56 protein-coding genes and 1 tRNA gene (2 of these 57 cut by a window edge) are annotated in these 55,722 nt (G+C 63.8%); 21 read left to right on the forward strand and 36 right to left on the reverse strand.

Going from position 1 to position 55,722, the window contains the following annotated elements:
* From XI06_RS04580 to XI06_RS04600, 5 genes are all read right to left on the reverse strand, one after another.
* Positions 1–394: the 5' portion of a proteasome-type protease gene (locus XI06_RS04580; RefSeq protein WP_237866205.1), read on the reverse strand. 365 nt of this gene lie to the left of the window's left edge; 394 of the gene's 759 nt are visible here — the first part of the coding sequence; its start codon is at positions 392–394; its stop codon lies off the left edge, out of view.
* Positions 395–482: 88 nt separating this feature from the next.
* Positions 483–890 carry a carboxymuconolactone decarboxylase family protein gene (locus tag XI06_RS04585; protein ID WP_237873456.1) on the reverse strand — a complete coding sequence of 136 codons (408 nt, stop codon included), beginning with the start codon at positions 888–890 and terminating at the stop codon, positions 483–485.
* 65 nt (positions 891–955) lie between these two features.
* Positions 956–1,804 (reverse strand): transglutaminase family protein, encoded by an 849-nt coding sequence (locus XI06_RS04590; RefSeq protein ID WP_237866207.1) that lies wholly within the window; start codon positions 1,802–1,804, stop codon positions 956–958.
* A gap of 47 nt (positions 1,805–1,851) precedes the next feature.
* Positions 1,852–2,796, reverse strand: coding sequence for an alpha-E domain-containing protein (locus XI06_RS04595; RefSeq protein ID WP_128951022.1), 945 nt, complete (start codon positions 2,794–2,796; stop codon positions 1,852–1,854).
* Between the two features lie 4 nt (positions 2,797–2,800).
* Complete coding sequence (locus XI06_RS04600; RefSeq protein WP_237873457.1) at positions 2,801–4,219, reverse strand: circularly permuted type 2 ATP-grasp protein; 1,419 nt, start codon at positions 4,217–4,219, stop codon at positions 2,801–2,803.
* Between the two features lie 279 nt (positions 4,220–4,498).
* Here XI06_RS04600 and XI06_RS04605 point away from each other — a divergent pair, with 279 nt between their 5' ends.
* The 3 genes from XI06_RS04605 (at position 4,499) to XI06_RS04615 (ending at position 6,591) form a co-directional block, all read left to right on the forward strand.
* On the forward strand, positions 4,499–5,236 hold the full coding sequence (locus XI06_RS04605; protein ID WP_237866209.1) for a competence/damage-inducible protein A: 738 nt from the start codon (positions 4,499–4,501) through the stop codon (positions 5,234–5,236).
* A gap of 32 nt (positions 5,237–5,268) precedes the next feature.
* Positions 5,269–5,796, forward strand: coding sequence for a xanthine phosphoribosyltransferase (gene gpt, locus XI06_RS04610; protein WP_057740910.1), 528 nt, complete (start codon positions 5,269–5,271; stop codon positions 5,794–5,796).
* Between the two features lie 177 nt (positions 5,797–5,973).
* Positions 5,974–6,591 (forward strand): hypothetical protein, encoded by a 618-nt coding sequence (locus XI06_RS04615; protein ID WP_237873459.1) that lies wholly within the window; start codon positions 5,974–5,976, stop codon positions 6,589–6,591.
* 16 nt (positions 6,592–6,607) lie between these two features.
* On the opposite strand, the gene XI06_RS04620 is transcribed toward XI06_RS04615, so the two are convergent.
* Positions 6,608–7,630: a methionine synthase gene (locus XI06_RS04620; RefSeq protein WP_237873462.1), complete on the reverse strand. Its 1,023-nt coding sequence runs from the start codon at positions 7,628–7,630 to the stop codon at positions 6,608–6,610.
* 132 nt (positions 7,631–7,762) lie between these two features.
* Between XI06_RS04620 and XI06_RS04625 the strand changes: the two genes are divergently transcribed.
* From XI06_RS04625 to XI06_RS04635, 3 genes are all read left to right on the forward strand, one after another.
* On the forward strand, positions 7,763–8,464 hold the full coding sequence (locus tag XI06_RS04625) for a glutathione S-transferase N-terminal domain-containing protein (RefSeq protein WP_237873465.1): 702 nt from the start codon (positions 7,763–7,765) through the stop codon (positions 8,462–8,464).
* A 139-nt stretch (positions 8,465–8,603) separates the two neighbouring features.
* Positions 8,604–9,212 carry a 2-hydroxychromene-2-carboxylate isomerase gene (locus XI06_RS04630; protein ID WP_237873467.1) on the forward strand — a complete coding sequence of 203 codons (609 nt, stop codon included), beginning with the start codon at positions 8,604–8,606 and terminating at the stop codon, positions 9,210–9,212.
* Complete coding sequence (locus XI06_RS04635) at positions 9,212–10,189, forward strand: NADPH:quinone oxidoreductase family protein (protein ID WP_237873469.1); 978 nt, start codon at positions 9,212–9,214, stop codon at positions 10,187–10,189. Before XI06_RS04630 ends, XI06_RS04635 begins: the two co-directional genes overlap by 1 nt.
* A 103-nt stretch (positions 10,190–10,292) precedes the next feature.
* Here the strand turns inward: XI06_RS04635 and XI06_RS04640 are convergent, their stop codons facing one another.
* The 9 genes from XI06_RS04640 to XI06_RS04680 form a co-directional block, all read right to left on the reverse strand.
* A complete protein-coding gene (locus XI06_RS04640; protein ID WP_237873471.1) occupies positions 10,293–11,183 on the reverse strand; it encodes a crotonase/enoyl-CoA hydratase family protein in 891 nt (296 codons plus the stop codon).
* A gap of 86 nt (positions 11,184–11,269) precedes the next feature.
* The gene (locus tag XI06_RS04645; RefSeq protein ID WP_237873476.1) at positions 11,270–12,688 is read right to left on the reverse strand and encodes an amidase; all 1,419 of its coding nucleotides are present in this window, start codon (positions 12,686–12,688) and stop codon (positions 11,270–11,272) included.
* 2 nt (positions 12,689–12,690) lie between these two features.
* A complete protein-coding gene (locus tag XI06_RS04650) occupies positions 12,691–13,854 on the reverse strand; it encodes a M20 aminoacylase family protein (protein ID WP_237866217.1) in 1,164 nt (387 codons plus the stop codon).
* Positions 13,855–13,868: 14 nt separating this feature from the next.
* On the reverse strand, positions 13,869–15,374 hold the full coding sequence (locus tag XI06_RS04655) for a M81 family metallopeptidase (protein WP_237873479.1): 1,506 nt from the start codon (positions 15,372–15,374) through the stop codon (positions 13,869–13,871).
* Positions 15,375–15,610: 236 nt separating this feature from the next.
* Positions 15,611–17,260: an ABC transporter ATP-binding protein gene (locus XI06_RS04660; RefSeq protein WP_237873496.1), complete on the reverse strand. Its 1,650-nt coding sequence runs from the start codon at positions 17,258–17,260 to the stop codon at positions 15,611–15,613.
* 11 nt (positions 17,261–17,271) lie between these two features.
* The gene (locus XI06_RS04665) at positions 17,272–18,159 is read right to left on the reverse strand and encodes an ABC transporter permease (RefSeq protein ID WP_237866219.1); all 888 of its coding nucleotides are present in this window, start codon (positions 18,157–18,159) and stop codon (positions 17,272–17,274) included.
* A 20-nt stretch (positions 18,160–18,179) separates the two neighbouring features.
* Entirely contained in the window at positions 18,180–19,121 is a 942-nt protein-coding gene (locus XI06_RS04670) for an ABC transporter permease (protein WP_237873480.1), read from the reverse strand.
* Between the two features lie 229 nt (positions 19,122–19,350).
* On the reverse strand, positions 19,351–20,481 hold the full coding sequence (locus XI06_RS04675) for a M20/M25/M40 family metallo-hydrolase (RefSeq protein WP_237866221.1): 1,131 nt from the start codon (positions 20,479–20,481) through the stop codon (positions 19,351–19,353).
* An 11-nt stretch (positions 20,482–20,492) separates the two neighbouring features.
* A complete protein-coding gene (locus tag XI06_RS04680; protein WP_237866222.1) occupies positions 20,493–20,747 on the reverse strand; it encodes a hypothetical protein in 255 nt (84 codons plus the stop codon).
* Positions 20,748–20,764: 17 nt separating this feature from the next.
* Here XI06_RS04680 and XI06_RS04685 point away from each other — a divergent pair, with 17 nt between their 5' ends.
* From XI06_RS04685 to XI06_RS04695, 3 genes are all read left to right on the forward strand, one after another.
* Positions 20,765–22,375 carry an ABC transporter substrate-binding protein gene (locus XI06_RS04685; RefSeq protein ID WP_237866223.1) on the forward strand — a complete coding sequence of 537 codons (1,611 nt, stop codon included), beginning with the start codon at positions 20,765–20,767 and terminating at the stop codon, positions 22,373–22,375.
* A 101-nt stretch (positions 22,376–22,476) separates the two neighbouring features.
* Complete coding sequence (locus tag XI06_RS04690) at positions 22,477–24,087, forward strand: ABC transporter substrate-binding protein (RefSeq protein ID WP_237866224.1); 1,611 nt, start codon at positions 22,477–22,479, stop codon at positions 24,085–24,087.
* Positions 24,088–24,333: 246 nt separating this feature from the next.
* Positions 24,334–25,932, forward strand: a complete 1,599-nt coding sequence (locus XI06_RS04695; protein ID WP_237866320.1) for a glycosyltransferase family 39 protein — start codon at positions 24,334–24,336, stop codon at positions 25,930–25,932.
* 68 nt (positions 25,933–26,000) lie between these two features.
* Here XI06_RS04695 and XI06_RS04700 read toward each other — a convergent pair whose 3' ends face one another.
* The 3 genes from XI06_RS04700 to XI06_RS04710 all read right to left on the reverse strand — a co-directional run bounded on the left by XI06_RS04700 (position 26,001) and on the right by XI06_RS04710 (position 28,152).
* Positions 26,001–26,141: a hypothetical protein gene (locus XI06_RS04700; protein ID WP_237866225.1), complete on the reverse strand. Its 141-nt coding sequence runs from the start codon at positions 26,139–26,141 to the stop codon at positions 26,001–26,003.
* Positions 26,142–26,195: 54 nt separating this feature from the next.
* Positions 26,196–27,446, reverse strand: coding sequence for a multidrug effflux MFS transporter (locus XI06_RS04705; protein ID WP_237866226.1), 1,251 nt, complete (start codon positions 27,444–27,446; stop codon positions 26,196–26,198).
* A gap of 124 nt (positions 27,447–27,570) precedes the next feature.
* Positions 27,571–28,152 (reverse strand): TetR/AcrR family transcriptional regulator, encoded by a 582-nt coding sequence (locus tag XI06_RS04710; protein WP_237866227.1) that lies wholly within the window; start codon positions 28,150–28,152, stop codon positions 27,571–27,573.
* 88 nt (positions 28,153–28,240) lie between these two features.
* On the opposite strand from XI06_RS04710, the gene XI06_RS04715 reads away from it, so the two are divergent.
* Together XI06_RS04715 and XI06_RS04720 are read left to right on the forward strand one after the other, a co-directional pair.
* A complete protein-coding gene (locus tag XI06_RS04715; RefSeq protein ID WP_237866228.1) occupies positions 28,241–29,026 on the forward strand; it encodes a crotonase/enoyl-CoA hydratase family protein in 786 nt (261 codons plus the stop codon).
* A 158-nt stretch (positions 29,027–29,184) separates the two neighbouring features.
* Positions 29,185–30,501: a hypothetical protein gene (locus tag XI06_RS04720; RefSeq protein WP_237866229.1), complete on the forward strand. Its 1,317-nt coding sequence runs from the start codon at positions 29,185–29,187 to the stop codon at positions 30,499–30,501.
* 404 nt (positions 30,502–30,905) lie between these two features.
* Here the strand turns inward: XI06_RS04720 and XI06_RS04725 are convergent, their stop codons facing one another.
* The 3 genes from XI06_RS04725 to XI06_RS04735 form a co-directional block, all read right to left on the reverse strand.
* Positions 30,906–31,463, reverse strand: coding sequence for a hypothetical protein (locus XI06_RS04725; RefSeq protein ID WP_271604691.1), 558 nt, complete (start codon positions 31,461–31,463; stop codon positions 30,906–30,908).
* A gap of 24 nt (positions 31,464–31,487) precedes the next feature.
* Complete coding sequence (locus XI06_RS04730; protein WP_237866231.1) at positions 31,488–31,784, reverse strand: hypothetical protein; 297 nt, start codon at positions 31,782–31,784, stop codon at positions 31,488–31,490.
* Between the two features lie 19 nt (positions 31,785–31,803).
* Positions 31,804–31,892 (reverse strand) — tRNA-Leu (locus XI06_RS04735).
* A 170-nt stretch (positions 31,893–32,062) separates the two neighbouring features.
* Between XI06_RS04735 and XI06_RS04740 the strand changes: the two genes are divergently transcribed.
* Positions 32,063–32,473 carry a twin-arginine translocation pathway signal gene (locus tag XI06_RS04740; RefSeq protein WP_237866232.1) on the forward strand — a complete coding sequence of 137 codons (411 nt, stop codon included), beginning with the start codon at positions 32,063–32,065 and terminating at the stop codon, positions 32,471–32,473.
* On the opposite strand, the gene XI06_RS04745 is transcribed toward XI06_RS04740, so the two are convergent.
* Together XI06_RS04745 and XI06_RS04750 are read right to left on the reverse strand one after the other, a co-directional pair.
* Positions 32,470–33,672 carry an FAD-dependent monooxygenase gene (locus XI06_RS04745; RefSeq protein WP_237866233.1) on the reverse strand — a complete coding sequence of 401 codons (1,203 nt, stop codon included), beginning with the start codon at positions 33,670–33,672 and terminating at the stop codon, positions 32,470–32,472. The two genes, XI06_RS04740 and XI06_RS04745, sit on opposite strands and share 4 nt — an antisense overlap.
* Positions 33,673–33,691: 19 nt before the next feature.
* A complete protein-coding gene (locus tag XI06_RS04750; protein ID WP_007602543.1) occupies positions 33,692–33,937 on the reverse strand; it encodes a zinc-finger domain-containing protein in 246 nt (81 codons plus the stop codon).
* Between the two features lie 307 nt (positions 33,938–34,244).
* Here XI06_RS04750 and XI06_RS04755 point away from each other — a divergent pair, with 307 nt between their 5' ends.
* Positions 34,245–35,381: a hypothetical protein gene (locus XI06_RS04755; RefSeq protein WP_271604692.1), complete on the forward strand. Its 1,137-nt coding sequence runs from the start codon at positions 34,245–34,247 to the stop codon at positions 35,379–35,381.
* 36 nt (positions 35,382–35,417) lie between these two features.
* Positions 35,418–36,173, forward strand: coding sequence for an alpha/beta fold hydrolase (locus tag XI06_RS04760; RefSeq protein ID WP_237866235.1), 756 nt, complete (start codon positions 35,418–35,420; stop codon positions 36,171–36,173).
* Here XI06_RS04760 and XI06_RS04765 read toward each other — a convergent pair.
* A complete protein-coding gene (locus XI06_RS04765; protein WP_237866236.1) occupies positions 36,131–37,534 on the reverse strand; it encodes a hypothetical protein in 1,404 nt (467 codons plus the stop codon). The two genes, XI06_RS04760 and XI06_RS04765, sit on opposite strands and share 43 nt — an antisense overlap.
* Before the next feature lie 287 nt (positions 37,535–37,821).
* On the opposite strand from XI06_RS04765, the gene cysE reads away from it, so the two are divergent.
* On the forward strand, positions 37,822–38,646 hold the full coding sequence (gene cysE / locus XI06_RS04770; RefSeq protein WP_237866237.1) for a serine O-acetyltransferase: 825 nt from the start codon (positions 37,822–37,824) through the stop codon (positions 38,644–38,646).
* A 123-nt stretch (positions 38,647–38,769) separates the two neighbouring features.
* On the forward strand, positions 38,770–38,988 hold the full coding sequence (locus XI06_RS04775) for a DUF3126 family protein (RefSeq protein WP_007602550.1): 219 nt from the start codon (positions 38,770–38,772) through the stop codon (positions 38,986–38,988).
* A 327-nt stretch (positions 38,989–39,315) separates the two neighbouring features.
* Here the strand turns inward: XI06_RS04775 and XI06_RS04780 are convergent, their stop codons facing one another.
* From XI06_RS04780 to XI06_RS04795, 4 genes are all read right to left on the reverse strand, one after another.
* Complete coding sequence (locus XI06_RS04780; protein WP_237866238.1) at positions 39,316–41,163, reverse strand: caspase family protein; 1,848 nt, start codon at positions 41,161–41,163, stop codon at positions 39,316–39,318.
* 13 nt (positions 41,164–41,176) lie between these two features.
* The gene (locus tag XI06_RS04785; protein ID WP_271604693.1) at positions 41,177–43,018 is read right to left on the reverse strand and encodes a caspase family protein; all 1,842 of its coding nucleotides are present in this window, start codon (positions 43,016–43,018) and stop codon (positions 41,177–41,179) included.
* Between the two features lie 320 nt (positions 43,019–43,338).
* A complete protein-coding gene (locus XI06_RS04790; RefSeq protein ID WP_237866240.1) occupies positions 43,339–45,189 on the reverse strand; it encodes a caspase family protein in 1,851 nt (616 codons plus the stop codon).
* Positions 45,190–45,431: 242 nt separating this feature from the next.
* Positions 45,432–46,112, reverse strand: a complete 681-nt coding sequence (locus XI06_RS04795; protein WP_377803204.1) for a hypothetical protein — start codon at positions 46,110–46,112, stop codon at positions 45,432–45,434.
* 277 nt (positions 46,113–46,389) lie between these two features.
* On the opposite strand from XI06_RS04795, the gene XI06_RS04800 reads away from it, so the two are divergent.
* From XI06_RS04800 to XI06_RS04810, 3 genes are all read left to right on the forward strand, one after another.
* Positions 46,390–46,719: a DUF6949 family protein gene (locus XI06_RS04800; RefSeq protein ID WP_237866242.1), complete on the forward strand. Its 330-nt coding sequence runs from the start codon at positions 46,390–46,392 to the stop codon at positions 46,717–46,719.
* An 82-nt stretch (positions 46,720–46,801) separates the two neighbouring features.
* Positions 46,802–47,332: a gamma carbonic anhydrase family protein gene (locus XI06_RS04805; protein WP_237866243.1), complete on the forward strand. Its 531-nt coding sequence runs from the start codon at positions 46,802–46,804 to the stop codon at positions 47,330–47,332.
* 113 nt (positions 47,333–47,445) lie between these two features.
* Positions 47,446–49,140 carry a PAS-domain containing protein gene (locus XI06_RS04810; RefSeq protein WP_237866244.1) on the forward strand — a complete coding sequence of 565 codons (1,695 nt, stop codon included), beginning with the start codon at positions 47,446–47,448 and terminating at the stop codon, positions 49,138–49,140.
* Positions 49,141–49,166: 26 nt separating this feature from the next.
* On the opposite strand, the gene XI06_RS04815 is transcribed toward XI06_RS04810, so the two are convergent.
* Positions 49,167–49,331, reverse strand: a complete 165-nt coding sequence (locus tag XI06_RS04815; protein WP_237866245.1) for a hypothetical protein — start codon at positions 49,329–49,331, stop codon at positions 49,167–49,169.
* Positions 49,328–49,558 (reverse strand): hypothetical protein, encoded by a 231-nt coding sequence (locus XI06_RS04820; protein WP_237866246.1) that lies wholly within the window; start codon positions 49,556–49,558, stop codon positions 49,328–49,330. The genes XI06_RS04815 and XI06_RS04820 overlap by 4 nt, the downstream gene beginning before the upstream one ends.
* 95 nt (positions 49,559–49,653) lie before the next feature.
* On the opposite strand from XI06_RS04820, the gene XI06_RS04825 reads away from it, so the two are divergent.
* Complete coding sequence (locus XI06_RS04825) at positions 49,654–49,962, forward strand: hypothetical protein (RefSeq protein ID WP_237866247.1); 309 nt, start codon at positions 49,654–49,656, stop codon at positions 49,960–49,962.
* Between the two features lie 103 nt (positions 49,963–50,065).
* A complete protein-coding gene (locus XI06_RS04830; RefSeq protein ID WP_237866248.1) occupies positions 50,066–50,419 on the forward strand; it encodes a hypothetical protein in 354 nt (117 codons plus the stop codon).
* A 217-nt stretch (positions 50,420–50,636) separates the two neighbouring features.
* Here the strand turns inward: XI06_RS04830 and XI06_RS04835 are convergent, their stop codons facing one another.
* The 6 genes from XI06_RS04835 to XI06_RS04860 all read right to left on the reverse strand — a co-directional run.
* Entirely contained in the window at positions 50,637–51,131 is a 495-nt protein-coding gene (locus XI06_RS04835) for a hypothetical protein (protein ID WP_237866249.1), read from the reverse strand.
* 468 nt (positions 51,132–51,599) lie between these two features.
* Positions 51,600–52,331 carry an aspartate/glutamate racemase family protein gene (locus XI06_RS04840; RefSeq protein ID WP_237866250.1) on the reverse strand — a complete coding sequence of 244 codons (732 nt, stop codon included), beginning with the start codon at positions 52,329–52,331 and terminating at the stop codon, positions 51,600–51,602.
* A gap of 5 nt (positions 52,332–52,336) precedes the next feature.
* Positions 52,337–53,215 (reverse strand): ABC transporter permease, encoded by an 879-nt coding sequence (locus tag XI06_RS04845; protein ID WP_237866251.1) that lies wholly within the window; start codon positions 53,213–53,215, stop codon positions 52,337–52,339.
* A gap of 3 nt (positions 53,216–53,218) precedes the next feature.
* Positions 53,219–54,178: an ABC transporter permease gene (locus XI06_RS04850; protein WP_237866321.1), complete on the reverse strand. Its 960-nt coding sequence runs from the start codon at positions 54,176–54,178 to the stop codon at positions 53,219–53,221.
* Complete coding sequence (locus XI06_RS04855; RefSeq protein ID WP_237866252.1) at positions 54,178–55,467, reverse strand: ABC transporter substrate-binding protein; 1,290 nt, start codon at positions 55,465–55,467, stop codon at positions 54,178–54,180. Before XI06_RS04855 ends, XI06_RS04850 begins: the two co-directional genes overlap by 1 nt.
* Before the next feature lie 43 nt (positions 55,468–55,510).
* Positions 55,511–55,722, reverse strand: partial view of an ABC transporter ATP-binding protein gene (locus XI06_RS04860; protein ID WP_237866253.1) — the final stretch only. The gene runs 775 nt beyond the window's last position; only the last 212 of its 987 coding nucleotides appear in the window; its start codon lies off the right edge, out of view; its stop codon occupies positions 55,511–55,513.

Raw genomic sequence — 55,722 nt, forward strand, 5'->3', positions numbered from 1 at the left:
TGAACAGGCGCATGCGCGCGCCCTTGATCTGGCCGCCGAACAGGAACGAGACGTCGAAGGAGACGTCCTCGGATTTCAGCGCCGGTCCCTCGGTCGCATGCACCGCCCGGATCGCCCGGCCGATGCGCTGGGCCGCCTGGAACATGGTCGGCGCGTTCATCAGCGTCTCGATCTCGCCCGTGTTGGGGTCCTCGAGGCCTTCGGTCAGGGTGGACAGCACCGACTGGCTGATGGCGAGATTGCCGGCGCTGGCGATCGCCATGATGCGGTCGCCGGGCTTGGAGAAGATGTGCAGCTTGCGGAAGGTCGAGACATTGTCGAGGCCGGCATTGGTGCGGGTATCGGCGATCATCACCAGACCGTCCCGAACCAGGATTCCGCAACAATAGGTCATTTCCAGTCCCCGAACGCGTTTGCGCGAAATTACTAGCCAATTTCGCCGCCCGCTCCAACCCCCGATTCCCAGGGGGAGGTCGGCGATCTCAGTCCGCGGCGTCGGCGAGGAACGCCTGGTCGACGGGAACGCCGAGCGCGGTGACCAGCCGGTTGGTCTCGGAGGCCATGCCGACGATGGCGAGCAGCTCGCCATATTCGGCCTCAGTCATGCCCTTGGCCCGCGCGGCGGCCGTGTGCGAATGGATGCAGTAGCTGCAGCCATGCGCGATCGACACAGCGACATAGAGCATCTCCTTGACCTTGGGATCGAGCGCGCCCGGCGCCATCACCTCCTTCGGGCTCTCCCAGGTCCGCCGCAGCGTCTTCGGATCATGCGCCAGCGCGCGCCAGAAATTGTTGACGAAGTCCGACTTCCGCACCTTGCGGATGTCGTCGAAAACGGCGCGCGCCTCGAGTGAGAGCTCGTCATCCGAAAGCAGTTTGACTGTCGCCATGGGGTCCTCGCAGGGCCATTTGATCCCGCGATCATAGCACGCCTGATGAGACTGGCCGTTGGCGTCTAGCTCTGCCGCTGCGACTGCGATTGCGACTGCCCGCCGCGGCCGGCCTGCTCGACCTTGACCGCGACGGTCAGCGTCTCCGCGCCGCCGCCATAGCGGGTGCCGCGCACGGGGGCTGCGCCGAGATAGTCGAGCCCGATCGCGACGCGGACATGGGCATCTGTGGTGCAGATGCTGTTGGCGGGATCGAAGCCGACCCAACCGAGGTCAGGCACATAGGCTTCCGCCCAGGCGTGGCCGGCGTCCTGATGCACCGTGCCGTCGGAGCGCAGGAAATGGCCGGAGACGAAGCGCGCCGGCACGCCGCCGGTGCGGGCGCAGGCGATGAAGATATGCGCATAGTCCTGGCACACGCCGCGCTTCAGCGTGAACGCGTCGGCGGCCGAGGTGCCGCTGTTGGTCGGGTCCTCGTCAAAGGTCATGTGATCGCTGATCTCGCTCATCAGCGCGTGCAGGAAACCGAGCGTGTCGCTCTCGGCCTCGCTGCGCAGCTGGCGCGCGACCGCCGCCATCGCCGGATTGACGGTCGTGAGGTCCGTGGTGCGCAGGAACATGTCGGCGGGAAAGCGCTCGTCTGCGCCGCGCAGCACGCCGCCGGTATCGTGCGTCTCGATCAGGCCTTCGGCCGTGATCTTGATGTCGCTGACGGGGCCGCAGGACAGCACATGGGTGACGTTGCCGAACGCGTCCTCGTGCATGTCGAGCTTGGTGTCGGTGGAAACGTCGATCTGCCACTCCGCCACATACTGCCCGTCATGGCTGCACGGCGTCATGCGCAGGATCTGGATCACGCTCGTCGCCGCCGGCTCGTAGCGATAGGTCGTGGTGTGCTGGATTCGCAGGCGCATGGTGTTTTGATTCCGTCAGTCCGGGTGTCCCGGAATGACTGCGTGGATCAGATCAAATACTGCTTCGTGATGATTTCGCCCAGCCTGGAATTGTCGGCGATGAATTCCTGAATGAATTCATGCACCCCATGCTGGAAAATGTCGTTCATGTTGCTGTGTTCCAGCCGGTTGCGGATGCCGCGGGCGTGGCGCTGGGCCGGGCCTTGCCGGCCATAGGCCACACCGATCTGGTCGAGATTGCGCACGAGATTGTCGTAGCAGCTCGCCAGCGAGCGCGGCAGCGTGCCGTTGAGGATGAGCAGATCCGCCACCAGCCAAGGCTTCAGCGTTTCGCGATAGACCCAGTGATAGGCCGTCAGCGCCGAGACCGAACGCAGGATCGAGCTCCACTGGTAGAAGTCGAGCGGGCCGCCGACATGCTCCTCCTCGGGCAGCAGCACGTGATACTTCACGTCGAGAATGCGGGCGGTGTTGTCGGCGCGCTCAAGATGCAGGCCGAGGCGGGAGAACCAATAGGCGTCGTTGCGCAGCATGGTCCGGTAGGCCGAGCCGTCGAAGCGCAGCGAGGTCTCCTGCACGAAGCGCAGGAACTTTGCCAGGTCCTCGCGCGTCGAGGTGCCCTTGCTCCAGACCTCCTGCAACTCGATCCAGGCCGAGTTGATGGTGTCCCACATTTCGCTCGTCAGCGCGGTGCGCACCGAGCGCGAGTTCAGCCGCGCCGCTTCGATGCAGTTCCGGATCGAGGACGGGTTGTCGGCCGAGAACGAAAGGTAGTCGACCACGTTGTGCTCGTTGGCTTCCTCGTGGGTCTGATAGAAGCTCTCCGCGACGCCGGCGGTGAGCAGCGCGGAGTCCCATTCGTTGGTCTTGCCGATATAGGCGGCTGGAAGCGCGGTGACGCGCAGGGTCGCATCGATGGTGCGTGCGAGATATTCGGCCCGTTCGACGTAGCGGGCGAGCCAGTAGAGGTTTTCGGCGGTACGCGACAGCATCTCTCTACTCGTCCAGAATCCAGGTGTCTTTGGTGCCGCCGCCCTGGCTCGAATTCACCACGAGCGAGCCTTCCTTCAGCGCCACGCGCGTCAGACCGCCCGGCACGATCGTCGTGTTCTTGCTGCCGGTCAGCACGAACGGGCGAAGATCGACATGGCGCGGGGCAAGGCCTGACGCCGTACAGGTCGGGCAGGTCGAGAGCGCCAGCGTCGGCTGGGCGATAAAGCCTTCCGGCTCGCGCTTGAGCTTTTCGCGGAAGGCTTCGATCGTCGCCTTCGTCGCGGCAGGGCCGATCAGCATGCCGTAGCCGCCGGAGCCGTGCACTTCTTTCACGACGAGCTCACCGAGATGGTCGAGCACGTAAGCCAGATCCTTCGGCTCGCGGCAGCGCCAGGTCTGCACGTTCTTCAGGATCGGCTCCTCGCCGAGATAGAATTTCACGATCTCCGGCATGTAGGAGTAAATCGCCTTGTCGTCGGCGATGCCGGTACCGACTGCGTTGGCGAGCGTGATGTTGCCGGCGGCGTAGGCCGACATCAGTCCGGGCACGCCCAGCGCCGAGTCGGGCCGGAAGGTCAGCGGATCAAGGAAGTCGTCGTCGACGCGGCGATAGATCACGTCGACCCGTTTCACTCCCTCTGTCGTCCGCATGAACACTTCGTTGTTCTTGACGATGAGGTCGCGGCCTTCGACGAGCTCGATGCCGAGCTTGTCGGCCAGGAAGGAGTGCTCGTAATAGGCCGAGTTGTAGACGCCAGGCGTGAGCAGGGCGACGGTCGGCTCGCCCGAGGCGCCATGCGGCGCGACCGAGCGGAGCGCCGAGAGCAGCTCGTCCGGATAGCGTTCGACCGGCGCCACCTTGTGGCGGGCGAACAGATCCGGAAACAGCCGCATCATGATCTCGCGGTTTTCCAGCATGTAGGACACGCCAGACGGCGTGCGCGCATTGTCCTCCAGCACGATGAAGTCTTCGGCATCGACCCTGATGATATCGATTCCGGCGATGTGCACATAGACGTCGTGCGGCACCTGCTGGCCGTTCATCTCAGGGCGAAAAACCGGGTTCTGGAAGATCAGATCCTCGGGCACGACCTCGGCGCGGAGGATGTCGCGGCCGTGATAGATGTCGCGCAGGAACATGTTCAGCGCCTTGACGCGCTGCTTCAGCCCCTTTTCCAGCACCGTCCATTCCTTGCCGGACATGATCCGCGGGATGACGTCAAAGGGGATCAGCCGCTCGGTGGATTCGGAATCGCCATAGACCGCGAAGGTAATGCCGATGCGGCGGAACAGGAGCTCGGCCTCCTGGCGGCGATATTCAAGCGCCTCGGGAGGCGTCTCCTTGAGCCAGCGTGCCAGCTCCTGATAGGCGGGGCGAAGGTCCCCGCCCGGAATATTCATTTCATCAAACGCGACTGCCATAGATCCCGACTTGTCTCCCCAAGGCGTTGCGCCAATGGTCAGGCCGAAGAGGTCCTAGCGCAGACCGCAACGTCCTGTGGCCATGCGGCAAGAGTGCATGACTTTCATGTGGTAGCAAGGGGCGGGCCAGCGGGATAAGCATGGTGAGAGGGCATTTGCCTGACATGGCTGGCGGCCTGCCTGAAAAAATGGCTGAGGACTGCTTATTTCGGCAGCAAAAGCGCGTGACTTCAACGCGTTACCCCGGCAAATTCGGCGGGACAGTGAGGGACTTAAGGTATGAGCGAGATCGTCACGGCGGGCATTTTGGTCATCGGGGATGAAATCCTGTCCGGCCGGACCAAGGACAAGAACATTGGCTTCATCGCCGAGTACCTGACCAATATCGGCATCGACCTGAAGGAAGTCCGGGTCGTCTCCGACGACGAGGACGACATCGTCGCCGCGTTGAATGCACTGCGGCAACGCTACACCTATGTCTTCACCACCGGCGGCATCGGGCCGACCCATGATGACATCACCGCCGACAGCGTCGCCAAGGCGTTCGGGGTCGGCATCGACCACCATCCCGAAGTGGTCGCCCGCTTCCGCGAGCGCTGGAGCGAGCAGGACCTCAACGAGGCCCGCCTGCGTATGGCCCGCATCCCCGATGGTGCCGAGCTGATCCAGAGCGCGACCATCCTCGCGCCCGGCTTCAAGATCGGCAATGTCATCGTCATGGCCGGCGTGCCCTCGATCATGCAGGCGATGATGGACATCGTCTCGCCCAAGCTGAAGTCAGGCGTCCGCATGCTCTCTGAATCGGTCCGCGCCAATGCGCGGGAAGGCGACATCGGCAGCCCCTTGAGGGCGATCGCCGCCGCTCATCCCGACACCATCATCGGCAGCTATCCCTTCATGGACGAGGACTCGAAGCCCAACACCAATCTGGTGGTGCGTTCGCGCGACGCAGATAAGCTGGCCGCCGCAATGGCTGCGGTGAAGGAAATGCTGGCGGGATTGAACATCACCCGGTAGCAAATGCCGGCAGGCGAAAGCAGGAGACGACGATGGCTGGTGAAGCACCGGAACTGAGCGCGCAGGAACGGGCAGGCAGGCCCTTTCCGGTGTCGTGGGACCAGTTCCACCGGGATTGCCGGGCACTGACCTGGCGGCTCAACGAGGTCGGGCCGTTCCACGCGGTGATCGCGATTACCCGCGGCGGTTTGGTGCCGGCTGCGATCGTGGCGCGCGAGCTGGGCGTGCGCGTGATCGACACGGTCTGCATCGCCAGCTACGACCACGACAAGCAGGGCGATCTCCAGGTCCTCAAGGGTATTTCAGAACAGGCGATGAAACTTGGTGGCGGCACCGGCAAGGGGCTGTTGATCGTCGACGACCTCGTCGACACCGGCAAGACCGGCAAGCTGGTGCGCGAGATGCTGCCGGATGCGCATTTCGCCACTGTTTACGCCAAGCCGAAGGGGCGTCCGCTGGTCGACACCTTCATCACGGAAGTCTCGCAGGACACCTGGATCTTCTTCCCCTGGGATACCGCGCTCTCCTACCATCCGCCGCTCCGTGACGGCGCTGCGTGACCTTTCTTCACCTCGCCCCGCTTGCGGGGAGAGGTCGCGCCGAAGGCGCGGGTGAGGGGGACTCTCCGCGAGTCCAATTCTCACCGACCTTGCGGAGGCGCCATCTTATCCCGACCTTCTCAGCGCGAGCGAAAGCTCGTCGCGGCCTCGCGAGCGGGGAAAAGGAGAAGAGCCACCATGCCCCTGCAAAACCGCGTCACGCCGACTGGCGAGATCATCGCAACGCCACATCGCGGGATGTTCACCGGCAATCGCGGCATCATCCACGATCCCGCGACCAAGACGCTGCTGAGGAAGCGCTGGTCGTCGCCGGCCTGGCTCACCTGTACCTGCGAATTCCGCGGCCGCCGCCGCGAGGTGATGGCGCAGCGAAGCTGGACCGAGCTGTTCTTCCTCGATGAAGCCACCGCGCTCGCCGCCGGGCATCGCCCTTGCTTCTATTGCCGACGAGACGATGCCAATCGCTTCCGCGCCGCGTGGGAGAAGGGCAATCGCGTGCACGATGTCCGCATGCACGACATCGACACGGTGCTGCACCAGGAGCGGCTCGATCACGGCAAGAAGCGACTGCACGCGCTTCTGGTGCCGCTCGACCAATTGCCCGACGGCGCGATGGTTCAGCACGGCGAGGCAAGCTTCTTAGTGACGCAGGGCAGGGCGCTGCTGTGGTCGCCGGCGGGATATGCCGCGGCGGAGCAGCTCCCAGGCGAGGCAACGCTGCTCACGCCGCCCTCGACACTCCGCACGCTGAACGCCGGCTATCGGCCGGTGCTGCACCCCTCAGCGCAGCCCTAGCGCCGAATCCTTGCCATCACCCCAGCTTTTCGCGCGCCAGCGCGGCGCCGGCACCGAGCGCCATCAGCTTGGCTTCGGCGATCTCGCGCCGCATCGGTGCCATGCCGCAATTGGTGGTGGCGATGATGTTGCTCTTGGGCACGAATTTCGAGACAGCGTCGATCACCTGCACGACATCCTCGGCGGTCTCGACCGTGTCGCTGGCGACGTCGATGACGCCGGCCTGCACGATCTTGTTCTTCAACAGCGCGAGCAGATCGAGCGGGACCTTGGAATTGCGGCACTCGATCGCGACCTGCTGGATCGGGCTGGCATCGATTGCCGGAAAAATCTGCTCGTACTGCCGCCATTGCGTGCCGAGCGTCTCCTTCCAGTCGGTGTTTGCCTTGATGCCGTAGCCGTAGCAGATGTGCACGGCGGTGGTGCAGGTGAGACCTTGCGCGGCGCGCTCCAGCGCCTTGATGCCCCAGTCGTTGACCTCGTCCATGTAGACGTTGAAGGCGGGCTCGTCGAACTGCACGAGATTGACGCCGTCGGCTTGCAGCGCCTTGGCTTCCTCGTTCAGCAGCTCGGCGAAGGCGAAGGCCATCTTGACGCGGTCGCCATAGTAACGGTCCGCAATGGTGTCGATGATCGTCATCGGGCCGGGCAGGGTGAATTTCAGCTTCTTTTTCGTGTGCGTGCGCGCTACGCGTGCCTCGAAGGCATGGACACGGTCCTTGAGCCGGAGCGGGGCGACGACCTGCGGCACCATTGCCTTGTAGCGATCCTTGCGGATGCCCATCTCGACCTTGTGGGCGAAGTCGATGCCTTCGATCTTCTCGAGAAAGCCGTGCACGAAGTGCTGCCGGGCCTGCTCGCCCTCGGTGACGATGTCGATGCCGGCGTCCTCCTGGATTTTGAGCCAGATCAGTGTCGCGTCGCGCTTGGCGCGGAGCAGCTCGTCGCCTTCAGACTTCCAGGGCGCCCAGAGCATATTGGGCTCGGCGAGCCATTCCGGCTTCGGCAAGGAGCCGGCGATCGTGGTTGGAAACAGCATGGCGGCCCTCCCGGCAGGTTGTGTTGCGCCCCTTCCTGCCATGTCCTAACGTCAAGGTACAGAACAACAAAAGTCGCCCTCTATTCCGGCGGTGATGACAGGCAAGGCCCAAGGAAAGGCCAGAGGACAGTCATGATCGACCTCCATTACGCGCCGACGCCGAACGGCTGGAAAATCTCGATCATGCTGGAGGAGCTCGGGCTTCCCTATCGAGTGAAGCCCGTCAACATCCGCGCCGGCGAGCAGTTCAACCCTGAATTCCTGGCGATCTCGCCCAACAACCGCATTCCCGCGATCGTCGATCACGAGCCTGCCGATGGCGGCGGCCCGTTTTCGGTGTTCGAGACCGGCGCGATCCTGATTTATCTGGCGGAGAAGACCGGCCGCTTTCTGCCCAGCGACCTGCGCGGCCGCTCCACCACCATCCAGTGGGTGATGTGGCAGATGGCTGGGCTCGGTCCAATGCTCGGTCAGCACGGCCATTTCGCGCTCTATGCAGCGGAGAAAATTCCTTATGCGATCGAGCGCTATCGCGACGAAGCCGCGCGGCTCTATGGCGTGCTCGACCGCCAGCTCGCCAAGACCGGCGCCTATGTCGCCGGCGACTATTCCATTGCCGACATCGCCTGCTTCCCCTGGAGCATGACCCACAAGGCGCAGGGTTTTACGCTCGACGACTATCCGAACGTGAAGCGCTGGTACGCCGAGGTCCGCGCCCGGCCGCAGGTGCAGGCGGGGCTCGCGATCGGAAAATTCGTGAAAGAGCCGTTCGACGAGGAATCACGCAAGATCATGTTTGGCCAGCGTGCGAAGGAACTGTTGGGAAGGAAATAGACCTCCGCTCTCGCCTCGTCATTGCGAGCGCAGCGAAGCAATCCAGAATCTTTCGGCGGAGGGACTCTGGATTGCTTCGTCGCTTCGCTCCTCGCAATGACGGGGAGAGAGCGGGACAAGATACATAAGGAAAAACACCATGATCGAATTCTTCTTTGACTGCTCCAGCCCCTGGACCTATCTCGCCTTCCACAACATCCAGCCGCTGGCGAAAGAGGTCGGCGCCGAGATCATCTGGCGGCCGATCCTGGTCGGTGGCATCTTCAACACGGTCAATCCGAGCGTCTACGCGCAGCGCGAGAAGCCGGTGCCGTTGAAGGCGCGCTACATGAAGAAGGACCTTGCCGACTGGGCGCGCTCGGCAGGGCTTGCGATCAAGATGCCGCCGACGGTGTTCCCGGTGAACAGCGTCAAGGCGATGCGCGGCTGCATCTGGCTCGGCAACGAGATGGTGCCGTTCGCAACATCAGTATTCGAGGCCTATTGGGGCGGCGACAAGGACATCTCGCAGGATGCGGTGCTGGCCGAAATCTGCAAGAAGGTCGGCATCGACGAGCAGAAATTCTTCGCCGGCATTTCCGAGCAGGCGATCAAGGACCAGCTCAAGGCCAACACGGAAGAGGTCGTTGCCCGCGGCGGCTTCGGCTCGCCGACGATCTTCGTGAACAAGACCGACATGTATTTTGGCAATGACCGGTTGCCGCTGATCCGCGAGGCGCTGCTGCGCAGCAAGGCGAGCGCGGCCTGATGGTGCGGGCTGTCGTCTGCCGCGCACTCGGCGCGCCCGAGACCTTGCGGCTGGAAGAGTTTCCCTCGCGCGCTCTGGAGCCGGGCGAGGTGCGGATCGCCATCCGTGCTGCCGGATTGAATTTCCCTGATGTGCTGATGGCGGCCGGCGAGTATCAGCTCAAGCCCGAGCTGCCGTTCACGCCCGGCATGGAAGCCGCCGGCGATGTGATCGAAGTTGGCGCGGAGGCGAAGGGTGTTTCGGTCGGCGACAAGGTCATCGTGAAGATGCGCCACGGTGCGTTCACGGATGAAGCGGTGGTGATGCCCTCGCAGCTGACGCCGATGCCGTCGACCTTCGATTATGCGGAAGCCGCGACCTATCTCGCGGGCCATGGCACCGCCTATCACGCCCTGATCGATCGCGGCCGGGTCGAACCAGGCGAGGTGCTGCTGGTGCACGGTGCGGGCGGCGGCGTCGGCCTTGCCGCCGTCGAGATCGGCAAGATGCTGGGCGCCACCGTCATCGCAACCGCCTCCAGCGATGAGAAGCTTGCGATTGCGAAATCACGCGGCGCCGATCATCTCGTCCGCTACGACCGCGAACCGTTTCGCGATGCCGTCAAGCGCATCACCGACGGTCGCGGCGCCGACGTCGTGTTCGATCCTGTCGGCGGGCAGGTGTTCGAGGACTCGATGCGCTGCATCGCCTGGGGCGCGCGGCTCCTGGTGATCGGCTTCACCGGAGGCATCGGCTCGGCCAAGACCAATCTTCTGCTGATCAAGGGCGCCAGCGTGCTCGGCGTGCGCGCGGGCGAGGCGGTGCGGAAAAATCCCGCGCTCGGCGAAATCAGGCTGAAGGCGCTGCTGCAATGGGCAGAGGAGGGCAAGCTGCGCCCCAACATCTCGCACCGGCTGCCGCTGGAGGACTGTGCCAAGGCGATGCGGCTGTTGCTCGATCGCAAGGCGATCGGGCGCGTGGCGCTGGTGATGCAATGAAGGTAACGTAGGGTGGGCAAAGCGAAGCGTGCCCACGATCTGTATCCATCACGCAAAGATCGTGGGCGCGGCGCAAGGGCGCCTTTGCGACCCTACAAGAGCATCACTTGTATTCCCGCTCCGTCCACCACGGGAAATAGTCCGGCATATCGATCGACACCTTGTTCTTGAATTGCGCCGGCCTCTTCTCAAGGAACGACACCACGCCTTCTTTCACATCCTCCGAGCGGCCGCGGGCATAGATGCCGCGGCTGTCGACCTTATGCGCTTCCATGGGATCGTCCGCGCCCATCATGCGCCACATCATTTGGCGGATCAGCGCCACCGACACTGGCGCGGTCTTGGCACAAAATTCCTTGGCGAGCGCGCGGGCTGTCGGCAGCAGATCATCCGGCGCCACGACCTTGCTGACGAGGCGGCCGGCAAGCGCCTCCTGCGCCGGGAAGACGCGGCCCGAGTAACACCATTCCAGCGCCTGCGAGATGCCGACGATGCGCGGCAGGAACCAGCTCGAGGCCGCCTCCGGCACGATGCCGCGCTGGGAGAACACGAAGCCGAACCGCGCGGCCTCCGAGGCTATGCGGATGTCCATCGCAAGCTGCATGGTGACGCCGATGCCGACAGCGGGACCGTTCACCGCGGCGATGACGGGCTTCAGGCATCTGAAGATGCGCAAGGTGACCTGACCGCCGCCGTCGCGCACCTGCGGATCGCTGTAATCGACCTTGCCGTCGGCAAAGCGCTTGACCGGCCCGCGCCGCGCGTCGCGATCGAAGGTGTCAGCGCCCGAGGAGAGATCCGCGCCTGCGCAAAAGCCGCGGCCGGCGCCAGTGACGATGATGGCGCGGACATTGTCGTCCTTGTCGGCGGCGTCGAACGCGTCGATCAGCTCGGCCTGCATTTGCGCGTTAAAGGCGTTGAGCTTGTCGGGCCGGTTCAGCGTGATGGTGAGGATCTGCTCGGCGACCTCGTACTTGATCGTCTCATACGCCATGGCGTGGTTTCCTTCCTTGTCTTGAATGCGGTCTCGATGAGACGAGACGCACGCTCGCCGCTGTCCGTCTTGCGCGGACTGGGCATCTACTTCGCCGGCGGCTTGGGCCACGGCCTTTGCGCCCCGCGCAGGCCCTCGAACGCCTTGGCCATGCCGAGCACGCCGATGTCGTCGAAGCGGCGGCCGACGAGCTGTACGCCGATCGGAAAACCCGCGTCATCGAAGCCGCCATTGATGGACACGGCGGGGTTCTCCGACATATTCCACGGCACGGTATAGCAAATGTGTTCGAACGGCCGCATCGGATCGTTGGTGGGTGAGGCCCAGTCCGCCGCATAGTTCACGTTCGGCGCCGTTGGCGAGATCACGTAGTCGAGCTCGCAGAACAGTCTTGATGCCGCCGCGCGGATCGCCATGGTCTGGTTGAAGCCTCTGATGACGTCGACGCCCGACAGCTTTGCACCGGAGGCGCCCCATTTGAAGATATAGGGCAGCACCTTTGCCTGTTCGGCTGGCGCGAGCTTCGAAAGGTCATCCCACATCCGTGCGCGCCAGAAATTGTCGAGACCGTCGAGCATCTCGCGCGTGAGGATGCCGTCGACTTCGGTGACGACGGCACCGGCGGATTCGAACGCCTTTGCAGCTTTCACCGCGACATCGCGGACGAGCCGTTCCGCCGGCAGGCCGACGCCGGCATCGAGCATCAGGCCGATGCGCAGTTTTCGCGGCGACTTCTCCAGGCCCTTCCAGTTCAGCGGTTCGGCGGGCAGGCTCGTGCCGTCGCGCCGGTCGGGCTTGGCGATCACGCTCATCATCAGCGCGCAATCATCGACGGTGCGGGTCATCGGGCCGGCGACGCGGCCGACATAGGCGGGATCGATCGGCACGCGGCCAAAGCTCGGCTTCAGGCCGACGAGGCCGCACCAGCCGGCGGGCAGGCGCACCGAGCCGCCGATATCGGTGCCGAGATGCAGCGGACCATAGCCGGCCGCTGCCGCAGCGCCGGCGCCCGCGCTGGAGCCGCCGGGGTTCTTGGAGAGGTCCCAGGGATTGCGCGCGAGCGCATGGAACGAAGAGAGTCCAGAGGACAGCATGCCATAATCGGGCATCGTGGTCTTGGCGAAGATGATCGCGCCTGCCTCACGCAGCCGCGCGGCGGGCGGGGCGTCCTTCTCGGCTGGGACCAATTTGACGCTCGCGGCACCCAGCGGCACCGGCACGCCCTTGGTCGCGATGTTGTCCTTCACCGTGACAGGCACACCGTCGAGCGGACCAGAGGGCTCGCCCCCGGTCCAGCGCGCGGTCGAGGCTTTTGCGGCCGCGCGCGCACTTTCAGGGTCGAATGCATAGAGCGCCTTCAGATGCGGCTCCCACGCAGCGACATGCGCGAGCAAATCCTCCAGCACCTCGCTCGGCGAGAATTGCTTGGCCCGATAGCCCGCGATCAGATCGACCGCCGAGAGATCGTGCAGCGAGGTGACCGCCTCCGCGGCGCTCTTCTTCATTGCTAACCGACCGGCATGCGCGTTTCGATGATCCGGGCGAACATGCTGGCGCCGATCGGCAGGATCTTGTCGTCGAGCACGAAGCCGGGATTGTGCACCGGCACGGAGCCGTCATGGCCGACCCAGAAATAGGCGCCGGGAATGGTCTCCAGCATGTCGGCAAAATCCTCGCTGCCCATCTTCGGCTGGCTGCGGGTGATCACCTTGGCGGGATCGACAACGGTGCGCGCGACGTCCTCGACCACCTTGGACTGCTCGACCTGGTTGACCAGCACGTTGAAGGTGTCGCGGATGTCGACGTCGATCACGCACTGATAGGCGCTGGCGATGCCGGCGCAGATGGTGCGGATGCGTTCGCTGACCAGGGTGCGGACTTCCTTCGAGAAGGTGCGGATGGTGCCGCACAGATGCGCATCGCCCGGAATCACGTTGTAGGCGGAGCCCGCATGGATCTGGGTGATAGATACGACAGCAGCCTGAAGCGGCTCGACGTTGCGGCTGACGATGGTCTGGATCGCCTGCGCCAGCGTGGTCGCGATCACGACCGCGTCCTTGGAGCGCTCGGGCATCGCGCCATGCGCGCCATAGCCGGTGATGCGGAGGTCGAAGAAGTCGGCGCTGGCCATGGCCGGGCCGGGCAGGATGGCGATTTCGCCGTGGTTGAGGTCGGGCGCGTTGTGCAGGCCGTAGAGCTCGTCGCACGGAAACTTCTCGAACAGGCCGTCCTTGATCATGGCGCGGGCGCCGCCGAGGCCTTCCTCGGCCGGCTGGAAGATCAGGTGCACGGTGCCGTCGAAATTCCTGGTCTCGGCGAGATAGCGCGCGGTGCCGAGCAACATGGTGGTGTGGCCGTCATGGCCGCAACCGTGGAAGCGGCCGGGGATTTTCGAGCTCCATTTCAGATTGGTGTTCTCTTCCATCGGCAGCGCGTCCATGTCGGCGCGCAGGCCGATACGCTTGCTGCCCGAACCCTTGCCCTTGATGACGCCGATCACGCCGGTGCCGCCGAGACCGCGATGCACCTCGATGCCCCAGCTCGTCAGCTTGTCGGCGACGATGCCGGACGTACGCACTTCCTCGAAGCCGATCTCGGGATGGGCGTGCAGGTCGCGGCGGATAGCGGTGAGTTCGTCGGCATAGCCGTCGATGCGTTCGATGGTGGGCATGTGATCCTGTCCGGTTAGCGTGAAGGGGGATTGAAAACGGGGCCGTTCGGCTTGATGCGGATGCCCGGGCGCAGGCGCGTCCATGGCAGGGAGGCGGTGTCGGCCGGCATCGCGCCGGGGGCGGCGCAGATCATCGGCTGTTCAGCGATCGGTTCGAAATCGGCGCGGAAATGCACCGAGCTCTTGTTGACCAGGATTTTTTCCTTCGTCGGTTCGATCCCGACATAGCGGTACATCGCCTGGTCGGCCAGCTGCGCCTTGTGCGAGGAGACGACGACGCGGACGTCGCCGATGCGCAGGGCTGCGGAGAGGCCCATCTCCATCTCGCGGCCGCCAAAGTAGGGGCCGGGCGCGATGAAGCGGCCGTCGGAGAGCTTTTCGACGACGAAGGTCTCGGTGTAGGGCTCGTCGCCGGCGATCCCCGACTTGCCGCCGAGCGAGAGCGTGACGGCGGCGCCGACGCCCGCCGCATGCGCGGCCTTGGCGGATTCTGGATCGTAGATCACACCGGTCGCAGCGCTCGCCTTGTTGCGCACCAGCGCGCGCAGCATGCCCGTGGTGTCGGAATCGCCCCCGGCGCCGGGATTATCCTGGGTGTCTGCGATGATGATCGGCTTGCTCGCGTTCTTGGAGAGTTCCATCGCGTGGCGCACGCCGTCATCGGGCGACCAGATCTTGCCGTCGAAATCGTCTTCGTGGCTTTCAATCAGCTTGACGATCGCGTCGGCGGCGCGATCGGCGTCTTCCTGCGTCTTGCCATAGGCGAACACGCTCGGCCCGCAATCGCGGAAGTCAGCGGCAGGGAAGCCCGGCGCGAAAGACAGCGTCGGAACCGCATCGTTCTCCAGCGCAGCAAGCTTCTCGTAGATGCCCTTGGTGGGGAAGTCGTCGGTGCATTGCCAGCTGATCGCGATCAGGAACGGTATCTGGCGGAATGACTTTGCGAAGCGAAGCTTCGTCTTCAGGAGCAGGGCAAGATGTTTTGCCGAGGCGCGGCCGGTCTCGGCCATGTCGATATGCGGATAGGTGCGGTAGGCGATCAGCGCGTCCGCATGTTCCATCATCGCAGGCGTGACGTTGGCGTGCAAATCGAGGCTTGCGACCAGCGGAACATCCTTGCCGATGACGCGGCGTACGCGCGCCAGAATCTCACCTTCGCCGTCGTCGAGATGCTCGGTGACCATGGCGCCGTGCAGATCGAGATAGACGGCGTCGATCGGGCCTGCGGCCGCGATGCCGTCGACCATCACCTTCACGATGCGCTCGAACGCATCCTTCGTGACATGCGCCGACGGGCTCGCACCGCAGGCAATCGTCGGAACCAGTTCCCAACCATTGGCTTCAGCGCTGTCGACGAAACCGGCCAGCCCGACATTGATGCGCCGCATCACCTTCAGCACGTCGGGGCCTACAGTCATCGCCGGCCAGCCGCCGCCATGCTGGAAGTCGGCGTAGGTCGCCTTCGTCGGCGCGAAGGTGTTGGTCTCGTGCAGGAAGCCGCCGACGGCGATACGTGTCATCAATGCATCTCCAGCCGATTGAAAGTGCGCGACGTTAGCCTTGGCTTTGCGAGGAGAGCAAGGCGGGAAGCAATCGCGCTGCGCATAGGGTCAGATCGTTTTGGGAATGCTGCTCCCCCGTCATTCCGGGGCGCGCGCAGCGCGAGCCCGGAATCCATTGGGCGACAGACTCTGCGGCTTGATGGATTCCGGGCTCATCGCTTCGCGATGCCCCGGAATGACGACGGAGGGACTGACTAGGCCGTCGCCACCACGCCCTCCGACACCGGCCGGAAGTTCGCAAAGTCCCAGCCGCGGCCGGGCGCCGCTTCGAGCAACGCCCGGGTGTAGGCCTCCTGCGGGTGTGTCAGCACTTCGGCGGCGGGGCCCTGTTCGACGACGCGGCCGTGCTGCATCACCACGACTTCGTCGCAGATTTGCGCAGCGACGCGCAAATCGTGAGTGATGAACAGGATGGCGATGCCGAGCCGCTTCTGGATCTCGTCGAGCAGGTCCAGCACCTGCGCCTGCACGGAGACGTCGAGCGCGGAGACCGCTTCGTCGGCGACCAGCACGTCAGGATCGAGCGCCAGCGCGCGCGCAATCGCAATGCGCTGGCGCTGGCCGCCGGAGAACTGGTGCGGATAGCGCGACACCGCGTCGGCGGGCAGGCCGACGAGCTCGAGCAGCTCGCGCGCCCGCTTCATCGCGTTCGCATGTGAGACGCCGTAATTGATCGGGCCTTCGGCGATGCTCTCGCCCACGGTGACGCGCGGATTGAGCGAGCGGTAGGGATCCTGGAACACGATCTGGATCTTCTGCCGATGCGGCTGCAGCAGCCGGCGCGAGATGTCGGAGATCTCGCGGCCGGCAAGGCGCACGCCGCCCGAGGTCGGATCGATCAAGCGGACGATGCAGCGCGCTACCGTCGACTTGCCGGAGCCGCTTTCGCCGACGATGCCGAGCGTGCGGCCTTTGCGCAGGGTCAGCGTCACCTTGTCGGCGGCGACGACTTCGCGGCCTTTGCCGAAGAAGGCGCGCTCCTTGTAGATCTTGCTGAGGTCGTTGGCCTCGAGCACGATCGGTTCCTTGCTCTCCTCACGCGGCGGCCGCGGCACCAGGCTCGGCACGGCGGCCAGCAGGTTACGGGTATATTCCATCGTGGGATTGCGCAGCACGGTGTCGAGCGGGCCGGTTTCGACCAGGCGCCCCTGGCGCATGACAGCGACGCGGTCGGCGATCTCGGCGACCACGCCCATGTCATGGGTGATGAACAGCACCGCGGTGCCGTGATCGCGCTGGAGCTCGCGGATCAGCGACAGGATCTGCTTCTGCGTGGTGACGTCGAGCGCGGTGGTCGGCTCATCCGCGATCAAGAGCTTCGGCTCCAGCACCAATGCCATTGCGATCATGATGCGCTGGCGCTGGCCGCCGGAGAGGCGGTGCGGGTAGGAGGCGAAGATGCGCTCGACCTGGGGCAGGTGGACCTGCTCCATCATGTCGAGGATGCGCTTCTTTCGCGCCTTCGCATCGAGCTTGGTGTGGGCGCGCAGCACCTCGTCGATCTGGCGGCCGACCGGCACGACAGGATTGAGCGCGGTCATCGGTTCCTGGAAGATCATCGCCATCTTGGTGGCGCGCAACTGGCGCAGGCGGCGATCGGTCGCGGTGAGGATCTCCTCGCCGACGAGCTTGACGCTGCCGCCTGATGGAACCAGCGTGCCCTTCGGCAGCAGGCCCATCGTGGTCAGCGAGGTCACCGACTTGCCCGAGCCGCTTTCGCCGACGAGGCATAGCGTCTCGCCTTCGTGCACCTGGATCGAGATGCCGTCGATGATCTTTGCTCCGTTCGGCTTCTTGCCGACGGAGACGACGAGGTTGTTGATGTCGAGGACGGGGTTGGTCATTTGATCGGCCATCACTTGCCCTCCCGCTGCTTCATGCGGGGATCGAGGGCGTCGCGGGCGGCGTCGCCGATCAGGTTCATGCTGAGGATGGCGATCGAGAGCAGCAGGCCCGGCCAGAAGATCAGCGTCGGCTTGAGCTGAAAATACTGGCGCCCCTCGGCCATGATGTTGCCCCAGGTCGGCGTCTCCGGCGAGATGCCGGCGCCGAGGAAGGAGAGGATGGCTTCGGTGAGAATAGCAGAGGCGCAGACATAGGTGCCCTGGACGATCAGCGGCGCGATCGTGTTCGGCATCAGGTGCCGCCACATGATTTTCGGCAGGCTGGAGCCGACCGAGATCGCGGCCTCGACATAGGGCTCCTCACGCGCGGACAGCACGACCGAGCGCACCAGGCGCGCCACGCGCGGGATTTCGGGGATGGTGATGGCGACCAGTACGGTCCAGATGCTGGCGCCCGACAGCGAGACCACGGCGATCGCAAGCAGGATGCTCGGCATCGCCATCAGGCCGTCCATGATGCGCATCATCACGGAATCGACCAGCTTGAAGAAGCCGGAGACGAGACCGATCGCGAGCCCGATGGTGATCGAGAGGATCGCCGAGCCGATGCCGACCAGCAGCGAGATGCGGCCGCCATAGATGACGCGCGACAGCAGGTCACGGCCATAGGCATCGGTGCCGAGCAGGAATTGCGCCGAGGAGGGCTTGAGGCGCTGCGAGGGCGCAAGCTGGATCGGATCATGCGGCGCGATCAGCGGCGCCAGGATCGAGATCAGCACGATCAGCGCGAGCAGGATCGTGGCCGCCGCGATGATCGGCGTCGAGGTGAGGAATCCGAGACGCGGCCGCAGTGGCGACGTGATCGGAATCGAGGATTGGGGAAGGCTATCGACCGTCATCGTTGTTCTTGTCCTTAGCCTTAGTACCGGATGCGGGGATCGAGCAGCGTGTAGGCGACGTCGATCAGGAGATTGACGACGACGTAGATCAGCGAGGTCAGCAGGATCATCGCCTGGATCACCGGATAGTCGCGGGCCAGCACCGCATCGACGGTGAGGCGGCCGATGCCGGGGATGTTGAACACGCTCTCGGTGACGACGACGCCAGAGATCAAAAGCGCAAAGCCGGTGCCGATCACGGTGATCACGGGCACCGCGGCGTTGCGCAGCGCGTGTCGCAGCATTACCGCGACCTCGTTGATGCCCTTTGCGCGCGCCGTTCGCACGTAGTCTTCGCCCAGAACATCGAGCATGGCCGCGCGCGTCATGCGCGCGATCAGCGCGATGTAGATGAAGGACAGCGCGCAGGTCGGCAGGATGATGCGCTCGAAGAACGGCCCGAAGCCCGCGCTGATGCTCTTGAAGCCCTGCACTGGCACCCAGCGCAGGTCGATCGCAAACACCTGGATCAGGACATAGCCGACCACGAACACCGGCACCGAGAAGCCGAGCACCGACAGACCCATCACGAAGCGGTCGATCCAGGTGCCGTGCTTCCAGGCCGCGATGACGCCGAGCGGCACGGCGACCATGACGGCGAGGATGATGGTCGAGAGCGCGATCGAGATCGACGGCTCGACGCGCTGTCCGATCATCTTCATGACCGGCAGGTTCGAGATCAGCGAGGTGCCGAGATCGCCGTGCAGCAGCTTGTTCACCCAGGTGATGAACTGCACGATCAAGGGCTCGTTGAGGCCGAGCGAGGTGCGGATGCGCTCCAGCCGTTCCGGCGTCGCATTGTCGCCGGCGAGGATCGCGGCTGGGTCGCCGGGCGTCAGCCGCAGCAGCAGGAAGACAAACAGCGCGACGACGCCCATCACGGGCACGGCGGCGAAAATTCGGCGGAGGAGATATCCGAGCAAGTTGGATCCCGTCAGATGAGAGTCAAATCGGCGGCAGCGGTCATGGCCCGTTCTGCCATCAGCCTAACATTTCAGCAATTCCTGTGCCATCAGGGCCACAGATTTTGCAGTGCGGCCAGTCTTCGTAGGGTGGGCAAAGCGGAGCGTGCCCACCGTTCGCTGCAGTCGGCGAAAGGTCGTGGGCACGGCGCAAGCGCGCCTTTGCCCACCCTACAGAACGGCTTCGCGATCACTCCAGCGTCGCCAGCAGCCCCGCCATCAGGCGGCCACGCTCAACGAGGCTCTCGACCTCGATATACTCTTCCAGCGTGTGGCCATTGCCCCCACGCACACCCAGGCCGTCGAGAGTCGGAATGCCCATGGCGCCGGTAAAATTGCCGTCGGAGCCGCCGCCGGAGCTCGCATGTGGTAATTCCGCGCCGAGAGATTTGGCGATGCCGCGCGCCTTTTCATACAGCGCCATGGTGCCCGCATCCGGCTCCCACACCGGCCGCGTCACGCCGCGCGTCACCTTGAAGGCGACGTCGTTGGTGGTGCCCGACAGCGCCAGCATGCGTTCGACGCCGCGGTCGAGATCGGCCTGGCGCTTGGCCATCGACAGCGCTTCGCCGGTGGCAGTCGTTGCAACGCAATTGACCCATTGCCCCCCGTGCACGACGCCGACCGAGAAGGTGCAGTCCTCCGTCGTCATCGCGTCGATCGCAAGAATCTGCCGCGCCATCTCGCGGATGGCCGAGCGTCCGGCCGACAAGGTCGCGCCGGCGTGGCTCGGTCGCCCTGTCGCTTCAAGATTGAAACGCGCGATGGCGTAACGTCCGGTGGTGACGCCGTTGTCGGCGCGGCCGGGCTCGGGCACCAGCACATATTTGTTCCGCGCAGCCTCCGCCTCGATGATGTCGCGCGTCGAGGGCGTGCCGACTTCCTCGTCCGGCGTGAACAGGATGGTGATCGGCAGGGGCGTCGTGAAGGACGCGCGCGCCAGTTGGCGGATCGCTTCCAGCGACAGGTAATTGCCGCCCTTCATGTCGTAGATGCCGGGGCCGTAGCATTTGTTGCCCTCGCGGCGCCATTTCAGCTTGTCGATGGTGCCGACCGGGTGGACGGTATCCATATGTCCAGCGATCAGGATGCCCGGCTCGCCTTGTTTCGGATGGGGAAAACGCGCGCGAACGACGCCGCCAAAGCCCTGACGGCCGGCGATGCGTTCGATGGTCGCACCCATGATCGCCATATCCCGCGCTGCGATATCGAGCATGCCGTTCACCGCGCTCGCGTCCCAGGTCGGGCTTTCGCATTCCACCCAGGTGCGCAGGCCCGCGAGCATCGTCTCCGAATCGAAGGGAAGATTGGCTGGATTCATCTTAAAGTCTCTCAAGCTTCGAAAGATGGAATGCGCATTGCATCGGCGCAGGCAAGACTGGCAGGCAGGACGAGCGGAGTTGAGTTGTAGAGCCAATCCGGACTTTGTAGAGCCCGCGCGTTCGCCGCAAGGGCCTGCGCCGAAACCGGATTGACGCGCTCAGGACTGTCTGCAAGTCTCGAAAAGATAAAGGCATTGCACGAGGTTAGTTCGCCTAACGAACGAACCAAATGCTCAACCAATAATCCGCCTTTGAACAGTTTCACGCCAGGAGAAACTTTATATGTTCCACTTGATGCGCATGGGGCGTCGCGCGATCGCCTCCAAACTTGCGCTGTCGGTCGTCGCGCTTGCAACGGCGATGGCCTCGCCGGTGTTTGCAGCGGGCAAGACCATCACCGCCGTGATGCATTCGGATCTGCGCATCATCGATCCGATCTTCACCACCGCCTACATTACGCGCGATCACGGCTACATGGTCTACGACACGCTGATCGCGACAGACTCGAACTTCAAGATCCAGCCGCAGATGGCGGACTGGAAGATCTCGGACGACAAGCTCACCTACACCTTCACGCTGCGCGACGGCCTGAAGTGGCATGACGGCACGCCGGTGACGGCGGAGGACTGCGTCGCCTCTCTGAAGCGCTGGGCCGCCGTCGACGGCATGGGCCAGCAGATGATGCAGTTCACTGCGAGCATCGAGGCCACCGACCCGAAAACGATCACGCTGAAGCTGAAGGAGCCCTACAGCCTTGTACTGGAGTCGATCGGCAAGCCGTCCTCGCGCGTCGCCTTCATGATGCCGAAGCGCCTCGCCGAGACACCGCCGGACAAGCAGATTCCCGAACAGATCGGCTCCGGTCCCTTCAAGTTCGTACAGGGCGAATTCCAGCCGGGCGTGAAGGCGGTCTACGAAAGGAATCCTGATTACGTGCCGCGCAAGGAGCCGGCGAGCTGGACCGCGGGCGGCAAGGTGGTGAAGGTCGACCGCGTCGAGTGGATCACCATGCCGGACTCGCAGACCGCAGTGAATGCGCTGCAGTCGGGCGACATCGACTTCATGGAAGTGCCGCCGTGGGACCTGCTGCCGGTGCTTGAAGGCAATCCCGACCTCAAGGTCGAGACGCTGAACAAGTTCGGTTACCAGACGCTCGGTCGCATGAACTTCCTTCATCCTCCCTTCGACAATCCGAAGATCCGTCGCGCCGCGCTTCTGGCGATGAACCAGAAGGACGTGCTCGACGCGCTCGTCGGCAATCCCAAGTACTACAAGATCTGCGGCGCCTTCTTCATCTGCGATACGCCGTTCGCGACCGACGTCGGCTCCGAATCGCTGGTCAAGGGCAACGGCATGGCGGAAGCCAAGAAGCTGCTCGCCGAGGCCGGCTATGACGGCACGCCCGTCGTCGTCATGGTGCCCGGCGACGTCGTGACGCTGAAGGCGCAGCCGACGGTCGCGGTGCAGCTGCTCCGCGAAGCTGGCTTCAAGGTCGATGCGCAGGCGACCGACTGGCAGACGGTGGTGAGCCGCCGCGCCAGCCAGAAGCCCCCGAAGGAGGGTGGCTGGAACATGTTCTTCACCAACTGGGTCAGCGCCGACGTGTCCAACCCGATCTCCAATCTCTCGATCGGCGGCCAGGGCAAGAAGGGCGGCTGGTTCGGCTGGGCGGAGGATGCCAAGATCGAGAAGCTCAAGGACGACTTCGTCCGCGCTGCCTCGCTCGACGATCAGAAGAAGATCGCGACCGAGATCCAGAAGGAAGCCTATGACCAGGTGATCTACATCCCGCTTGGTCAGTATCTGGCGCCGAGCGCCTGGCGGAAGTCGCTGTCCGGCGTGCTCGACGGTCCGGCAACGCCGATCTTCTGGAACATCGACAAGTCGGAGTAAGACCAGGTCGAAACGAGCGAAGGGCGCATTCCGCGCCCTTCGTCTTTTCCATCGCGCAGCGCCGTGCTTGCAGCGGTGCCGCTCTCGCCAGGAGGGCTTCAATGTTCCAACTCATGCGGCGGGGGCGTCGCACGTTCGCCTCCAAACTTGCGCTGTCGGTCGTCGCGCTTTCCACGGCCATCGCCTCGCCGGTGCTTGCGGCCGGCAAGACTATCACCGCCGTGATGCATTCGGATCTGCGCATCCTCGATCCGATCTTCACCAGCGCGTATATCGCGCGTGATCATGGCTACATGGTCTTCGACACGCTGATCGCGACGGATTCGAACTTCAAGATTCAGCCGCAGATGGCGGACTGGAAAATCTCTGACGACAAGCTCACCTATACATTCACGCTGCGCGACGGCCTGAAATGGCATGACGGCGCGCCCGTCACCGCGGAAGATTGCGTTGCCTCGCTGAAGCGCTGGGCCGCGGTCGACAGCATGGGGCAGCAGATGATGCTGTTCACCGCGAGCATCGAGGCGACCGACCCCAAGACGATCACGTTGAAGCTGAAGGAGCCCTACGCGCTCGTGCTTGATGCGATCGGCAAGCCGTCCTCGCGGGTCGCTTTCATGATGCCGAAGCGTCTGGCCGAGACGCCGGTGGACAAGCAGATCCCCGAGCAGATCGGCTCCGGCCCGTTCAAGTTCGTGCAGGATGAATTCCAGCCGGGCGTGAAGTCGGTCTATGTCAAGAACACCGACTACGTTCCGCGCAAGGAGCCGCCGAGCTGGACCGCGGGCGGCAAGGTGGTGAAGGTCGACCGCGTCGAATGGATCACCATGCCGGACGCGCAGACGGCGTTGAACGCGCTGCAGTCGGGCGACATCGATTTCATGGAAGTGCCTGCCATCGAGATGTTGCCTACCATCGAGGCCGACAAGGACCTCAAGGTTGATATCCTGAACAAGTTCGGATTCCAGACTGGCGCGCGGATGAATTTCCTCCATCCGCCATTCGACAACGTCAAGGTTCGTCGCGCAGCATTCATGGCGGTCAACCAGAAGGACGTGCTCGATGCGCTGATCGGCAATCCCAAATACTACAAGACGTGCGCTGCGGCCTTCATCTGCGACACGCCGTTCGCGACGGAGATTGGCGGTGAGGTCCTCGCGAAGGGCGGCGACATGGCTGCGGCCAGAAAGGCGCTCGCCGAGTCCGGCTACGACGGGACACCGGTTGTGCTCATGGCGCCGGGCGACGTCGTGACGCTGAAGGCTCAACCGATCGTAATGGCCCAGCAACTACGCGAAGCCGGCTTCAAGGTTGATTTGCAGGCCACCGATTGGCAGACGGTGGTAAGCCGGCGCGCCAGCCAGAAGCCTCCGAAGGAGGGCGGCTGGGACATGTTCGTCACAAACTTTGTCAGCGCCGACGCCTCGAACCCGATTTCCAACATCGCCGTCGGTGGGCAGGGCAAAAAGGGCGGCTGGTTCGGCTGGCCGGAGGACGCCAAGGTCGAGCAGCTCAAGGACGCGTTCGTTCGCGCGGCTTCGCTCGATGAGCAGAAGAAGATCGCGGCCGAGATCCAGAAGGAAGCCTACGATCAGGTGCTGTACATACCGCTCGGCCAGTATCAATCGCCGAGCGCGTGGCGGAAGTCGCTGTCTGGCGTGATCGAGGGCCCCGCGACCCCGGTGTTCTGGAATATCGATAAGTCGGAGTGACGAAGCAGGGATAAGGGAACTCCCGCAACCTCATAGCATCGACACGCGGCGCCGCTGTCGTCAGCGGCGCCGTTGTCTTTTGCCGTTCCTCCTACGGCGGGAGCCCTTCACTGAAAGCGGGGCGCCTTTAACTCTTCCGGTTTCCAATTGTTGCTATTTGTTTCTGATCTGAAATAGATGGTTTGCCAGCACCGCTTGCCCTTCTTTGATTTGAGTCTCGTGCCGATCGATTTTGCATTCCAGGCGATGGCCGAACGGTCGGATCGCGCGCCGGCGCGCTGGCGGCGCCCGTTGCTGCGCTGGCTCGATGGTGTGGAGGCGGGCTGGGCCGTACCACTTCTTATTGCGTGCTTCGTCGCAAGCTGGACGCTGTATCTTGCCATCGCCTATGCCGGTGGCGGTCTGCACCCCGACACGCTCGAGGCCTGGACGCTGGGGCGGAATTTCGCTTTCGGTTATCACAAGCATCCGCCGCTGATGGGCTGGGTCGCAGCAAGCTGGACCTTCGTATCCCCGGTCGGCGACGTGTCGCTGCAACTGATGGCGATGGTGAATGCGGGGCTCGCGCTGTTCTTCGTCGACTGCGTGGCGCGGCAATTCGTCACCGGACACAAGCGCATCCTGGTGCTGCTGTTGTTGATGCTGACGCCGGCCTATCAATTCCACGCCCAGCGCTTCAACGCCAACTCCGTGCTGCTGGCGACATGGCCGCTGGCCACATGGTGTTTTCTGCGCGCGTTCGAAACACGGTCGGTGTTCTGGGCGGTCGCGGCCGGGTGCACCGCGGCGCTCGCCATGGTCGGCAAATACTATTCGATCTTTCTGGTCGCGAGCTTTGCGGTTGCGGCGCTGGCGCACCCCTCGCGTCGCGCTTATTTCACCTCGGCTTCGCCCTGGATCTCGGCCTTGACCGGGCTCGCGGTGCTGTCGCCGCACATCTATTGGCTTGCGACCACGGGAGCGTCGACCTTCGGCTACGCGCTGGCCCATGCCAATGGCAATGCTGTCAGCTCGCTCAGTGACGTGAAGAACTTCCTGCTGGGGCTTATCGCGGCCATCAGCGCTGCGGCCTTGATCTGGGTGATGATATCGGGCACGCGCCTGAAACAATTTCCGGCCGACTTTGTTGCGATGAGCGCGGGCCTTCGGCTTCTCTTCTACGTCGCCATCGGCACGATCGTCCTGCCGGTTCTGACCTCGCTCGCGATGGGGACTGATCTGCCGTCGCTATGGGCCCTGCAGGGGCTGTTTCTATTCGTCGTGCTCATCGTCTGCGGCGCTCGCTACCCGATCGAGCGCTTCTACACCGTCAATGTCACGGTCATCGTTGCAGGTGTTGCGCTGGTCGCCGTCCTGGTCGCGGCCCCCATCCATGACTTTTATCGCAATATCAACGGCTACGAAGAGGGACGGAATCTTTACGCGCAAGCCGCAAGCGAGCTCACAAGACAATGGCACGAGCTGACCGGCGAGCCCCTCAGAGCCGTCAGTGGCGACGATTCACTCGCTTTCGCCACCGCATTCTACAGCCCCGACCATCCGCTCTACGCGCGTCCATTCGAGCATCAGCACAATTGGGGGCTGCCGCGCAGGACGACACTGGATCGCGGCTGGGCCGCACTCTGCTTCAAGGGTCAGGACGATTGCGCTCGCTGGATGGAATGGGTGACCTCGCGCACCGCGACATTCGTCAGACGGGAGTTCACCGTGCAGGCCTCGCTGTGGGGCCGAACCGGCCTGTCTCGGGACGTGGTGATGATGATCGTGCCGCCGCGCGCGAACGGTGATGCATCGCCCGAGAGCGCCGCGCAGGATTTCAGTGCGAGCAAGCGCGGCCTGGACTGAATCGTTTTCGAGCGAAGCGGGTGCCGATTCGCGTGAAGCAAGCGCTTCACAACGATAATCGAGAGCGTTCAGCAGTGGCTGTCGCGGACCTGTTCGAGTCCCTCGCTGGCGAAGGGCGGGTCGACTGCGGCTTGTTCAGCGCGCGATGCCGCGGGTTCGGCGGGCTGCCGGTTCGACTTGCGACGTTCGTCGCGCTGTTCCAGTTCCATTGAAGCGGCCTCTCGAATTGCTGCAGGACAACATCGAAGCGCCTTCGAGGTTCCTCACACGATCGGGCGATGATGCGGCTTGAACAGCCGTCCCTTCTCGACGACAATCACGATTGCGAGCGCCGCGAGCGTCGACAGGAAGAAGCCGATCGAGAACGGCAGCAGCGTGCCATCAAAGCTCTGGCCGATCGCGGTGCCGACCACGATGCCAATCAGCGTCGTGATCGAGCCGTAGAGCGAGGAGGCGGTGCCGGCGATATGCCCCTGCGGCTCCATCGCGAGCGCGGTGAAATTGGCAACCATCATGCCGAACGAGAACATCATCAGCGCCGACAGCGCCATGAACAGGGGCAGCGGCAGCACGCCGAGGATCTCGGTCAGCAGCATCACGCCTGCCACCGCAGCATAGAGCGATAGCGCGCCGTGCGAGATCACGCGCATCCCGAGCCGCCCGACCAGCTTTGCGTTGAGGAAGCCAGCGACGGCGGTGCCGGCCGCGATCGCGGCGAAGGCAAGCGGGAAGTAATGGCCGAGATGATAGATGCCGGTGAAGACCTGCTGCGCGGAAAACACGAAGGCGAACAGCGCGCCCATGACGCTGCCGGCGGCCGTCGCATAGCCGATGGTCTGGCGGTTGGTGACGGTCTGGCGGAACGCCGAGAGCACGTCGGCAGGTGCGAGCGACCTGCGCTCCGTCTCGGGTAGCGTCTCCGGAAGCCGCCACACGCTCCATGCCAGCGCGATGACACCGTAGAGCATCAGCACGACGAAGATGCCGCGCCAATGCGTGACCAGCAACACCGCCTGTCCGAACGAGGGCGCGATCACGGGCACCGCGATGAAGATCATCATTGCAAGCGACATCACGCTCGCCATGCGGCGGCCGGCATAACAGTCGCGCACGATCGAGGTCGCGATGACGCGCGTCGCTGACGTACCGAGCCCCTGAAGCGCGCGGGCCAGCAGCAGCGTTTCGAAGGTGGGCGCCGCGACCGCCAGCACGCTCGCCACCGCATAAACTGCCATGCCGCCGAGCAGCACCGGCCGTCGCCCGAACCGGTCCGACAGCGGGCCCATGATGAACTGGCCGGCGCCGAAGCCGATCAGGAAGGTCGACAGCACGAGCTGGAGATGGTTGGCGTTGGGAATGTTGAAGGCCGCCCCGATATTGGGCAGCGCCGGCAGCATCATGTCCATCGCGAGCGGATTCAGCGCCATGATGGACGCGATCACGATGACGAATTCGGGAAAACCCATCGGACGGTGTCCCGAGGACACCCATTCGTCGGCATTGACGTCGGACAAGCAGCACACCTCTGATTTCAGAGGTCATATCTAAGGCTCGTGCTGCATCGCACAACCCATGTTTTGGGATGGCTGTCCGGCGGGGCCGGGGAGGGACAACAAATGGTGAAGACGGGGGCTGGAGTCAGCTCGCACGCCGGGACCGCTCGACCAGGTCCAGCGCCATCAGGCCGGCGGTCTCCACGTAAGCGAGATCGCGATGGATCAACATCACGGTCGTGGCGCCGTCGAGCAGGATCACGATCTGACGCGCCAGCGCAGCCGCGCCGCCAATGTCCTGGTTGCGCAATTCCGCCTCAAGCCACGCTTCGAAACGTTTCTTGTGGGCCGCGCCGGCCTTGACCGCCGGGTGCGCCGGCGTGTTGGCGAGCTCGGCGATGGTGCGCAGGAAGCCGCAGCCGCGCCATTTCGGCGTATCCACCGACTTGCCGAGCTTGGTGAAGAGGCCGCGGACCTTGTCGGCCACGGAGCCATCGGTCTCGGCGAACCAGCGCATGTACAGCTCCAGCGTCGGCTGGTCCCTCGCTGCGATGGTTTCGGCGACGAGCTCGTCCTTGCTGGTGAAGTGATAATACAGCGTCTTCTTGGTGACGCCGGCCTTCTCGGCGACGGCGTCCATGCTCACCGCCCTGATGCCCTCGCCATAGAACAGCCGCGTCGCCGCAACGACGATCTGCTCGCGTGTGCTGTCACCCCTGGTGGCCATGCCTGCAATGTATACTGCCTAGTGAGTATACACAACAATTCCGCTGTGGCTGACTTCCGCTCCCGTTCGATCTGGAAGGAACCTGCTCTTGTCTGACCTCGTCCTCTTGGAAACGCGCGGCGCCGTCGCGCTGCTGACCCTGAACCGCCCGAGCAAGCTCAATGCGTTGAGCTACGCGCTGATCGATCAGATGATGGCGATCCTCGATCGCATCGAGGATGATGCGCGCATTCGCGCCGTGGTGCTGACCGGAGCCGGCGATCGCGCCTTCTCGGCGGGCGCCGACATCGCCGAATTCGCCGAGAGCGTGAAGATTGGCCCCGATGCTGCGGTGAAAGCCTTCGTGCGGCGCGGGCAGGCGATGACGGCGCGCATGGAAGGGTTTCCGAAGCCGATCGTCGCTGCGGTCAACGGCATCGCCTTCGGCGGCGGCTGCGAGATCACGGAAGCCGTGCATCTTGCCATCGCCAGCGAGCGCGCCAGCTTTGCCAAGCCCGAGATCGCAATCGGCATCACGCCGACCTTCGGCGGCACGCAGCGCCTGCCGCGACTCGCGGGCCGCAAGCGGGCGCTGGAACATCTCCTGACCGGCGATTCCTTTTCGCCGCAACGTGCCTGCGAGATCGGCCTCGTCAACCGCATCGTGCCGCACGAGGAGCTGCTGGATACCGCCCTGGCGCTGGCTGATCGCATCATCAGGCATTCGCCGCTTGCGGTGGCCCGGGTCATTACGGCGGCCACGCGCGGCCTCAACGCTTCGATCGCGGAGGGGCTCGCCATCGAGAGCGAGCAGTTCGCGCGGATGGCGGCGACGCAGGACACGCGCGAGGCGCTCGATGCCTGGCTGGCCGCCCGCGCCGGAAGGTCAGGTTGACCTGCCGTCCCTTGCAGGGGTTGGAAACCAGGGATTCACCATAAGAGCGGCGACAACCGCTTGGGAAGATGAATCCGCAACAAATCCTGTCCACTGTGTGCCGACTGGACGCCAGATCAGGCGCCGGGGGAACTCAAGCAGCACACAGGTATTTTGCGGTGTCCGACGTCACGGGTGCGACACGATGGTTGGGGCCGTCGGCCGACACGGCTGCGAAGCGGAATGTCTGGCTTGGTTCCCTGATCGCGATCGTAACCGTGCTGGCGCTCTACAATCTCGCCAACGACACGGCGCTGGGAACGGGTTACGGCTGGGACGCCCGTGTCAATTGTGCGGCAGTCGACGCGCATGTCGCAGGGCTCGATCCCTACTTCGTCAAGAACCTGAAGGGCACCTCCTACTCCTATCCCTATCTCCCGGCGACGCTTGACGCGTTTCGTCCGTTTTGCGCAGGCGGCCTTCTCGTCGATCACTACAGAGGCTTCTATCTCGTCCTCGCGGCGCTCTGTGGCTTGCTCCTCCCTGGACTACGCAGGTCGCGTGCGGGTCTGCGCGATGTCGGCCTCAAGGTGCTCTGTGCGCTCGGCGCGTTCGTCGGTTTCGAATGGGTGCTGGCATCCGGAAATTTTGCGATTCTGGGCGGCCTTTTGACGGCGGTTGCGCTGGCGCTGCTGCTTCCAGCCGAAGCGAATGGCGATCGGCGCTTCCTGATGCGCGCCGCCGGCGCTGCGCTGCTCGGTCTCGTCGTGTCGTTCAAGCTGGTGTTCTGCCCCGTCCTGGCCGCACTTTACTTCCTGCCGCTGCGACGGGCCCGGAAACTCGGTCTTCTCGCGGTGGCCGGCTTTGGTTTCGCGCTACCGATCCTGATCTCGGTGGTGTTCTATCCGGAGCTGTTCGCGAGCTGGCTGCTGGCGATTAAGGGACAGATCCCCAACCAGCATTCGGTCCATCTGGAGGAAATCAATCCATCGCTGCTTCTGGTCGCGCGGAATCTGATGGACCATATCGGGCTCGCGGACAGCAGGCCGATCGAGTTCGCGATCTACGCGCTTGCCGCATTCGCGCTCGTGATCACGCCCTTTGCCCTGGTGTTGCTGAGCGCGCTCGGAATTGCCGCCGGTGGAGCATCATTCCCGGCACGGCTCGACCGCTGGCTGATGGATCACCCGCAAACAGCCATGCGCGTCACCGTGCTTGCGATGTACGGCCTCTATCTGTGCTCGCCGCGCATCAAGGAATATGCCTTCTTCGAGCTGGCGCTCTATCTCGCCGTGCTCGTCGTCGATCTTTCGACGCCGGCGCTCGCCATGGTCTTGACCGTCGCCATAGCCAGCCCCGCAATGGCTTCGATTGCCGGCGTTGCGTTTGAGGGCAGCTTCGCTCTGCTCGCCATCGCGCTGGTTTGCTTTTGGACCATGCTGTTCGATTTTCGCAGCATGCTGGCCCGCGACCAACGGGAAGAGTTGGTTCCATGAAGAGCGGCGGTGCTACATCCATCGCCGCCACGGGGCGGCCACATGCGGCCGATGCGCCGGGCACGAGCTGGCTGACCCGCCTCATCGTGGTCGTGGCCATGCTGGTCGCTGTCGCTACCGCGATCTATCTCAGCATGGACGAGACCTTCGGCTGGGACGCGCGGGTGAACTGCGCCGCCGTCGATGCCCATATCGCCGGGCTTGATCCCTATTTCGTCAAGAACCTCAGCGACGCGAAGTATTCCTATCCTTATCTGCCCGCGACGCTGGACGCTTTTCGTCCGCTCTGCGCCGGCGGCGTCCTGGTTGCCCATTACAAGAGCATCTATCTCTTTCTAGCCATCCTGTGCGCGCTAGCGTTGCCTTGTCTCGGCGAGAGACGCCGAAGCCTCCGCGACACCGCGCTACGGGTCATCTTCGTGCTTGGCGGCTTCGTCGGGCTTGAATGGATTCTGGCGACCGGCAATTTTGCGATCTTCAGCGGCCTGCTGACCTCGGTGGCGTTGGCTCTGTTGCTGCGTCCGGCCCGTTCCGAAGGGCAGGGGAACAAGACCTTGTCGCTGCAGCTGGCCGGGGCTGCGCTGCTCGGCCTCGTGACCTCGTTCAAGCTGGTCTACTGTCCGATCCTCGCTGCGCTCTATCTCTTGCCGCTGCGGCGCTCGCGCAAGCTGATGCTGATTGCTGTTGCAGCCGGTGCATTCGCGCTGCCGATTCTGATCTCGGCGGTGTTTTACGCAAACCTGTTTCCGAGCTGGCTGAGCGCGATCTCCGGCCAGATTCCGGGGCAACATTCGCCAGGTGACGACCTCAATCCGTCGCTCCTGTTCCTCGCGCTCGCTCTCGCGGACAGTCTCGGGCTCGGCGGCAGCAAGCTGATCGCTGCCTCGCTTTATGGCTTCGCCGCGGTGGCGCTCGTGATCGCGCCGCTCGCTGTTTCGGTCTGGCGCATGGTTGCTGCGCACGGGCCGGCCGACGCAAGATCACCCCTAAAATGGTTCGACCGCTGGCTGATTGAGCATCCCGTCCCGGCAATGCGCCTCGTCGTGCTGACGATGTATGCGCTCTACCTCTGCGCCCCGCGACTGAAGGAATATGCCTTCTTCGATATCGCCCTCTACGCCGCCATTCTCGTCGTCGATCTTCCTGCAGCCGGGCTTGCCGTCGTCCTGGCAATTGCGGTCGGCATCCCTGCGCTGGCGTCGATCACAGGGTATGTCTTCATAGATGGCTTTGATCAGCTGGCGATCGCGCTGCTGTGCTTCTGGATCATCCTGCGGGCGCAATCGGCAGCGCCGGGGCAGGTGGTGCGGGCAGCCGGAATCGAACCGGCACAGCGCTTGCGCGCCGAGGGATTTTAAGTCCCTTGCGTCTACCAATTCCGCCATGCCCGCTTGATCCAACGAGATCAAACACTTAAGTCCCGTCCAACCGTCTGGAACTGGCGCTTCGGCCGGACAGGGGGTTCTTCCTTAAGCGAGCCGGCGGCACAAGGCAAAGCCTCAATCCGGACATCTGGTCCTGCTTTAGGCATTCTCAATTCACGGGGACTATTTTGCGACCCATGCCTGCTTTGCCTTTCTCCTCCCTGCGCTTGCCTTGCGCGGTTGCCGCGCTCGTCGGGGCCGGCTTCGCGCTGTCAGGCTGCGCCGGCGTGAGCGAGACGATCGCTCCAGCCTTCGCCGATCCTGCCAGATACGAATTGTACGACTGCAAACAGCTCGAGGCCGAGCGCAAATCGCTCGCCACGCGTACCGCGGATTTGCAGAAGCTGATGGACAAGGCCGAGACCGGGACCGGCGGCGCGGTCGTGTCCGAGCTCGCCTATCGCAACGACTATATCGCGGTCCGTGGGATGGCGCAGCTGGCCGAGGATGCGTGGCGCCGCAACAGGTGCCGGGAAACACCGCCTGCTGCGGCGTCGGCGGCGACCGCGCCCCAACGGCCGGACATCAAGCCCGCGCCGAAACGCTAGGGCCTCCAGCCGTAAATCCAGTCCTGCCGCGCCAGCATGCGCTCAGGTCCCAGCGCGCGGATCACGAGATCGCGCGCGATCGCGAAGGGGCCGCCCAGATGATAGATGCGGCCCTGCTGCCGCGCGGTCTGCTGCACCTTCCTGACACGAGCCTGACGTGCACGACCATATTGGGTCAGCGCCGCGGTGATGCCGGCCGTGTCCTCGGCCGTATCGAGGCTCAGATGCCGGGCGAGCATGGCTGCATCCTCGATCGCCATGCCGGCGCCTTGCGCGGCAAACGGCAGCATCGCATGCACGGCATCGCCGAGCAGCGCGACCGGGCCCTTGCTCCAGGGGCATCCGTCGGGCACGCCGAACAGCGCCCATTTGCGCCAGCTGTCGACGGCGGCCAGCAGCATCCGCGCCGTCGGCGGCCAGCGCGGCGCGGCGAAGGCCTCCATCACCTCGAAGGGATCGCCGGGCGTACTCCAGCCCGGCCTGTTCCAGGTGCCCGGCAGCACCGCCACCACGTTGAGCTGGCGTCCGCCGGCGATGGGGTAGGCGACCAGATGCGCGTTCGGGCCCATCCAGAGCTGCACCCGCCGCGCTGTAAAATCCTTCGGCAATTGCGTGGCATCCAGCGTGCCGCGCCAGGCGATCAAACCGGAGAAGCGCGGCTGCACCTCGGGAAACAGATGCTGGCGCACCGTCGACCAGATGCCGTCGGCGCCGATCAGCGCGCTGGCGAGATCGCTGCGCCTGATGGTGCCGCTGCGATGGACGACTGTCAGTCCCTTGGCGTGAGGCGCGACATCCTCGAAGGTCGCGCCCAGCTTCAGATCGATATCGGGATGATCAGCGACTGCGCCCGCGAGCGCCGATTGCAGGTCGGCGCGGTGCACGACCCAATAGGGCGCCCCGGCGCGCGCTGACGCCGCATCACCGAGCGGCATCCGCAACAGCTCCCCGCCGGCGCGCGCGCTCATGATCGACACCGCGTCCGGGACCACGGCGCGCAGCTTCAGCCGCTCGGCGAGGCCGAGCTCGACCAGCACGCGGCTGGCATTGGGAGAGAGTTGCAGGCCGGCGCCGACTTCCTCGAGCCGCTCGGCCTTTTCCAGCACGACGATGCGAAAACCGCGGGCCGCGAGCGCGAGCGCAGCCGTCAATCCTCCGATGCCGGCACCGGCAATGACGATCGTTCGCGGGAGAGCCACCCCTGACCGAGGGGGACGGTCAGGCCACCTTGTCCTTCAAGACGCATTCCGGCGGACGGGCCTCGCCCGCCTTCAAATCGGCGGCGAAGCGGTACAGCGTCGAGCAGTACGGGCAGATGATCTCGTTGTCGTTGCCGAGGTCCAGGAAGACGTGCGGATGATCGAACGGAGGGTTGGCGCCGACGCACATGAACTCTTGCGAGCCGATCTCGATGACGGGGACACCGGCATCGTTATGGAAGTGCGGGACGACATGGTCGGACATCGTAGTTCATCCTGGAGTGGCAATGGCGGCAGACACAATCAGCAGTGACGCGGCATATTATCGACGCCGCGGACCATACTGATGGGTGCAAGTGATTGCTAGCCCGGCGGAACCGAAAGGTTCGCAATTGCCCCATGCTCATTTGCTCATGCAAATTCGACACAATCTTGTCGCCTCAGAGAAGCCCTTCTTTCGTCGGGGACGTTGTGTCGCAATTTTGGCATACTATGTCTGTGGACACGCGAAATTGCGACGAAAGACGAACCATCAGGCGCAAAATGATTCTGCCAATGTCCAGGCTTTCAGCATGAAGTGGCTGCGAATCAGCTCAGCGTTGGCAGGAATTGCTGCATGCAGCCTTGTGCTCGCGCAGGTAGCGCCGCATGCCCGGCAGGCCGGCGCTATCCTCGCCGCCCAGGATGATCCGGCGGCGCTGTCCGAACTCAAGCTCGATGCGACCCTCGCGAACAACGATCGCCTGGTTCAGGACAATATCGAGACTGCTCTCAAGGCTGATGATGCCGACCTCGCCGACAGCTTTGTCGCGCTCGCGCGTGACCGCAACATCGCACTGCCCGACGACCTGCTCGGCCGGGTCAGCGACGCCGTCAAGTCGGAAAACTCCTCTTCGCATTTCGCCAAGCGCTTCGCCACCGGTCTCGTCACCGGCAATGCCGAAGATGTCGCGAGCCTGTCAGGGACGGTCGCCGGCGATCTCTTCGTGATCGGCGATATCAGGGACGTCGTGCGCGAGGGCAAGCATCTTGCGATGGGCGAGGATACCGATCGCCTGGTGCTTGGTCTTGCCACCGCGGGTCTCGCGGTGACCGCCGTGACCTACGTATCCGCCGGCGGCGCCGCGCCTGTTCGTGCCGGGCTGACGCTGGTGAAGGATGCCCGCAAGGTCGGACGGCTCGGCGAAGGTCTCGCCGAATGGGCCGGCCGGTCCGCGCGCGAGGTGGTGGATACGCCGATGCTCCAGAACGCGGTCGCCTCCGGCTCGGTGCTGCGGCCGGGCGAGACGGTGAATGCGATCAAGGCCGGGTTCCGCGTCGAGAAGGCGGGTGCGCTGGTCCGGCTTGGCAAGGACGTCACGCGCGTGGCCGAGAAATCAGGCACGCGCGGCGCCATGGATACCTTGCGCATCGCCGAGGGTCCGAAGGATGTCGCGCGCGCGGCGCGGCTGGCGGAAGCACAAGGCAGCAAGACGCGCGCGATCATGAAGCTGCTGGGGCGCGGTGCATTGCTGCTCGTCGGCGGCGCGTTCGATCTCACGCTGTGGCTCCTCGGTGCCGCGCTGACGCTGTTCGGCCTGTTGTCCTCGATCAAGGCGACCACCGAGCGCCTCACGCAAGGATGGTGCGACCGCAGGCGGGCCCGGCGGCTTCGCCAGGCTAAACTGGCTGCCGAAGCCGCACTGGCCAACGCGGCCGCCACGGCCTAAGATTAAACCTCTCCCCACAACATTGCGGACCTGCTGATGCCGAGCTTTCACAACGGCGCTGTTGAAATTGCCTATCTCGACGAAGGCGAGGGCGATCCGATCATCCTGGTGCACGGCTTTGCCTCCAGCAAGAACGTGAACTGGGTCTATCCGACCTGGGTCTCGGAGCTGCGCAAGAACGGTCGCCGCGTCATTGCACTCGATAATCGCGGTCATGGCGAGAGCGCAAAGCTCTACGATCCCGCGCAATATTCGATCCCCACCATGGCCGGCGACGTATTGGCGCTGATGGATCATCTCGCCATCCCTCAGGCCGACATCATGGGCTATTCGATGGGCGGCCGGATGACGGCCTGGCTCGGTCTCAATGAGCCGCAGCGCCTGCGCTCGGCGATCCTCGGCGGCATCGGCATTGGCGGCCTGATTGAAGGCACCGGGCCTGGCGAGGTCGTCGCCGAGGCGCTGGAAGCGGCCTCGCTCGACGACGTCAGCGATCCCGTCGGTCGCACGTTTCGTGCGTTTGCCGATCAGACCCGCTCCGACCGCGTGGCGCTGGCCGCCTGCCTGCGTGGCACGCGCGATCTCATGACCCGCGACGAGGCCGCACGCATCGATGTGCCCGTGCTGATTGCAGTCGGCTCGACCGATGACGTTGCGGGCTCGGCCGGCGCGCTCGGCGCGATCATCCCCGGGTCCGAAGTGCTCGACATCCCAAACCGCGACCACATGCGTGCGGTCGGCGACAAGGTCTACAAGTCGGGCGTGCTGGATTTCCTGTCACGCCGCGGTTGAGCTGTCTCGACTGGATCGTCGTCGCCGAATGCACGAAACAGCGCCATCAGCACCACGAAGGTCGCGACCCACACCATCCGCGCGCCGTAGCGGTCGTGCGGGCCTGAGATCACACCGCAGATGAAGGCGTTGCCGAGCAGGGCCAGCGTCACGGTCCCCGCCAGCAGCGTCAGGTCGTCGAGCCGGCGATGGGCGAGCGCGTATCCGAGCAGCGCGAGCAGCCCCAGCATCGAGACCAGCGCGACCGGCACGTGCAGCCAGTTGACGTAGTCGAAATCGAGCTCCCAATTCTGCTGACGCGCCGCGCGCATCGGCGCGACCTGCGCCGGAATGTAGCGTTCGATGATGCCGTAGGTGTGCGGAATCCAGACACTGGAGCCTTCGCCGGTCGCCACATGCAGCAATTGTTGGCCCGTCGCCCGCAGCGCCGCACCGGCCTGCCACGCCGGATAGTCCGCGAGCGATCGTTCGACGATGGTGCCCATCTCGTCATTAAGCCCATCGAAGCGGCCGAGCGTGTTGAACATGCTGTGGCCCCATAGGAATTCGTCAGCGGTGGCCGGCAGCTCATTGCGATAGGGACAGAGCTTGAAGTTTTCGCGCGGGCAATGGTCGTTCAGGAATTGCGCAACGATGCCGTCCTGCATCATGCGACCGAAGGCGACGCCGGTGCCGCCCGGCGTCCAGGCCCATTTGCCTGACAGCGCGTGGTTGGCTGCGATCAGCATCAGCGCCCCTGCGACGATTGTCAGGCTCGCCTGGGCCAGTCCAGCGATCGGCAGACGAGGCCCAAGCAACGGCCGCGCCATCCAGCCGACGGCGCAGAGCCCGAACAGCACGCCGAGCGTGGCGCTGTGGGTTGCGGCCGCAAAGGCGGTGAAGACAAACAGCGCGGCCCGCTCCGCCCAAGAGATGCGGCTGCCGCCAACGACCAGCAGAAACAGCGACAGCACCGACAGCCCCGCGAAGATGTCGGTGAGCAGCATGCTGGCAAGCCAGGGCAGGGCCGTCGACAGGATCAGCAGCAGGCTGATGGCCGCGAAGCGGGCCGTCTGCATCATCGAGAGGACGCGTAAGGTGAGCTGCAACAGCCACAATGTGACCAGCGACTGGACCGCGAGATTGATCCAGAATCCGGAGCTCTCGCCAAGGTGCAGATAGATGCCGAATACGGTGGACCGGCTCGGCACCAGATAGCCTTCGTACCAGCGCGCCAGATAGCCGCCGGTATCCCATTGCAACAGCGGATAGCCGTTCCAGAACGCCGGCGCGATCAACAGGAGAGGCAGCGCCACCGCCGCCAGCCGCAGCCAAAACGTACCCGCGGCGCGCGCGCGCAATTGATCGGTGGTGATGCTCAAAACGGCTCCGTGGTCATCAGGACCATGCCCGCAATAAGGGTCGGGACGAAATTCACCAATAGTTTGACGCGACCCGGCTTGAATTTGGCGAGACTCTGACCATTTCAAGCCGACCTTGCCGCCTGGGGACGCCAGAAGAAGTTCTTGTGTTTCAAGGCGTTGGCGTGCTTTCGCGGGGCAAGGCGCTGTTCACTCTCAGGCAAGCCCGTCAGGACTTTGTCGCCTACACTGTGCTATAAAGCCAACAAAACCAGCCGTTCGAAAGAGCAGATTCCAGAGAGACAATCATGGCAGTGCATCAGGTCAATCCGGGAGGAAAGCTTGCTTCGCTCGATCCGATCTGGGACCGGATCCGTGGCGAGGCGGAGGACATCGTCTACCGCGAGCCCGAGCTTGCGACCTTCATCTACTCGACGGTGCTGCACCACAGCCGGCTCGAAGATTCGGTGGTCCACCGCGTCGCCGACCGGCTCGATCACGCCGCGCTCTCGGGTGATCTGGTGCGCCAGACCTTCGACGAGGCGCTGCGCGACGATCCTGATTTGGGCAATGCCTTCCGCGCCGATCTCGTCGCCGTCTACGACCGCGATCCCGCGACCTCGCGCTTCATCGATCCCTTGCTCTACTTCAAGGGCTTTCACGCGATCCAGACCCATCGCCTCGCGCACTGGCTCTATTTGAAGGGCCGCAAGGACTTTGCTTACTACCTGCAGAGCCGCGCCTCCGCGGTGTTCCAGACCGACATCAATCCCGCCGCGCGCATCGGCCGCGGTATCTTCCTCGACCACGCCACGGGCTTTGTCTGCGGCGAGACGGCTGTGATCGAGGACGACGTCTCGATCCTGCACGGCGTCACGCTTGGAGGCACCGGCAAGGAGAACGAGGACCGTCATCCGAAGATTCGTCATGGCGTGCTGATCGGCGCCGGCGCCAAGATCCTCGGCAATATCGAGATCGGCCATTGCGCGCGCATCGCCGCAGGTTCGGTCGTGCTTGAGCCCGTGCCGCACAACGTCACGGTCGCGGGCGTGCCGGCCAAGATCGTGGGCAAAGCCGGCTGCGCCGAGCCATCGCGCACCATGGACCAGATGATCAACGCGATGGGACTTTAAGCGTGCACGTTAAGGGCCGGATTTGCCGGCCCTTTTCGTCCCCAAATTCTTTGGCAATTCATGCTGGCGGTTCGCCGCATCTCGTCCTAAAACCCGCCGACCAATTTTGATCGGAGACTTGCCGTGGACGTCAAAGAAGTCAGAAAGCTGGATGCGTATCTGAAACGCGTTTTCGGCAACCCGAAGATCCGCGTCGTGCCGCGGCCGAAGAAGGACGATTCCGCCGAGGTCTATATCGGCGAGGAGTTCATCGGCGTGCTGTTTGTCGACGACGAGGACGATGATCGCTCGTTCCAGTTCCAGATGGCGATCCTCGAGGACGATCTGGTCGATCAGGAATAATTCGACGCACGGGTCGTCCTCTTGTGTCCCGGACGCACTGCAACGCCTAAAGCGTTGCAGTGCAGAGACGGGACGCCGAAGCCACACAGCGCATCTCTGCAACATGGGCCCTGGCACTGCAGCGCACCGTCGAAAAGACGCTGCGCTGCGTTCGGGGCACGAGATCGCGTTTTGAGTACAACTGCATCAACATCGTCATTGCGAGCGCAGCGATAATTAGCCGAAGCGCACCATTTCAGCCTCAAATTAGAATCGAGAGTATTCGGAGTGTTCTGCCAGCAGCACAATCTATGTACCGAAGGCTTCTTCCTCGCCTGTCACTCGTCTTCAGTTGCAGATTTCCACGCTTGAGGCGCCCGAAGAACTCGGAGTGCTTTGGCCGGGCTTCATTCCAGTAGCCTCAAGGTGGCAGCCCGGCCGGACTGAACGGCAACCCGCATTGTTACAAAACATTTGACCTGTCGCCTGCGGCTTCGCGGGTGAGGACTCGACTTTCTTCCTCGCGTCGTCTCGCGGCTTGGCATCCTCGCGAGTGGCAACCGGCTTCTTGTCCTGAATCTTCTCGCATTCGTTGTCGTCGTTGACGCGATAGCCGATGCGGCAGGCGATCTTCACGCAAGCATCGCCGTCGGCCTTGAATCCGCGATCGCACACCAGCGGGCAGACCCGGCCCGGCTTGGCCTTGATTGCGTCGAGCGCGTCGAAGCTCGCCTGCTTGGCATCGAACTTCGTTCCGGCATATTTGTTGAACAGCGTTAGCGAGCGCTGCGATGTCGCATTCCAGTCGCCGTCGGCCGCGGCCGCCAGACAGCCGACTCGACGCAACTCGGACTGAACCAACTTTGCCGTCTCTTGCGGCGACAGGCTCGGCTGCGACGACGTCGGGGTCACGGCGGCAACTTTCTGTTCGCTCTCCCGCGCTTTTGCGTCCGCAGCCTGCTTCGCAGCCAAATCGGCAGCGGCCTTGTCACTTGCGACCTTGTCGGCGAGCACCTTCTCGGCGGCCTGCTTGTCGGCCAGCGCCTTGGCAACAGCGGCCTCGGCATCCTTTCTACGCTGCTCTGCTGCGGCCGCCTTGGCTTCCTCGATTTGCTTGGCCTTTTCTGCCGCTAGCCGGGCATCTTCGGCGGCCTTGGCTGCCGCTCCTGCCTTGTCCTGCTCGGCCTTCTTCGCTCGTTCGGCTACCAGTCTTGCTTTCTCCTCCTCGGCTTGTCGCACCTTCTCAGCCGCTGCAGCACGGGCGTCTTCGGCGGCAATCCGATTGAGCTGGGCCTTGGCGAGGTCTGTGTAGAATCCGCTCGGGTAGCGGTTGAGGAACGCCGCCCAAACTTCGCGCGTGCCGAGTTGGAGCGCCAGTTCGTAGGCGCGCCGGATTTCGCTGTCCGGGTTTGCCTGCGGTCCAGCCGCGACTGGCTTCGCCGGAACCAGGGCTAAGTCATCTCCGCCGAGCGAGCCGTAGACAAAGGGCTCCTGCTTGTTGCCGGTGGCCTTGAGCACGTCGTCACGGACGAATCGAAAAGCCTTGCCGAGATCGAGGCCCGGCGTCGGCAGGCGTTCGACCAGAGCGGCGGCAAACGGGCTGTTCTTCGCATCACCATCCGAGGCAGTCGAGCCGGCCTTGGCCGCAAAAGCGATCATGGTGTTCGGGCTGGTCGGCTCGACCTTGGCGAGGCCGCGGCCGATCGCGCGCGAGGCCATGGTCCGCTTCATGGTCTTGGCGAAGGGATTGTCGCGACAGGCATCCAGGATGACGAGCCGGAGCTGCTTGGCCGATTCCACGGCGAACAGCGCGCGGTCGAGCGCAACAGTCTCGTCGAGCACGTCGCCGTCGGTCTCCAGAGCGGCGTCGGTGGGGATCAGGTAGTTGGTGCCGTCGAGCTCGATGCCGTGTCCCGCATAGTAGATCACCGCAACCTCGGCATCGCGGGTCTTGCCCGCAAATTCGCGCAACGACCTGCGCATGTCTGCAGCATTCAGGTCGAGCCTGACATCGACATTGTCAAAGCCGGCGGACTTGAACATGCCACCGACCAGGGTGGCGTCGTTCACCGGATTGGTGAGCCGCGGGGCGCTCTTGTAGGCCGAATTGCCGATCACCAGCGCGACACGCTTTTCGGCAAACGCCGCGCCGCAGGTGAAACTTGTAAGAAGAAGGGCAATCAGGACTCTCAGCATATGCGGCCAACCCTCAATCGCAGACCTCAGTCATATGTCCCTGAGTGAAAGCAGCCTTAGGCAGCTGCAAGCGGCATCCTTGTCGCACCGGACGACACATTGTCGAGTTGCAATAGATCTGCCCCGTGGTCTGCGGCTTTGCCGGCGTGGCTTCGCTCTTCTTTCTCTCGTCGTCTCGCGGCTTCGCATCCTCCCGGGTGGCAACCGGCCTCTTGTCCCGCGTCTTCTCGCACTCGTTGTCGTCATTGACGCGATAGCCCGCGCGGCAGGTGATCTTCACGCAGGCATCGCCATCGGCCTTGAAGCCGTGCTCGCAGACCAGCGGGCAGACCCGGCCCGATTTGGCTTTGATGGCATCGATCGCGTCGAAGCTCGCCTGCTTGGCGTCGAACTTCGTTCCCGCGTATTTGTTGAACTGCGTCAGCGAACGTTGCGATGACGCATTCCAGTCGCCATCGGCTGCGTCCGCGAGACAGCCGACACGGCGCAACTCTAACTGAACCAGCTTCGCCGTTTCCGCGGGGGAAAGTCTCGGCTGCGACGAGGTCGGGGCAACTGTTGCAACCTTCTCTTGACCGTCGGCCATTTGCGGCTTCTCGGTCACTTGCTTGTCAGCCGCCGCCCTGTCGCTCGCGATCTTGTCGGCGAGCGCCTTCTCGGCGGCCTGCTTGTCGGCCAGCGTTTTGGCAACGGTAGCCTCGGCATCCTTTCTGCGCTGTTCTGCTGCGGCCGCCTTGGCCTCTTCGATCTGCTTGGCCTTCTCGGCGGCAAGCCGGGCGTCCTCTGCCGCCTTGGCGGCCGCAGCGGCTTTCTCCTGTTCGGCTTTCTTGGCGCGCTCGCCCGCGAGCCGGGTTTTCTCCTCTTCGGCCTGTCGTGCCTTGTCGGCAGCCGCGGCGCGGGTTTCTTCGGCGACAATCTTCTTGAGCTGCACCTTCGCCAAGTCCGCATAAAAACCGCTCGGGAAGGCCCGCAGAAACGCCTCCCACGCGTCGCGATCGCCCGCTTGAAGTGCGAGTTCGTAGCCCCGGCGGGTCGCATCATCGGGGCTCGCCTGCGGTCCTGTGGCCGCTGGTTTCGCTGGTACCAGCGAAACATCATCGCCGCCGAGCGAGCCGTACACATAAGGCTCCTGCTTGTAGCCCGTACTCTTCAGCACGTCGTCACGAACGAATCGAAAAGCCTTGCCCAGGTCGAGCCCCGGCGTCGGCAGACGTTCGACGAGAGCGGTGGCAAACGGGCTGTTTTTCGCATCGCCGTCCGAGGCGGTGGAGCCGGCCTTGGCCGCAAAGGCGATCATGGTGTTCTGGCTGGTCGGCTCGACCTTGGCAAGGCCGCGGCCGATTGCGCGCGAGGCAACCGTGCGCTTCATGGTCTTTGCGAACGGGTTGTCGCGGCAGGCATCAAGGATGACGAGCCGGAGCTGCTTGGCCGGTTCGACAGCGAACAGTGCGCGATCGAGCGCAACGGTCTCGTCGAGCACGTCGCCGTCTGTCTCCAGCGCGGCGTCAGTGGGGATCAAATAGTTGGTGCCGTCGAGCTCAATGCCGTGTCCGGCATAGTAGATTACCGCAACCCCGGCATCGCGCGTCCGGCCCGCGAACTCCCGCAGCGCCCTGCGCATGTCGGCAGCATTCAGGTCGAGCCTGACATCGACATTGTCGAAGCCGGCGGACTTGAACATGCCACCGACCAGGGTGGCGTCGTTAACCGGATTGGTGAGCCGCGGGGCGCTCTTGTAGGCCGAATTGCCGATCACCAGCGCGACACGCTTTTCGGCGGCCAGTGCGGAGCCGGTCCCGAGCCAGGCTGAAAGCCAGGTCGCCACAACAAACAAAACAAACAGCCGAAGCCGCATTCCAGCCCCCGAATGCAATAGCGTCAGATTATCCGCATAATGGCCGAATGCAATTTGTGGTCTGTGACATCAGTCACATTGCTGGCAACCGCGTTATTCAAGTCAATCAATCCCTCCATGATACCATCATGCCCTGTATCGGCCGAGGGTAAATATCGAAAAAGCAGAATTATTGAAAATCAGAAGCCGTGACGGGCGCCGGGCTACTTTGCATGTGCGGATCGCGTCCGCAGGTGCCGACCTTTTGGCGTCGAGATCTGGTTCTTCGCCAGAATACCGCGCGCCGTGGCGTCAGGCAGTAATTGCCTTTCAGCCGTGCCTCAATTGCACACTTCGTATTGTTTCCCTGAGTCCATTGAATTCCTCCCGCTAACAATGCGACAGCCGGGGGTTACCGGCCGACAGCCTGTCGTATTGCAAAGGATCTGACCAGACGCCTGCGGCTTCGAGGGCGCCGATTCGACCTTCTTCCTGTTGTCGTCTCGCGTCTTGGCATCCTCGCGGGTCGCAACCGGCTTCTTGTCCTGCACCTTCTCGCACTCGTTGTCGTCGTTGATGCGATAGCCGGCGCGGCACGCGATCTTGACGCAAGCGTCGCCATCGGCCTTGAAGCCGTGATCGCACACCAGCGGGCAGATCCGGCCCGGCTTGGCCTTGATGGCATCGAGCGCGTCGGAGCTTGCAAGTTTGGCGTCGAAGTTCGTCCGGGCATATTTGTTGAACTGCGTCAGCGAGCGCTGCGACGTCGCATTCCAGTCGCCGTCGGCCGCGGCGGCCAAGCAGCCGACACGACGGAGTTCGGACTGAACCAGCTTCGCGGTCTCCTGGGGAGAGAGGCTCGACGGTGAAGAGGTCGGGGCAACGGCGGCAACTTTCTGTTCGCCCTCCTGCGATTTCGCGTCCGCCGCCTGCTTCGCAGCCAGTTCGGCAGCCGCCTTGTCACTTGCCATCTTGTCGGCGAGCGCCTTCTCGGCAGCCTGCTTGTCGGCCAGCGCTTTGGCGACGGCGGCCTCGGCATCTTTCCTGCGCTGTTCGGCTGCCGCAGCCTTCGTTTCCTCGATCTGCTTGGCTTTCTCGGCCGCGATCCGGGCGTCCTCGGCGGCTTGGGCAGCCGCAGCGGCCTTCTCCTGTTCGACCTTCTTGGCGCGTTCGGTTGCCAATCGGGCCTTCTCGTCCTCGGCCTGCCTGGCCTTTTCCGCAGCTGCAGCGCGAGCTTCCTCGGCGACTATCTTGCTCAATTGACCCTTGGCAAGGTCGGTGTAGAAGCCGCTTGGGTAGCGGTTGATGAACGAGGACCAAACGTCCCGGGTGCCAATCTGGAGCGCCAGTTCGTAGTCGCGCCGGATTTCGCTGTCCGGGTTGGCCTGTGGACCGGCTGCTGCCGGCTTGGCCGGTACCAGCGAAACGTCATCTCCACCAAGCGACCCGTACACATACGGCTCCTGCTGGTAGCCGGTGGTCTTGAGCACGTCGTCGCGAACGAATCGAAAGGCCTTGCCCAAGTCGAGGCCCGGCGTCGGCAGGCGTTCCACCAAAGCGGTGGCAAAGGGGCTGTTCTTCGCATCACCGTCCGAGGCGGTCGAGCCGGCCTTCGCCGCGAAGGCGATCATGGTGTTCGGGCTGGTCGGCTCGACCTTGGCGAGGCCGCGGCCGATCGCGCGCGCGGCGATCGTGCGCTTCATCGTCTTGGCGAACGGGTTGTCGCGGCAGGCATCCAGGATGACGAGGCGCAGCTGCTTGGCTGGTTCGACTGCGAACAGGGCCCGGTCCAGCGACAGCGTTTCATCGAGGACGTCGCTGTCGGTCTCGAGCGTCGCGTCGGTGGGGATGAGGTAGTTGGTCCCGTCCAGCTCAATGCCGTGACCGGCATAGTAGATCACCGCGACGTCGGCCTCGCGCGCTTTGCCGCCAAACTCGCGCAGCGCCTTGCGCATCGCGGCGACGTCCAGGTCGAACTTGACATCGACCGAGTCAAAACCCGCTTTCTTGAACATGTCGCCAACCAGCGCGGCATCGTTCGCTGGGTTCTTCAGTCGCCCCACGTTCTTGTAGGCCGAGTTGCCTATGACGAGCGCTACGCGCTTTTCGGCGGCCAATGCAGAGCCGGCCGGCGCTAGCCAGGTCGCAAGCCAAGTCGCAACAATTGACAAAATGAACAGCCGAAGCCGCATTCCAGCCCCCGAACGCAATAGCGTCAGATTATCCGAAGAATGGCCGAATGCAATTTAAGGCCTGTGACATCAGTCACATTCCTTGCAGCCGGGTCGTTCAGGTCGATCACCCCACGTTGCCATTGTGATCCTGTTTTGCCCGACGGGTCAAGCCGGAATTCGAAAAATACGAAACCGCGCGGCTGGCCCCCCGGCTACTGTGCATGGGGTTGTTTTCGATTTTTTGTTGCGGTGGCCAGCGCTCAGCCCTTCGGCCCGCGCAGCTGCGCCGTCAGCCTGTCCATTGCACCGGCGACATCGCGCCATTGCGACAGCCAGCTCCGCGGAAAGCGGAAGGTGAGATCGGCGCCGTCGACGCGGCGCTCGGACAGGCACATGCCGGGCGTCGATGCATCGCGCGTGCAGCGCGCGGCGAGTGCGGGCGCGCTTGCGGAATACAGATCCTCGCTGCCATAGGGCGTGTCGCTGCGGAAGGCGCGCATCGTCAATCCGTCGTCCGGCGCTGTCGCGGCCTGCTCGAGATAGCGCGGATAGATTGTCGCCGTTCGCTGCTCGGGCGAGAGCGCATCGTGATGCGCCGCGATCGACAGGAAGATGCGGTCGATCGGCTGCATCGCCGTGTCGACGGTGTCGGCGGTGACATGCGTCGGCCCGCTCGGTGCGTCAAGCGAAGGATAGAGGAAGTCGAGATCGATGCGCTCCTGCGGTCCGGAGTGCCGCTGGATCTTCATCCGGATCGCGGAGATCGGCAGATTGAACAGCGTGCCGCCGACGCTGACGGGCAGCTTGTCCGGTGCATCAGCGCCGCCCGTGCTCCAGGTCGGCCACAGCAGATAGGCAACCAGGCCGACGGCGCTCACGGCGAAGGCACAGGTGAGCGCGAGCGGGATGAGATGGGTCCGCGCACGCGCCTTTGCGCTCATCTTGGCGTTCGTCCTGGAAGAGCGAGGGGAGGTTGCCGAAAACACCGTCATGACGTCGCGCAAATGGGTCCGGGGCCGGTCGGCCGATGGCCGACGAATCACCGGCGAATATGCCACGTGGCGGCGATTTCGCGGAGGGTTCCGGGTTGCCGGGAGGGCGGGGGGCTCTGCTTGGGCCGGGCGGCGGCGTTAACCTTCGCTTAAGGATAATGTAGCGTTAGCCGGCACTATTTGTCACAGGAAGGGTCCTCGCGTTGCGTATGGGCGGACTGTTCCGATGACACCTGAAGCTCTCAACACCTTCTTCTCGATCTGCATCGGCTTCGCGCTCGCGGGTGCGCTCGCGAATGGATACCAGGCGATGTCGCAACGGCCCGCAGGTTTCGGATTGCTGCAGGAGGGCGTGGCGCCGAAGACGTTTGCGGCCGTGCCGTTCCTGGTGTTCGCGGCGCCCTTCATCATCATGCGCAATACGCTGCGCGGCATGCGGCTCGAAAGCCGCCGCTTCGAGTTCGTGATGATGGCAACCGTCATCGCCTGCTTCTGGAGCATGATGAGCGGCACCTTCTTCCTGATGACGCTGCGCGCGACCGGCGTGATCGGCTGACGTCTTGCAGGGCTGTGCGGCAGCCCTTTGCTTCCGTGTCGTCGTTTCGCTATGGCTTGGGTTGACGTGACAGGAGACCTCCATGGCGATCTACGAGCTCGACGGGCAGGCGCCCGATCTTCCCACCGACGGCAACTACTTCATCGCGGAAACCGCGACCGTGATCGGCAAGGTGCGCCTGAAGCCGGGCGCGAGCGTCTGGTTCGGCGCGGTGCTGCGCGGCGACAACGAGTGGATCGAGATCGGCGAGGGCGCCAATGTGCAGGACGGCTCGACCTGCCACACCGACCTCGGCTTTCCGCTTGTCATCGGCAAGAACTGCACCGTCGGCCACAACGTCATTCTGCACGGCTGCACCGTCGAGGAGGGCGCGCTGATCGGCATGGGCTCCATCGTCATGAATGGCGCGAAGATCGGCCGCAACAGCATCGTTGGTGCCGGCTCGGTCATCACCGAGGGAAAAGAGTTTCCCGAACGATCGCTCATCATCGGCTCGCCCGCGCGCGTCATCCGCACGCTCGACGACGCCCAGGTGCAGAAGATGGGAAGCGCGGCTAGGTTCTATGTCGCCAACGGCCCCCGCTTCAAAAAGGGCCTCAAGCGGATCGGCTGATCCGCACTCCGGTTCCATTTGCTCCTGCCGTAAAAATACCGGCAGGTATTTTAATCCTCCGCTAGCGCAATCAGGCCTATCGTGACGCTCGTTCAACCAGGGAGAGCGGCGCCATGGACGCTGCAGCGTCACAGTCGGGTCTCGAGGCCGTCATCCGGCTTTTGAAGAAATTCGTTCGCTTCGCGCGCGGCGCCGACACGCTCAGCGTCGCGGAGAAGGTCTACAGCATCGCCGGCTGCCTCGCGATCGTCACCACCTTCCTGCTCGTGATGTCGGTTCAGACCGTCCGGTTGCAGACGACCTACCGCCACATGTATGCCACCTCGGCGGAAGCCGCGATCAGCATCGGACGCATCAACGCGCTGATCTATGCCATCGTGATGGAATCGCGCGGCATCTACATGTCCGGTGATCGCAGCACGATGAAGCCGTTTGCCGAAGGGCTCGAGCGTCGCAACCGTGAGCTCGCTGACGCCGTGAAGGGATTGGAGCGGACCGCCGGTGACGACGATGCCGATCAGTTGGCCAGCTTCCGCGAGCGCATCGCGCAGTTCATCGAATTCCGCCAGGAGCTGGTGCGGCGCGGGCTCGAGATCGGTCCGGCGGCCGCGCGCGAATGGGGCGACAATGACGCCAACCGGACGCTGCGGAGCAAGCTCAACGTCGACCTCGAGACGCTCGAAAGAATTTATCGCCAACGGGCCCAGGAAGCCGACGAGCTCGCCGACACCAACCGCTACGCGGCGGCCTATCTGTTCATGCTCGGGCTCGCCGCGCTCTATCTCGCCGGCCTCAACGTCGTCGTGATGCGAAGCTCGGTGGTCGGGGCGCTGGCCGAGATCACGCGGGCGACCGACCGGATCGCCGACGGGGACGTCAAGAGCGAGGTGCCGCATCTTGGCCGTCACGACGAGATCGGGCATCTTGCGCGCGCCGTGCAGCACTTCCGCGACGCCGTTGCGCGCATCTTCGAGCTCGAGGAGCTCGAGCTCGACACCGCGCAGGCGCGCGACGCGGCGATGACCGAGCGCGACAAGTTCAACGACAAGTACCAGGCCAAGAAGTGGCAGCTCTCCGCCGCGATCAACAGCATGCCGCAGGGCCTGATCATGCTCGATGGCAAGGCGACCGTGGTCGCCATGAACGCCAATTATCGACGGATCTATAATCTGCCGGAGACGATCCAGGCCGGCTCGACGCTCGAGGAAATCCTCCAGCACCGGGTCAAAAGCGGGTTGTTCAGCGGCGACGTCGCAAAATATGTCGGGGCCGTGCTCGATCGGATCGCCAAGCGCGAGCCAACCGCCTACGAGATCGCCTTGAACGACGGCCGCATCATCAAGATCTACGAACGGCCGATGGACGGCGGCGGCTGGGTGTCGGTTCAGGAGGACGTCACCGACCAGCGCCAGCGCGAGCGCATCCTCGAGCGGATGGAGCGCTTCCTCGCCACCATCATCGAGAATGTCGCCGAGGGCATCATCGCCAAGGACGCGCGCAATCTGCGCTACGTCTTCGTCAACAGGGCCGCCGAGAAGATGATCGGGATGTCGCGCGGCGAGATCATCGGCAAGACCGCGCGGGAATTGTTCTCCGCGGATGCCGCCGCATTGATCGAGAAACGCGACCAGCAGCTCCTGGCGCAGAAGCAGCAGCTGGAGCCGATCGTCGACACCATCGACAATCCCGCCCGCGGCCGCCGCGTGATCTCGGCCCGTCGGGTCCAGATCGGCGGCGCTGGCGAGGAATCCCACATGTTCGTGACCATGGTCGAGGACCGGACCGAACAGATGGTGGCCGCTGCATAGCGGCCCGCGCGGCGTACATCGACGCGTCAGCTTCCCTCGGATTCGCGCGCTTCGATTGCGCCCGCGACCTTCTCGTGGCCGGCGGCCCACAACGCGTGCTCATCACTGCCGTCCAGGTAAGGATTGGCTTCGGCGGGGATGTTCTCGCGCGCTGCGCACTCGCCCTCTGCAAAGGGATCGCGATCGGTCATCGTGCTCTTGCCTTTCTGGTCCGGGGGCGTGGGGGCGATTTGTCTGTCGCGCCTTCGACGCGCGCGCTCTCGCGCAGGGCGTCCCTGAGGTCGATGGGAATGCCGTGCTTCTTCAGGAGGTCGGCGAAGGCTTCATCCGCAAGCTCCTGAAAGGTCGCCATCCTGTCGCGTCCCAATTGCTTCAGCTTGTCGAACGTGTCCTCGTCGAATGCGATCAATTTGCGCATGATCGTGGTTGCCTTCCTGTTTCAAGCTGATGTGACGGGATTTGTTCCGGAACCTGTCTTTGCTGCAACGGTTGATCGGGCAGGGAGATTTTCCAATGGCCCAACCGTCTGCAAGCGCTTCGATCAAGATGTTGATCGTCATCATCGGCCTCGCTGCAATGCCCGTTGTATCGTTCGGACAGACGACCGGCGGTGCGACCGGATCGACCGGCGGCGTCGCCAATGCGCCGGCGCCGCCGCCCGGCACCAACAGTCTGGGCACGGCGCAATCCTCCGGCGCGAACACTGCGGCCGGCGTCACCACCGGGGCGGCCTCGGGCACGAACCCCGACGCCGATGCTGCGGTGAGTGCCGAGAACCGGCTGCTCGACAAGAAGATGAAGAGCATCTGCCGCGGCTGCTGACGCTCGCGCGGAAGTGAGCCGGTCCGCCTATCATCAACGGTCGAGGGACATTAGCTTGCCCCGGTTTTCAAGTGTGGAGTGTTTCCACGCGGAGGGTGAGTTGATGTTGCGCAAGATGATCGTGGCCGCACTGGCCATCGCGGCGGTTGGCCTCGCAGCGCCCCAGGCGGCGCAGGCGCGAGGCGGTTTCGGTGGCGGCCATTGGGGTGGTGGTGGCCATTGGGGCGGTGGCGGGTTTGGCCATGGCTGGCACGGCGGCGGCTTCTGGCCGGGTGTCGCGATCGGCGCCGGTATTGCAGGCGCCGGCTATTACGGCGCCTATGGCTACGGCTACCCGTACTATGGCGAATACTACGGCGTCGGTTACGAGGACTATGGCGCGCAGTGCTACCCCGTGCGGCAGCGCGTGATGACGCAATGGGGCTGGCGCGTCCGCCGTGTTCAGGTCTGTGAATAGCGGCTGCCAGTAGGGTGCGACTCGATCGAGGCACCGGGATACCGCAACATTAAAAAACAAGGCCGTTGACGCAGTATACCGTCAACGACCTTGCCAGCCCCGGATATTGAAATCGGCTCACGCCATCCGGTAGAGGGCAGCATGGCGCGGAATCATACGGACGAATGTGATCCATTTCACATCTGGCGAAAATAAAGGGCCGCGGCGCGGGATCCAATCAGCCGCGAGAGCGTTTGCGGGCGCTGGCATGAACGCGGTGACGTGCCGGTTTCCTTGGAGTAACCGAGGGTGTGTCGGCCTCGGTTGACCGGACGCTGGCAAAGGATTGCCGCAACCCGTCGATGGACTCGTTCAGACTGGCGACCTGATCCGACAGGCGCTTGGTGTCGGCCTGCTGCGAGGCGAGCAGCTTCTTCATGGTCTGAAGCTGGTCCTGCACGACCTGGAGCTGGTCGATCGATTCCTGCTGGGTCGCCTCCAATCCCTTGGTCTTCTCGACCAGTTGTTCGGAGGCCTGCGCCGCGCGCACCTGAAGCTGCCGCGAGGCGACCACACGGTCGGTCTCAGGCGCAGCACCAGTATAGGCGCGCCAGATCGCGATCGAGGTGACGCCGGCGATCAGGAGCAGCAGCGCGGCAGCCGTCAACGCTATCGGCTGGGCACCGAGACGAAGGAGGGGATTGGACGGTGTGTCCTCTGCGAGATCGATCATCGCTGACAAAGCCCAAATTGAAACTTGGAGAGTGGCGAAGAACGGCAGCACAAGAACGCAGAACAAGGCGGCCGGTGCGCCCCGAAAGTGTTACTGTTCGGCAACAATTGGGACGAAAAGGTGGCCGCTTGGGGAAAAAGCTAAGGTTCCGGCGGAGCTTCGGCGCCGCTTAGTGACGGGCTGCCGTCAACGAAGGCTGGATCGTCATGCGATAGGCGATGAACGCGGTGCCGTCGAAGGTTTCCACGACCTCGTCGCAAGCCGGACAGCGATACTCGCCCGAGTTGGCGGGCGGCGTGGCAAGCTCGAGCCGTCGAAAGCCGGCTCCGCACGCTAAACAGGTGACATCGTTCTTTTTCGTGCACGGCCCCGTAGAAATACTGGTGCGGGTCTTAGCACGGCTTGAGGCAAACTGGGGTCGCTTGTGACAGACACATCAAAGTTGATCGCGCCGTCAGGCGCGGAATGTCAGGGCTGAAACGGCGCAAACGGGCCTGAATAGGTCTTCGCGCGCGGCGCTGCGTAGGGCCCGAGCCGGGATGTCGAAAGCCCGAGCCGGACCAGTCCTTCCGCCAGCGTCACCGCGGCAGCAACGCCATCGACCACGGGCAGACCATGGGTGCCGGCGAGTTCAGCTGCAAGATCGGCCATGCCGGCGCAGCCGAGCACGATGGCCTCGGCGCGGCCGCCGCGGATCGCAGCCGTGATCTCCGTGGAGATCTTGCCGAGCGCTTCAGTATTGCGGTCCTCGAGCGCGAGCACCGGGACTTCGGCGGCGCGGACGCAGGCACAGCGCTCGGCAAGGCCGTATTTCCGCAAATTATGTTCGATCGGCACGATGGAGACGCCAAGCGTCGTGACCACGGCAAAGCGCGCCGCGACCAGGCTCGCCACGTGAAAGCCGGCTTCGCCGATGCCGATGACCGGCGCTTTCGCGATGGCGCGCGCGGCATCGAGGCCGGTGTCGTCGAAGCAGGCGATGATGTGCGCATCGGCACCGTCGCGGTCGGCCTCGCGGATGCAGCCGAGCATACCGGGGACAGCGAAGGCCTCGTCGTAGAATCCCTCGATCGAAACCGGCCCCATCGCGGGCTGCCGCGCGTCGATCACCGTGTCGGGCAGCGCGATCGCGCGCGCCGCCGCGGCGATCTTCGCCGTCATCGTGGTCGTGGTGTTGGGATTGACGACGTGCAGTCGCATCGCGATCAGACGAGCCCTTTGCCGGCGTCCGAGCCCTTGGCCGCCTGGCGCTTGTTGAGCATGTGGATGGTCCCCAGCGCAAGCGTGATCACCGCGAAGGACACCGCGGAGATGATGGTGCCCAGCGCATAGATATCCGGGTTCGTCACCGTCGTGGTAAGGCCCTGAAGGTCGAGCGGCAATGTATTCACTGCCCCGATCGCCTGGCTGGAGCGCGCGAGTTCGTCCCAGGACAATGTGAAGCCGAACAGGCCGATGCCAATCACCGACGGCAGGATGATCGGCAGCACGACGTAGCGGAACGTTTGCCACGGCGTCGCGCCAAGATCGCGCGCAGCTTCCTCGAGCCTGGGATCGAAGCGGTTGAAGATCGCAAACATGATCAGCAGGCCAAACGGCAGCGTCCAGGTCAGGTGCGCACCCAGACCGGAGGTGAGCAGGCCCATCGAGGTCTCGAAATTCTCGTTCCAGTGCGCCTTGATCAAATCGTCGATGATGCGGAATTCCAGCGAGATTCCGAGCGAGGTGATGATCGAGGGCACGATCAGGCTCGCGATCGCCGAGTAGAACAGGATGCTCTGCATCTTGAACTTCCTGCGGAAGGCCATGCCGGCGGCGACCGACAGCACGACAGTGACGGCCATCACGATGACGCCGAGCAGCAGCGAGCGGCGGAAGGACGCACCGAGATCGACGATGCCGGTGCCCTGGAACAGCTTTGTCAGCCAGTAGGTCGACACGCCGTTCATCGGGAAGGTGAGGCCGCCCTGCGGTCCCTGGAACGACAGCACGTAGATCGCGATCATCGGGCCGTAGAGAAACAGCACATAGGCCGCGAAGAAGATCGCAAGCAGGTAGAATGAGCGCGGGCGTCCTTCCTTCATCGCCTACAGCTCCTTCTTGATGTCGACGATGCGCGACATCATGGTGATGATCAGGAACGTGATGACGAGCAGGATCACGGCATTCGCGGCCGCAGCCGGGAATTGTAGCGCGTTGACCCGGGTCTCGATGATCTTGCCGGCGGCGGCGATCTGCTGGCCGCCCATCACGCCGATGGTGATGAAGTCGCCCATCACGATGGTGATGACGAAGATCGAGCCGATCACGATTCCTGGCTTGGCCAGCGGAATGATGACGTTGACCAGTGTCTGAAAGCCGGAGGCGCCGGCGTCATAGGCGGCCTCGATCAGCGACTTGTCGATGCGGATCATCGAATTGAAGATCGGCACCACCATGAAGAAGGTGAAGAGGTGGACCAGCGCCAGCACCACGGAGAACTCGGAGAACAGCAGCCATTCCACCGGCTGGTTGACCAGGCCCGTCTTCATCAGGCCGGAGTTAACGAGGCCATTGCGCCCGAGCAGCGGGATCCAGGCGATCATGCGAATGACGTTGGAGGTCCAGAACGGGATCGTGCAGAGCAGCGACAGTCCCATCTGCCAGGTCTTGGACTTGACGTGGAAGGCGAGGAAATAGGCGACCCAGAAACCGATGAAGAGCGTGATGGCCCAGACCAGGAAGCAGAGCTTCAGCGTCTTCAGATAGGTTTTGCCGATCGTGCAGAGATCGGGAAGCTGCGCGATGCAGCCCTCGAACGTGTCGGTGTAGCCGCGGCCGGAAAAGGCCGGCAGCAATTGATATTCGTTGTAGTCCCAGAACGAGACGATGACGACGAAGACCAGCGGGATCAGGAAGAAGGCGAGAAACACCAGCATCATCGGCCCGGCCTGGAGCCAGGAGACCAAAGACGGCGACAGGCGCGCGGATTTCGCCGCGCGCCTCGTCTCGGATCCCCGGACGAGGTCCGGGGATGCCTGTTGCAGAATGTCTTCCGACGTATCCATCACGCGGCGATGAACTCGTTCCACTTGCGGACCATGTAGTCGTTCTCGTCCATCACGGCGTTCCAGCAGGCGACGCCGCCCATGCGGTCCTCGTAGGAGCCGCCATCACGCACCGCCCCGGCCTTCTCCAGCAGCGAGCCGTCGGGCGCCTTGATGTCCTTCTCGGCCGCCTTGCCTTCCATCCAGTAGGCCCACTCGTAGGGCTCCATGTTGGCCTTCGCGGTCGAGAGTACGGCCGAGTAGTAGCCTTGGCGGTTGAGGTAAGCGCCGGCATAGCCGGACAGGAACCAATTGACGAACTCATAGGCCCAGTCGAGCTTCGCACCCGACACGCCCTTGGAGACGCAGAAGCCGGAAGCCCAGGAACGATAGCCTTCCTTGAGCGGCTGGAAGGTGCAGGCGATGCCCATCGAGCGCACCTTCGTCACAGCGGGCGACCACATCGACTGAATGACAGTCTCACCCGACGCCATCAAGTTCACGCTCTCATTGAAGTCCTTCCAGAACGCGCGGAACTGGCCGGCCTTCTTTGCCTCGGTCATCACCTTCATGGTGAGATCGATCTCTTCCTTGGTCATGTTGCCCTTGTCGGCATATTTGTACTTGCCGGTGGCTTCCACGACCATCGCGGCATCCATGATGCCGATCGAGGGGATGTTGAGGATCGAGGCCTTGCCCTTGAATTCGGGATTGAGCAGCTCCGACCACGAGCTGATCGGTCGCTTGATCAGATCGGGGCGGATGCCGAGCGTGTCGGCGTTGTAGACAGTCGGGATCAGCGTGACGAACTCGGTCGCCGTCTTGGAGAACGTCTTGGAGTCCTTGCCTTCGAGATAGAGCACCTTCCAGGGCGCGGTGCCCTGACCGCCGATCTTCTTGCCGCCGGGCGTCTCGCCCTTGGTGAAGACGGGGGTGATGTTGTCGAATTCCTTGATCTTCTTGGCGTCGAGGGCAAGGATGTTGCCCGACGGCACCAGCTTCTTTAGCGAGAAATATTCGGTGTCCAGCACGTCGAAGGAGTTCGGCTGGGTCATCACGCGCTTGGTGACGTCGTCGGTCGTCGCGGTGATGTATTCGATCTTGATGCCGGTGTCCTTCAGGCACTGCTTGGAGATGTCGTCGCCCTCGTTCACGGCGGTGCCGAGATAGCGCAGCACCTTCGGTTCGGCCGACATCACGTAGGGAAAGCCGGTGATGGCGCCGGAGCCGGCGGCAAGGCCCGCGAGACCCGCGGTGCCCTTGAGTAGCGTGCGGCGGCTGACGCCGGTCTTTTTGGTCGTCTCGGTCATTCCAATCACTCCTCTGTGTTGCGCATTTTCTAAAATGACGGCGCTATTGCAGACGTTGCGCCTTGGCGGGATCCCAGGTGGCCAGCACGCGATCGCCCGGCCGGAACGGGTGGACGTCGAAGGTGGACTCGGGAAGATGGGAGAACAGGGCGGTGCCGTCGTCGAGCGTGAGCGAGACGGCAACATAGGAGCCCTGGTACTCGGTCTGGGTCAGCCGCGCCGGCGCGCCGAATGCGCCGTCAACGAACGGCATGA

Origin of the sequence: Bradyrhizobium sp. CCBAU 11434 (genome assembly GCF_028128895.1) — a bacterium.
GTDB lineage: Bacteria > Pseudomonadota > Alphaproteobacteria > Rhizobiales > Xanthobacteraceae > Bradyrhizobium > Bradyrhizobium zhengyangense.

What these genes read in the sequence shown, in the direction of transcription:
- XI06_RS04585 (WP_237873456.1), bottom strand. Translation starts at nt 890, where the DNA reads ATGGCGACAGTCAAACTGCTTTCGGATGACGAGCTCTCACTCGAGGCG.
- XI06_RS04590 (WP_237866207.1), bottom strand. Translation starts at nt 1,804, where the DNA reads ATGCGCCTGCGAATCCAGCACACCACGACCTATCGCTACGAGCCGGCG.
- XI06_RS04595 (WP_128951022.1), bottom strand. Translation starts at nt 2,796, where the DNA reads ATGCTGTCGCGTACCGCCGAAAACCTCTACTGGCTCGCCCGCTACGTC.
- XI06_RS04600 (WP_237873457.1), bottom strand. Translation starts at nt 4,219, where the DNA reads ATGGCAGTCGCGTTTGATGAAATGAATATTCCGGGCGGGGACCTTCGC.
- XI06_RS04605 (WP_237866209.1), top strand. Translation starts at nt 4,499, where the DNA reads ATGAGCGAGATCGTCACGGCGGGCATTTTGGTCATCGGGGATGAAATC.
- gpt (WP_057740910.1), top strand. Translation starts at nt 5,269, where the DNA reads ATGGCTGGTGAAGCACCGGAACTGAGCGCGCAGGAACGGGCAGGCAGG.
- XI06_RS04615 (WP_237873459.1), top strand. Translation starts at nt 5,974, where the DNA reads ATGCCCCTGCAAAACCGCGTCACGCCGACTGGCGAGATCATCGCAACG.
- XI06_RS04620 (WP_237873462.1), bottom strand. Translation starts at nt 7,630, where the DNA reads ATGCTGTTTCCAACCACGATCGCCGGCTCCTTGCCGAAGCCGGAATGG.
- XI06_RS04625 (WP_237873465.1), top strand. Translation starts at nt 7,763, where the DNA reads ATGATCGACCTCCATTACGCGCCGACGCCGAACGGCTGGAAAATCTCG.
- XI06_RS04630 (WP_237873467.1), top strand. Translation starts at nt 8,604, where the DNA reads ATGATCGAATTCTTCTTTGACTGCTCCAGCCCCTGGACCTATCTCGCC.
- XI06_RS04635 (WP_237873469.1), top strand. Translation starts at nt 9,212, where the DNA reads ATGGTGCGGGCTGTCGTCTGCCGCGCACTCGGCGCGCCCGAGACCTTG.
- XI06_RS04640 (WP_237873471.1), bottom strand. Translation starts at nt 11,183, where the DNA reads ATGGCGTATGAGACGATCAAGTACGAGGTCGCCGAGCAGATCCTCACC.
- XI06_RS04645 (WP_237873476.1), bottom strand. Translation starts at nt 12,688, where the DNA reads ATGAAGAAGAGCGCCGCGGAGGCGGTCACCTCGCTGCACGATCTCTCG.
- XI06_RS04650 (WP_237866217.1), bottom strand. Translation starts at nt 13,854, where the DNA reads ATGCCCACCATCGAACGCATCGACGGCTATGCCGACGAACTCACCGCT.
- XI06_RS04655 (WP_237873479.1), bottom strand. Translation starts at nt 15,374, where the DNA reads ATGACACGTATCGCCGTCGGCGGCTTCCTGCACGAGACCAACACCTTC.
- XI06_RS04660 (WP_237873496.1), bottom strand. Translation starts at nt 17,260, where the DNA reads ATGACCAACCCCGTCCTCGACATCAACAACCTCGTCGTCTCCGTCGGC.
- XI06_RS04665 (WP_237866219.1), bottom strand. Translation starts at nt 18,159, where the DNA reads ATGACGGTCGATAGCCTTCCCCAATCCTCGATTCCGATCACGTCGCCA.
- XI06_RS04675 (WP_237866221.1), bottom strand. Translation starts at nt 20,481, where the DNA reads ATGAATCCAGCCAATCTTCCCTTCGATTCGGAGACGATGCTCGCGGGC.
- XI06_RS04685 (WP_237866223.1), top strand. Translation starts at nt 20,765, where the DNA reads ATGTTCCACTTGATGCGCATGGGGCGTCGCGCGATCGCCTCCAAACTT.
- XI06_RS04690 (WP_237866224.1), top strand. Translation starts at nt 22,477, where the DNA reads ATGTTCCAACTCATGCGGCGGGGGCGTCGCACGTTCGCCTCCAAACTT.
- XI06_RS04695 (WP_237866320.1), top strand. Translation starts at nt 24,334, where the DNA reads ATGGCCGAACGGTCGGATCGCGCGCCGGCGCGCTGGCGGCGCCCGTTG.
- XI06_RS04700 (WP_237866225.1), bottom strand. Translation starts at nt 26,141, where the DNA reads ATGGAACTGGAACAGCGCGACGAACGTCGCAAGTCGAACCGGCAGCCC.
- XI06_RS04710 (WP_237866227.1), bottom strand. Translation starts at nt 28,152, where the DNA reads ATGGCCACCAGGGGTGACAGCACACGCGAGCAGATCGTCGTTGCGGCG.
- XI06_RS04740 (WP_237866232.1), top strand. Translation starts at nt 32,063, where the DNA reads ATGCCTGCTTTGCCTTTCTCCTCCCTGCGCTTGCCTTGCGCGGTTGCC.
- XI06_RS04750 (WP_007602543.1), bottom strand. Translation starts at nt 33,937, where the DNA reads ATGTCCGACCATGTCGTCCCGCACTTCCATAACGATGCCGGTGTCCCC.
- XI06_RS04755 (WP_271604692.1), top strand. Translation starts at nt 34,245, where the DNA reads ATGAAGTGGCTGCGAATCAGCTCAGCGTTGGCAGGAATTGCTGCATGC.
- XI06_RS04760 (WP_237866235.1), top strand. Translation starts at nt 35,418, where the DNA reads ATGCCGAGCTTTCACAACGGCGCTGTTGAAATTGCCTATCTCGACGAA.
- cysE (WP_237866237.1), top strand. Translation starts at nt 37,822, where the DNA reads ATGGCAGTGCATCAGGTCAATCCGGGAGGAAAGCTTGCTTCGCTCGAT.
- XI06_RS04780 (WP_237866238.1), bottom strand. Translation starts at nt 41,163, where the DNA reads ATGCTGAGAGTCCTGATTGCCCTTCTTCTTACAAGTTTCACCTGCGGC.
- XI06_RS04785 (WP_271604693.1), bottom strand. Translation starts at nt 43,018, where the DNA reads ATGCGGCTTCGGCTGTTTGTTTTGTTTGTTGTGGCGACCTGGCTTTCA.
- XI06_RS04790 (WP_237866240.1), bottom strand. Translation starts at nt 45,189, where the DNA reads ATGCGGCTTCGGCTGTTCATTTTGTCAATTGTTGCGACTTGGCTTGCG.
- XI06_RS04795 (WP_377803204.1), bottom strand. Translation starts at nt 46,112, where the DNA reads ATGAGCGCAAAGGCGCGTGCGCGGACCCATCTCATCCCGCTCGCGCTC.
- XI06_RS04800 (WP_237866242.1), top strand. Translation starts at nt 46,390, where the DNA reads ATGACACCTGAAGCTCTCAACACCTTCTTCTCGATCTGCATCGGCTTC.
- XI06_RS04805 (WP_237866243.1), top strand. Translation starts at nt 46,802, where the DNA reads ATGGCGATCTACGAGCTCGACGGGCAGGCGCCCGATCTTCCCACCGAC.
- XI06_RS04810 (WP_237866244.1), top strand. Translation starts at nt 47,446, where the DNA reads ATGGACGCTGCAGCGTCACAGTCGGGTCTCGAGGCCGTCATCCGGCTT.
- XI06_RS04815 (WP_237866245.1), bottom strand. Translation starts at nt 49,331, where the DNA reads ATGACCGATCGCGATCCCTTTGCAGAGGGCGAGTGCGCAGCGCGCGAG.
- XI06_RS04820 (WP_237866246.1), bottom strand. Translation starts at nt 49,558, where the DNA reads ATGCGCAAATTGATCGCATTCGACGAGGACACGTTCGACAAGCTGAAG.
- XI06_RS04825 (WP_237866247.1), top strand. Translation starts at nt 49,654, where the DNA reads ATGGCCCAACCGTCTGCAAGCGCTTCGATCAAGATGTTGATCGTCATC.
- XI06_RS04830 (WP_237866248.1), top strand. Translation starts at nt 50,066, where the DNA reads ATGTTGCGCAAGATGATCGTGGCCGCACTGGCCATCGCGGCGGTTGGC.
- XI06_RS04835 (WP_237866249.1), bottom strand. Translation starts at nt 51,131, where the DNA reads ATGATCGATCTCGCAGAGGACACACCGTCCAATCCCCTCCTTCGTCTC.
- XI06_RS04840 (WP_237866250.1), bottom strand. Translation starts at nt 52,331, where the DNA reads ATGCGACTGCACGTCGTCAATCCCAACACCACGACCACGATGACGGCG.
- XI06_RS04845 (WP_237866251.1), bottom strand. Translation starts at nt 53,215, where the DNA reads ATGAAGGAAGGACGCCCGCGCTCATTCTACCTGCTTGCGATCTTCTTC.
- XI06_RS04850 (WP_237866321.1), bottom strand. Translation starts at nt 54,178, where the DNA reads ATGGATACGTCGGAAGACATTCTGCAACAGGCATCCCCGGACCTCGTC.
- XI06_RS04855 (WP_237866252.1), bottom strand. Translation starts at nt 55,467, where the DNA reads ATGACCGAGACGACCAAAAAGACCGGCGTCAGCCGCCGCACGCTACTC.